Annotated in this window: 51 protein-coding genes and 2 pseudogenes (1 of these 53 running past the window's edge); 27 read left to right on the forward strand and 26 right to left on the reverse strand. The window is 60.0% G+C overall.

All coding sequences use genetic code 11. From position 1 onward, the window contains the following. The 10 genes from urtB to ureC form a co-directional block, all read left to right on the forward strand. Positions 1–722, forward strand: partial view of an urea ABC transporter permease subunit UrtB gene (gene urtB, locus AACY45_RS17450; RefSeq protein WP_339546608.1) — the end only. 778 nt of this gene lie to the left of the window's left edge; only the last 722 of its 1500 coding nucleotides appear in the window; its start codon lies off the left edge, out of view; the stop codon is at positions 720–722. Continuing rightward, positions 722–1801 carry an urea ABC transporter permease subunit UrtC gene (urtC, locus tag AACY45_RS17455; protein WP_339546609.1) on the forward strand — a complete coding sequence of 360 codons (1080 nt, stop codon included), beginning with the start codon at positions 722–724 and terminating at the stop codon, positions 1799–1801. Before urtB ends, urtC begins: the two co-directional genes overlap by 1 nt. After that, positions 1798–2658 carry an urea ABC transporter ATP-binding protein UrtD gene (gene urtD / locus AACY45_RS17460; RefSeq protein ID WP_339546610.1) on the forward strand — a complete coding sequence of 287 codons (861 nt, stop codon included), beginning with the start codon at positions 1798–1800 and terminating at the stop codon, positions 2656–2658. The genes urtC and urtD overlap by 4 nt, the downstream gene beginning before the upstream one ends. A 38-nt stretch (positions 2659–2696) precedes the next feature. Next, entirely contained in the window at positions 2697–3395 is a 699-nt protein-coding gene (gene urtE / locus AACY45_RS17465; RefSeq protein WP_339546611.1) for an urea ABC transporter ATP-binding subunit UrtE, read from the forward strand. Between the two features lie 30 nt (positions 3396–3425). Next, positions 3426–4265: an urease accessory protein UreD gene (locus AACY45_RS17470; RefSeq protein ID WP_339546612.1), complete on the forward strand. Its 840-nt coding sequence runs from the start codon at positions 3426–3428 to the stop codon at positions 4263–4265. A gap of 66 nt (positions 4266–4331) precedes the next feature. Next, positions 4332–4634, forward strand: coding sequence for an urease subunit gamma (gene ureA, locus AACY45_RS17475; protein WP_166589882.1), 303 nt, complete (start codon positions 4332–4334; stop codon positions 4632–4634). Positions 4635–4643: 9 nt separating this feature from the next. Beyond that, positions 4644–5177 carry a GNAT family N-acetyltransferase gene (locus AACY45_RS17480; RefSeq protein ID WP_339546613.1) on the forward strand — a complete coding sequence of 178 codons (534 nt, stop codon included), beginning with the start codon at positions 4644–4646 and terminating at the stop codon, positions 5175–5177. Between the two features lie 6 nt (positions 5178–5183). Continuing rightward, complete coding sequence (locus tag AACY45_RS17485) at positions 5184–5717, forward strand: GNAT family N-acetyltransferase (RefSeq protein ID WP_339546614.1); 534 nt, start codon at positions 5184–5186, stop codon at positions 5715–5717. Beyond that, positions 5714–6022 (forward strand): urease subunit beta, encoded by a 309-nt coding sequence (locus AACY45_RS17490; RefSeq protein ID WP_339546615.1) that lies wholly within the window; start codon positions 5714–5716, stop codon positions 6020–6022. The genes AACY45_RS17485 and AACY45_RS17490 overlap by 4 nt, the downstream gene beginning before the upstream one ends. A 170-nt stretch (positions 6023–6192) precedes the next feature. Next, positions 6193–7893 (forward strand): urease subunit alpha, encoded by a 1701-nt coding sequence (gene ureC / locus AACY45_RS17495; RefSeq protein ID WP_339546616.1) that lies wholly within the window; start codon positions 6193–6195, stop codon positions 7891–7893. A gap of 75 nt (positions 7894–7968) precedes the next feature. Here ureC and AACY45_RS17500 read toward each other — a convergent pair whose 3' ends face one another. Both AACY45_RS17500 and AACY45_RS17505 read right to left on the reverse strand, forming a co-directional pair. After that, complete coding sequence (locus AACY45_RS17500) at positions 7969–8274, reverse strand: chaperone modulator CbpM (RefSeq protein ID WP_339546617.1); 306 nt, start codon at positions 8272–8274, stop codon at positions 7969–7971. Positions 8275–8313: 39 nt separating this feature from the next. Then, positions 8314–9255 (reverse strand): DnaJ C-terminal domain-containing protein, encoded by a 942-nt coding sequence (locus AACY45_RS17505; protein WP_185817826.1) that lies wholly within the window; start codon positions 9253–9255, stop codon positions 8314–8316. 293 nt (positions 9256–9548) lie between these two features. Here AACY45_RS17505 and AACY45_RS17510 point away from each other — a divergent pair, with 293 nt between their 5' ends. After that, entirely contained in the window at positions 9549–10823 is a 1275-nt protein-coding gene (locus tag AACY45_RS17510; protein ID WP_339546618.1) for an Hsp70 family protein, read from the forward strand. 39 nt (positions 10824–10862) lie between these two features. Here AACY45_RS17510 and AACY45_RS17515 read toward each other — a convergent pair whose 3' ends face one another. The 4 genes from AACY45_RS17515 to AACY45_RS17530 all read right to left on the reverse strand — a co-directional run bounded on the left by AACY45_RS17515 (position 10863) and on the right by AACY45_RS17530 (position 17704). Continuing rightward, positions 10863–11876, reverse strand: coding sequence for an AI-2E family transporter (locus AACY45_RS17515; protein ID WP_339546619.1), 1014 nt, complete (start codon positions 11874–11876; stop codon positions 10863–10865). A 118-nt stretch (positions 11877–11994) separates the two neighbouring features. Beyond that, positions 11995–12303, reverse strand: a complete 309-nt coding sequence (locus AACY45_RS17520) for a PsiF family protein (protein ID WP_339546621.1) — start codon at positions 12301–12303, stop codon at positions 11995–11997. An 88-nt stretch (positions 12304–12391) separates the two neighbouring features. Then, positions 12392–16810: a dermonecrotic toxin domain-containing protein gene (locus AACY45_RS17525; RefSeq protein WP_339546622.1), complete on the reverse strand. Its 4419-nt coding sequence runs from the start codon at positions 16808–16810 to the stop codon at positions 12392–12394. A 111-nt stretch (positions 16811–16921) separates the two neighbouring features. Then, complete coding sequence (locus tag AACY45_RS17530) at positions 16922–17704, reverse strand: AraC family transcriptional regulator (RefSeq protein WP_339546623.1); 783 nt, start codon at positions 17702–17704, stop codon at positions 16922–16924. Between the two features lie 96 nt (positions 17705–17800). Here AACY45_RS17530 and AACY45_RS17535 point away from each other — a divergent pair, with 96 nt between their 5' ends. Beyond that, entirely contained in the window at positions 17801–18676 is an 876-nt protein-coding gene (locus tag AACY45_RS17535; RefSeq protein ID WP_339546624.1) for a DMT family transporter, read from the forward strand. A gap of 10 nt (positions 18677–18686) precedes the next feature. Here the strand turns inward: AACY45_RS17535 and AACY45_RS17540 are convergent, their stop codons facing one another. Continuing rightward, the gene (locus tag AACY45_RS17540) at positions 18687–19577 is read right to left on the reverse strand and encodes an esterase/lipase family protein (RefSeq protein ID WP_339546625.1); all 891 of its coding nucleotides are present in this window, start codon (positions 19575–19577) and stop codon (positions 18687–18689) included. 167 nt (positions 19578–19744) lie between these two features. Further along, on the reverse strand, positions 19745–20383 hold the full coding sequence (locus AACY45_RS17545) for an FMN-dependent NADH-azoreductase (protein WP_339546626.1): 639 nt from the start codon (positions 20381–20383) through the stop codon (positions 19745–19747). 121 nt (positions 20384–20504) lie between these two features. On the opposite strand from AACY45_RS17545, the gene AACY45_RS17550 reads away from it, so the two are divergent. From AACY45_RS17550 to AACY45_RS17565, 4 genes are all read left to right on the forward strand, one after another. After that, positions 20505–21410 (forward strand): LysR substrate-binding domain-containing protein, encoded by a 906-nt coding sequence (locus AACY45_RS17550; RefSeq protein WP_339546627.1) that lies wholly within the window; start codon positions 20505–20507, stop codon positions 21408–21410. Between the two features lie 107 nt (positions 21411–21517). Next, positions 21518–22048, forward strand: coding sequence for a ferritin-like domain-containing protein (locus AACY45_RS17555; protein ID WP_339546628.1), 531 nt, complete (start codon positions 21518–21520; stop codon positions 22046–22048). 169 nt (positions 22049–22217) lie between these two features. Continuing rightward, the gene (locus AACY45_RS17560) at positions 22218–23000 is read left to right on the forward strand and encodes a hypothetical protein (RefSeq protein ID WP_339546629.1); all 783 of its coding nucleotides are present in this window, start codon (positions 22218–22220) and stop codon (positions 22998–23000) included. 84 nt (positions 23001–23084) lie between these two features. Then, positions 23085–23813, forward strand: coding sequence for a hypothetical protein (locus tag AACY45_RS17565; RefSeq protein WP_339546630.1), 729 nt, complete (start codon positions 23085–23087; stop codon positions 23811–23813). A gap of 60 nt (positions 23814–23873) precedes the next feature. Here AACY45_RS17565 and AACY45_RS17570 read toward each other — a convergent pair whose 3' ends face one another. Continuing rightward, entirely contained in the window at positions 23874–25943 is a 2070-nt protein-coding gene (locus tag AACY45_RS17570) for an AsmA family protein (RefSeq protein WP_339546631.1), read from the reverse strand. Positions 25944–26332: 389 nt separating this feature from the next. On the opposite strand from AACY45_RS17570, the gene AACY45_RS17575 reads away from it, so the two are divergent. The 7 genes from AACY45_RS17575 to AACY45_RS17605 all read left to right on the forward strand — a co-directional run bounded on the left by AACY45_RS17575 (position 26333) and on the right by AACY45_RS17605 (position 31373). Continuing rightward, positions 26333–26674 carry a hypothetical protein gene (locus AACY45_RS17575; RefSeq protein ID WP_339546632.1) on the forward strand — a complete coding sequence of 114 codons (342 nt, stop codon included), beginning with the start codon at positions 26333–26335 and terminating at the stop codon, positions 26672–26674. A gap of 170 nt (positions 26675–26844) precedes the next feature. Further along, positions 26845–27477, forward strand: coding sequence for a TetR family transcriptional regulator (locus AACY45_RS17580; protein WP_339546633.1), 633 nt, complete (start codon positions 26845–26847; stop codon positions 27475–27477). Between the two features lie 193 nt (positions 27478–27670). Beyond that, entirely contained in the window at positions 27671–28171 is a 501-nt protein-coding gene (ureE, locus tag AACY45_RS17585; protein ID WP_339546634.1) for an urease accessory protein UreE, read from the forward strand. Next, positions 28168–28842 carry an urease accessory protein UreF gene (locus AACY45_RS17590; protein ID WP_339546635.1) on the forward strand — a complete coding sequence of 225 codons (675 nt, stop codon included), beginning with the start codon at positions 28168–28170 and terminating at the stop codon, positions 28840–28842. Before ureE ends, AACY45_RS17590 begins: the two co-directional genes overlap by 4 nt. Before the next feature lie 23 nt (positions 28843–28865). Continuing rightward, complete coding sequence (gene ureG, locus AACY45_RS17595) at positions 28866–29480, forward strand: urease accessory protein UreG (RefSeq protein WP_095169540.1); 615 nt, start codon at positions 28866–28868, stop codon at positions 29478–29480. Between the two features lie 37 nt (positions 29481–29517). Further along, the gene (locus tag AACY45_RS17600; protein WP_339546636.1) at positions 29518–30090 is read left to right on the forward strand and encodes a HupE/UreJ family protein; all 573 of its coding nucleotides are present in this window, start codon (positions 29518–29520) and stop codon (positions 30088–30090) included. A 149-nt stretch (positions 30091–30239) separates the two neighbouring features. Further along, a complete protein-coding gene (locus AACY45_RS17605; RefSeq protein WP_339546637.1) occupies positions 30240–31373 on the forward strand; it encodes an AGE family epimerase/isomerase in 1134 nt (377 codons plus the stop codon). Positions 31374–31453: 80 nt separating this feature from the next. On the opposite strand, the gene AACY45_RS17610 is transcribed toward AACY45_RS17605, so the two are convergent. The 9 genes from AACY45_RS17610 to amaB all read right to left on the reverse strand — a co-directional run bounded on the left by AACY45_RS17610 (position 31454) and on the right by amaB (position 42366). Beyond that, positions 31454–32362, reverse strand: a complete 909-nt coding sequence (locus tag AACY45_RS17610) for a cation diffusion facilitator family transporter (protein ID WP_339546638.1) — start codon at positions 32360–32362, stop codon at positions 31454–31456. Positions 32363–32460: 98 nt separating this feature from the next. Continuing rightward, entirely contained in the window at positions 32461–33228 is a 768-nt protein-coding gene (locus AACY45_RS17615) for an SDR family oxidoreductase (protein WP_339546639.1), read from the reverse strand. A gap of 751 nt (positions 33229–33979) precedes the next feature. Further along, positions 33980–34696, reverse strand: a complete 717-nt coding sequence (locus AACY45_RS17620; RefSeq protein ID WP_166589857.1) for an ABC transporter ATP-binding protein — start codon at positions 34694–34696, stop codon at positions 33980–33982. Beyond that, the gene (locus AACY45_RS17625; RefSeq protein ID WP_339546640.1) at positions 34693–35565 is read right to left on the reverse strand and encodes an ABC transporter ATP-binding protein; all 873 of its coding nucleotides are present in this window, start codon (positions 35563–35565) and stop codon (positions 34693–34695) included. Before AACY45_RS17625 ends, AACY45_RS17620 begins: the two co-directional genes overlap by 4 nt. Further along, positions 35562–36845, reverse strand: a complete 1284-nt coding sequence (livM, locus tag AACY45_RS17630) for a high-affinity branched-chain amino acid ABC transporter permease LivM (protein ID WP_339546641.1) — start codon at positions 36843–36845, stop codon at positions 35562–35564. The genes AACY45_RS17625 and livM overlap by 4 nt, the downstream gene beginning before the upstream one ends. A 3-nt stretch (positions 36846–36848) precedes the next feature. Then, positions 36849–37763, reverse strand: a complete 915-nt coding sequence (locus AACY45_RS17635; protein ID WP_339546642.1) for an ABC transporter permease subunit — start codon at positions 37761–37763, stop codon at positions 36849–36851. A gap of 241 nt (positions 37764–38004) precedes the next feature. Continuing rightward, positions 38005–39138: an ABC transporter substrate-binding protein gene (locus AACY45_RS17640; protein ID WP_339546643.1), complete on the reverse strand. Its 1134-nt coding sequence runs from the start codon at positions 39136–39138 to the stop codon at positions 38005–38007. A gap of 362 nt (positions 39139–39500) precedes the next feature. Next, entirely contained in the window at positions 39501–40784 is a 1284-nt protein-coding gene (gene amaA, locus AACY45_RS17645; protein ID WP_339546644.1) for an L-pipecolate oxidase, read from the reverse strand. A gap of 91 nt (positions 40785–40875) precedes the next feature. Next, a complete protein-coding gene (amaB, locus tag AACY45_RS17650) occupies positions 40876–42366 on the reverse strand; it encodes an L-piperidine-6-carboxylate dehydrogenase (protein WP_339546645.1) in 1491 nt (496 codons plus the stop codon). 164 nt (positions 42367–42530) lie between these two features. On the opposite strand from amaB, the gene AACY45_RS17655 reads away from it, so the two are divergent. The 3 genes and pseudogenes from AACY45_RS17655 to nadE form a co-directional block, all read left to right on the forward strand. Beyond that, entirely contained in the window at positions 42531–43436 is a 906-nt protein-coding gene (locus AACY45_RS17655) for a LysR family transcriptional regulator (RefSeq protein WP_339546646.1), read from the forward strand. Between the two features lie 106 nt (positions 43437–43542). After that, positions 43543–44769, forward strand: coding sequence for a nicotinate phosphoribosyltransferase (pncB, locus tag AACY45_RS17660; protein ID WP_339546647.1), 1227 nt, complete (start codon positions 43543–43545; stop codon positions 44767–44769). A gap of 4 nt (positions 44770–44773) precedes the next feature. Further along, a pseudogene (gene nadE, locus AACY45_RS17665) lies at positions 44774–45298 on the forward strand (NAD(+) synthase); the annotation flags it as partial. A gap of 174 nt (positions 45299–45472) precedes the next feature. Here nadE and AACY45_RS17670 read toward each other — a convergent pair. The 8 genes and pseudogenes from AACY45_RS17670 to AACY45_RS17705 form a co-directional block, all read right to left on the reverse strand. After that, complete coding sequence (locus tag AACY45_RS17670) at positions 45473–46651, reverse strand: hypothetical protein (RefSeq protein ID WP_339546648.1); 1179 nt, start codon at positions 46649–46651, stop codon at positions 45473–45475. Between the two features lie 418 nt (positions 46652–47069). Continuing rightward, complete coding sequence (locus AACY45_RS17675) at positions 47070–47567, reverse strand: GIY-YIG nuclease family protein (RefSeq protein ID WP_150763598.1); 498 nt, start codon at positions 47565–47567, stop codon at positions 47070–47072. A gap of 69 nt (positions 47568–47636) precedes the next feature. Continuing rightward, positions 47637–48446, reverse strand: coding sequence for a TIGR02391 family protein (locus tag AACY45_RS17680; RefSeq protein ID WP_339546649.1), 810 nt, complete (start codon positions 48444–48446; stop codon positions 47637–47639). A 134-nt stretch (positions 48447–48580) separates the two neighbouring features. Continuing rightward, positions 48581–49366 carry an aldo/keto reductase gene (locus AACY45_RS17685; RefSeq protein WP_339546650.1) on the reverse strand — a complete coding sequence of 262 codons (786 nt, stop codon included), beginning with the start codon at positions 49364–49366 and terminating at the stop codon, positions 48581–48583. Next, positions 49363–49944 (reverse strand): AAA family ATPase, encoded by a 582-nt coding sequence (locus AACY45_RS17690; protein ID WP_339546651.1) that lies wholly within the window; start codon positions 49942–49944, stop codon positions 49363–49365. Before AACY45_RS17690 ends, AACY45_RS17685 begins: the two co-directional genes overlap by 4 nt. After that, entirely contained in the window at positions 49941–50555 is a 615-nt protein-coding gene (locus AACY45_RS17695) for a 3'-5' exonuclease (RefSeq protein ID WP_339546652.1), read from the reverse strand. Before AACY45_RS17695 ends, AACY45_RS17690 begins: the two co-directional genes overlap by 4 nt. Then, on the reverse strand, positions 50555–51691 hold the full coding sequence (locus AACY45_RS17700) for a radical SAM protein (RefSeq protein ID WP_339546653.1): 1137 nt from the start codon (positions 51689–51691) through the stop codon (positions 50555–50557). The genes AACY45_RS17695 and AACY45_RS17700 overlap by 1 nt, the downstream gene beginning before the upstream one ends. A 264-nt stretch (positions 51692–51955) precedes the next feature. After that, positions 51956–52091: pseudogene (locus AACY45_RS17705) on the reverse strand (OprD family outer membrane porin); the annotation flags it as partial. A 51-nt stretch (positions 52092–52142) separates the two neighbouring features. Here AACY45_RS17705 and AACY45_RS17710 point away from each other — a divergent pair. Next, on the forward strand, positions 52143–52460 hold the full coding sequence (locus tag AACY45_RS17710; RefSeq protein WP_339546654.1) for a DUF7693 family protein: 318 nt from the start codon (positions 52143–52145) through the stop codon (positions 52458–52460). Positions 52461–52684: the final 224 nt, after the last annotated feature.

Consider the following 52684-nt stretch of genomic DNA (forward strand, 5'->3'; position numbering starts at 1 on the left):
CCCCCAACGCCATCGAGTTCTACCCGTTAGTGGCCTTGCCGGTGGCGTTTTTCGTCACCGCCGGTATCGGCATGGCACTCGAACGCTCGGTGATCCGCCACCTCTACGGCCGGCCGCTGGAAACCCTGCTCGCCACCTGGGGCATCAGCCTGATGCTGATCCAACTGGTGCGCCTGCTGTTCGGCGCGCAAAACGTCGAGGTCGCCAACCCGGCCTGGCTCTCGGGCGGGATCCAGGTGCTGCCCAACCTGGTGCTGCCGTACAACCGTATCGTGATCATCGCCTTTGCCCTGTTTGTGGTGGTGCTCACCTGGCTGCTGCTGAACAAGACCCGCCTGGGGTTGAACGTGCGCGCCGTCACCCAGAACCGCAACATGGCCGCCTGCTGTGGCGTGCCCACCGGGCGGGTGGACATGCTCGCCTTCGGCCTCGGCTCGGGGATCGCCGGGCTCGGCGGCGTGGCGCTGAGCCAGATCGGCAACGTCGGTCCGGATCTGGGCCAGAGCTACATCATCGACTCCTTCCTGGTGGTGGTGCTGGGCGGCGTCGGCCAACTGGCCGGGAGCGTCTTCGCCGCCTTTGGCCTGGGGATCGCCAACAAGATCCTGGAGCCGCAGATCGGTGCAGTGCTGGGCAAAATCCTGATCCTGGCGCTGATCATCCTGTTCATCCAGAAACGCCCGCAAGGCCTCTTCGCACTCAAAGGACGGGTAATTGACTGATGAACCAGCCCCTGCTCATTACCGCCACCCGCAAGGCCGGACCCAAGGCGACGATTGCCGTCGGCACCCTGATGGTGGTGTTGCTGCTGGCGCTGCCGTTGCTGTCGCTGCTGCCTGCCGACAACGCCCTGCACGTCTCGGCCTACACCCTGACCCTGGTCGGCAAGATCCTCTGCTACGCCATTGTCGCCCTCGCCCTGGACCTGGTCTGGGGGTATGCCGGCCTGCTGTCCCTGGGCCACGGCCTGTTCTTCGCCCTCGGTGGCTACGCCATGGGCATGTACCTGATGCGCCAGGCCTCGGGGGACGGCTTGCCGGCGTTCATGACCTTCCTTTCCTGGACTGAACTGCCGTGGTTCTGGACCGGCACCAGCAGCTTCCTCTGGACCCTGTGCCTGGTGGTGTTGGCCCCGGGCCTGCTGGCGCTGGTGTTCGGTTTCTTCGCCTTCCGCTCGCGGATCAAGGGCGTGTATTTCTCGATCATGACCCAGGCCCTGACCTTCGCCGGCATGCTCCTGTTCTTCCGCAACGAGACCGGGTTTGGCGGCAACAACGGTTTCACCAACTTTCGCACCATCCTCGGCTTCGGCATCACCGAACCCAGTACCCGCGCGGTGCTGTTCAGTGCCACCGTGCTGTTGCTGGTGGCCAGCCTGTTCATCGGCTGGCGCCTGGCGCAAAGCAAGTTCGGCCGGGTGCTGACCGCCCTGCGCGACGCGGAAAACCGCCTGATGTTCTGCGGCTACGACCCGCGCGGGTTCAAGCTGTTTGTCTGGGTCTTGAGCGCCGTACTGTGCGGCCTGGCCGGTGCGCTCTACGTGCCCCAGGTGGGCATCATCAACCCCAGCGAAATGTCGCCGACCAACTCCATCGAAGCCGCCGTCTGGGTGGCCCTGGGCGGACGCGGCACGCTGATCGGGCCACTGTTGGGTGCCGGCGTGGTCAACGGCATGAAGAGCTGGTTCACCGTGGCCTTCCCCGAATACTGGCTGTTCTTCCTCGGTGCGCTGTTCATCATTGTCACCCTGTACCTGCCCAAAGGCGTGATCGGCCTGCTGAGAAAAAGAGGTGAACAATGAGAGTCACTGCGACCGCCGAATTCATGCTCGAACCGATCCTGGAACCGAACAAGGATGCCGGCAGCAGCCGCGATGCCATCGGCCTTGGACAGCGCGCCGAAAAAGGCCTGAACACCCGCCACGGCACCCTCCTCACGCTGGAGGACATCAGCGTCAGCTTCGATGGCTTCAAGGCACTGAACAGTCTCAACCTGTACATCGGTGTCGGTGAACTGCGCTGCATCATCGGCCCTAACGGGGCCGGCAAGACCACCCTGATGGATGTGATCACCGGCAAGACCCGGCCCAGCCACGGCAAGGCCTGGTTCGGCGAGACCCTGGACCTGACCCGCATGAGCGAAGTGCAGATTGCCCAGGCCGGGATCGGTCGCAAGTTCCAGAAACCCACGGTGTTCGAAGCCCTGAGCGTGTTCGAGAACCTGGAGCTGGCGCAGAAGACCGACAAGTCGGTATGGGCCAGCTTGCGCGCCCGGCTCAACGGCGAGCAACGCGACCGCATCAGCGAGGTGCTGGACACCATTCGCCTGACCGCCTCGGTCAATCGCCCCGCCGGCCTGTTGTCCCACGGGCAAAAACAATTCCTGGAAATCGGCATGCTGCTGATGCAGGACCCGCAATTGCTGTTGCTCGATGAACCGGTGGCGGGCATGACCGATGCCGAGACCGAGTTCACCGCCGAGCTGTTCAAGCGCCTGGCCGGCAAACATTCATTGATGGTGGTGGAACACGACATGGGGTTCGTCGGTTCGATCGCCGACCACGTCACCGTGCTGCACCAGGGCAGCGTGCTGGCCGAGGGGTCGCTGGCGCAGGTGCAGGACAACGAGCGGGTGATCGAGGTTTATCTCGGGCGCTGAACGCAGGTGCGGATTGCACCCTGTAGGAGAAGTTGAACATGCTGCAAGTCGACAAGCTGCACCAGTACTACGGCGGTAGCCACATCCTGCGCGGCCTGAGCTTTGAGGTGAAGGTCGGCGAAGTCACCTGCTTGCTCGGACGCAACGGCGTGGGCAAGACCACCCTGCTCAAATGCCTGATGGGCCTGTTGCCAGCCAAGGAGGGGGCGGTGAACTGGGAGGGCAAGGCCATCAGTGGGCTCAAGCCCCACCAGCGGGTTCACGCCGGCATCGCCTATGTCCCCCAGGGTCGGGAAATCTTCCCCCGGCTGAGCGTCGAAGAAAACCTGCTGATGGGGCTGTCCCGTTTCCCTGGCGCCGAAGCCCGGGAAGTACCAGCCTTCATCTACGAGCTGTTCCCGGTGCTGCTGCAAATGAAGCAACGCCGCGGCGGTGATCTCTCCGGCGGCCAGCAGCAACAATTGGCCATCGGCCGTGCGCTGGCCAGCCGGCCACGCCTGCTGATCCTCGATGAACCTACCGAAGGCATCCAGCCCTCGGTGATCAAGGAGATCGGCGCGGTGATCAAGCAGCTTGCGGCACGGGGTGACATGGCGATCCTGCTGGTGGAGCAGTTCTACGACTTCGCCGCCGAGCTGGCCGATCAGTACCTGGTGATGTCCCGGGGCGAGATCGTCCAGCAAGGTCGCGGCGAAAACATGGAAGCCGAGGGTGTGCGCGGCCTGGTAACGATCTAGTCTCTAGCGTCCTGACGATAATCAGAAAATATGACTGCCCCTGCCCAACACATCGTGTTCACACCCAGCTGGCATGCCGAGCTGGAACTCGGCTACGCCCGTTTCGGTGACAGCACGCGGCCGACCCTGCGCCGCCACCTGGGTCCGCTACGGGTGCAAAAACACCTGTACGCCGAAGGCCCCGAAGTGTGCCAGCACATCATCGTCCACCCACCCGGTGGGATTGCCGGTGGCGACCGACTGGAGGTCCGCGCGAGCGTCGGGGCCAACGCCTGGGCGCAGTTGACCAGCCCCGGCGCCGCCAAGTGGTATCGCGCCGCCAGCCCCGCCTATCAGCAGCTCGACTTGCAGGTCGCCCCTGGGGCCACACTGGAATGGCTGCCCCAGGAGACCATCGTCTTCAGCGCCGCCCAGGCCGAGCTCAAGACCTCGATCGATCTGCAGGGCGATGCACGGTTGTTTTATTGGGACGTGGTGGCACTGGGTCGCCCGGCCAGCGGCGAACGCTTCGAGCACGGGCACTTTCAAGCGCAACTGGACATCCGCCGCGACGGCCAGTTGCTCTGGCACGAACGCCAGCGCATTGTCGGCGCTGACGGTTTGCTCGACTCGCCGATTGGCCTGGACGGCCAGCCGGTGTTTGCCACCTTGCTGGTGACCGGCGAGATCGACAGCGAACTGCTGCAGGCCTGCCGCGCGCTGTCCCACCCGGTACGCGGGGATTTGACCCAGCTTCCCGGGCTGCTGGTTGCCCGTTGCCTGGCCAGTGAAAGCTTGCTGGCGCGAGGTTGGCTGATTGATCTATGGAAGCTGCTGCGCCCCGCCCTGCTCGGCCGTGAGGCGCTGGTACCGCGAATATGGAATACCTGAACACCTGTAACGGGTTCGGCTCGACCTGACGAATGCTCTTTTTTTCTGCCCAGATGGATTTCCACGATGGACCTGACCCCACGCGAAAAAGACAAGCTGTTGATCTTCACTGCCGGCCTGGTGGCTGAGCGGCGGTTGGCCCGCGGCGTCAAACTCAATTACCCGGAGGCCATGGCGTACATCAGCGCAGCGCTGCTCGAAGGCGCCCGGGACGGCCAGAGCGTGGCCGAGCTGATGCATTTAGGCACCACCCTGCTGCAGCGCGAACAGGTGATGCCTGGCATCCCGGAGATGATTCCGGAGATCCAGGTCGAAGCCACCTTTCCCGACGGCACCAAACTGGTCACCGTCCATCAACCCATCGCCTGAGGCCGCGCCATGCCGTATCACATCCGCGATGCCGTGCCCGCCGACCTGCCGGCGATTTGCGACATTTACAACGATGCCGTGCTCAACACCACCGCGATCTGGAACGAACAGGCGGTCGACCTGGCCAATCGTCAAGCCTGGTTCAGCGCCCGCCATGCCCAGGGCTACCCGATCCTGGTGATCAGCGCTGGCGACGAGCAGGTGCTTGGTTACGCCTCCTTCGGCGACTGGCGGCCCTTCGATGGGTTTCGCCACACCGTGGAACACTCGGTGTACGTGCGCAACGACCAACGGGGCAACGGCCTCGGTCCGCGCCTGATGGAAGCGCTGGTGGTGCGCGCCAGGGACGGTGGCAAACACGTGATGGTGGCCGCCATCGAGAGCGGCAACACCGCGTCAATCCGCCTGCATGAGCGGGCCGGCTTCATCACCACCGGACAGATGCCGCAAGTGGGCACCAAGTTCGGTCGCTGGCTCGACCTGACCTTCATGCAATTAACCCTCAACCCAGGCTCGCCGCCGCCCCTGGCCAACAAGGAGTAAGCCACGATGAACGCCGCCCAACTGCGCCGGGTCAACCCGGAAAGCTTTGCCCACTATCGCCAGGGCTTGATCGACTTGCTGTTCGACGCCGTGCAGCACGGCGCCTCGATCGGCTTTCTGGCCGATATCGATGACGCTCAGGCTCGCGCCTACCTCAACACTGTCCAGGCTGACCTGGAGAGCGGCAGCCTGCTGCTGTGGGTGGTGGTCCAGGAAGAAAAGGTCCTGGCCAGTGTGCAATTGGGCTTGTGCCAGAAAGCCAACGGACGCAATCGCGCCGAAGTGCAAAAACTCCAGGTCCTGCACCAGGCCCGCCGGCGCGGGCTAGGCCAGCAGTTGATGAATGCCCTGGAGCTTGCGGCGCGCCAGCACCAGCGCGGCCTGCTGTACCTGGATACCGAAGCCGGCTCGGCCGCGGAAACCTTCTACCAGTCACTGGGCTATAGCCGCGTCGGCGAGTTGCCCAACTACTGCCAAAGCCCGGACGGCCACTACGCGCCGACTGCCATTTACTTCAAGACCCTGGGACAACCCGCATGATTCCTGGCGAATACCGGATTCAGCCCGGCGAGATCGAACTCAACGTCGGCCGGCGCACCCTGAGCCTGACCGTGGCCAACAGTGGCGACCGGCCGATCCAGGTCGGTTCGCACTATCACTTTTTCGAAACCAATGACGCCCTGACTTTCGATCGCGCCGCCACCCGCGGCATGCGCTTGAACATCCCGGCCGGTACCGCCGTGCGCTTCGAACCGGGGCAGAGCCGCGACGTCGAACTGGTGGACCTGGCCGGGCATCGGCGGGTGTTCGGGTTTGCCGGGAGGGTCATGGGTGAACTCGACTGACCATTGCGCTGCTCCCAAACAATCGCCGCCTCGTTTCACTCGACAGCTCCTACAGGGACCGCGTGCAGTGAAACCTATGTGAACACCTGTAGGAGCTGTCGAGCGCAGCGAGGCGGCGATAGCGAGCAACGCGAGCGCTCCAAAATCCAATTGAATCCCAAGGCCACCCCATGAAAATCTCCCGCCAAGCCTACGCCGACATGTTCGGCCCCACCGTCGGTGACAAGGTTCGCCTGGCCGACACCGAGTTGTGGATCGAGGTCGAGAAGGACTTCACCACCTACGGCGAAGAAGTGAAGTTCGGTGGCGGCAAGGTGATCCGCGACGGCCAGGGCCAGAGCCAGTTGCTGGCGGCCGACGTCGTCGACACGGTGATCACCAACGCGCTGATCCTCGACCACTGGGGCATCGTCAAGGCCGATGTCGGCCTCAAGGATGGGCGCATCGCCGCCATCGGCAAGGCCGGCAACCCGGACATCCAACCCGACGTGAGCATGGCCATCGGCGCCAGCACGGAAGTGATTGCCGGCGAAGGCATGATCCTCACCGCCGGCGGTATCGACACCCATATCCACTTCATTTGCCCGCAGCAGATCGAAGAAGCCTTGATGAGCGGCGTCACCACCATGATCGGTGGCGGCACTGGCCCTGCCACCGGCACTAACGCCACCACCTGCACCTCCGGCCCCTGGCATCTGGCGCGCATGCTCCAGGCCGCAGACGCCTTCGCGATGAACATCGGCCTCACCGGCAAGGGCAACGCCAGCCTGCCGGAACCGCTGATCGAGCAGGTCAAGGCTGGCGCCATTGGCCTCAAGCTGCACGAAGACTGGGGCACTACCCCGGCCAGCATCGACAACTGCCTGACGGTGGCCGACCAGTACGATGTGCAGGTGGCGATCCACACCGACACCCTCAATGAATCGGGTTTCGTCGAAACCACCCTCGCCGCCTTCAAGGGGCGCACTATCCACACCTACCACACCGAAGGTGCCGGTGGCGGTCACGCTCCGGACATCATCAAGGCCTGCGGCTTTGCCAACGTGCTGCCGAGCTCGACCAACCCGACCCGGCCGTTCACCCGCAACACCATCGACGAACACCTGGACATGCTGATGGTCTGCCACCACCTGGACCCGAGCATTGCCGAGGACGTGGCCTTCGCCGAAAGCCGCATCCGCCGCGAAACCATTGCCGCCGAGGACATCCTGCACGACCTCGGGGCGTTCTCGATGATCAGTTCCGACAGCCAGGCCATGGGCCGGGTTGGCGAAGTCATCATCCGCACCTGGCAGACCGCCGACAAGATGAAGCAGCAGCGCGGTCCACTGCCGGGCGATGGCGAGGGTAACGACAACTTCCGCGCCAAGCGCTACCTCGCCAAGTACACCATCAACCCGGCGATCACCCACGGCATCAGCCACGAGGTGGGTTCGATCGAAGTGGGTAAATGGGCCGACCTGGTGCTCTGGCGCCCGGCGTTTTTCGGGGTCAAGCCCAGCCTGATTCTCAAGGGCGGGGCGATTGCCGCCAGCCTCATGGGCGACGCCAACGCCTCGATTCCGACGCCACAACCGGTGCACTACCGCCCGATGTTCGCCAGCTTCGGCGGCTCCGTGCACGCCACCAGCCTGACCTTCATCAGCCAGGCTGCACAGGAAGCCGGACTGGCGCAGGCACTGGGCTTGAAGAAGACCATCGCCGTGGTCAAGGGCTGCCGCAGCGTGCAGAAGACCGACCTGATCCACAACGACTACCTGCCCAGCATCGACGTCGATCCGCAGACCTATCAGGTCAAGGCCGATGGCGAACTGTTGTGGTGTGAACCGGCGGATGTGCTGCCGATGGCGCAGCGGTATTTTCTGTTCTGAAGAGCAAGCGGGGCGATCGTTGTTCGCCGGCAGCTGGCGCCTGCACGTGCGGCGAACAACGATTGCGACGTAGGGCTAGACCACCACCAACCGCGCCAGGCGTTGCCTGAGCATCTGGTTCTCGGCGCGCAGTTGCTGCACTTCTTCGAGCAGGTCGAGCGCCAGGGCGACGCCCTCCCATTCCAGTTCCAGGTCGTGGCGCAACTTGGCGGCGCGCTTGGCGACCGCCAGTTCATAGTCGTTGAAACGCCAGTCCTTGGGCTGTGCGCCCTGAGGTTCGAGGATGCCGTGCTCGACGATTTCGATCACGTAGACGTCCGAGAGATCGGTCGCCTCACAGAATTGCGCCATGTCCAATTGAACGATCAGGGGGCTGCTCATGGTCAGTTACTCCAGGTTCTGGAACTTAAATGTGCTCGATCAGAAGTGCTCACGTGGGTTGAACGCGGCTTTTTTCGCCAGTTCCTGCCACAGCGCCTTGACCTCATCGTCGCAGGTCTTGGGCATCACAGCCTTGAGCTGCACGAACAGGTACCCGCGCTCGCCGGCCTTGTTCAGCAGGCCATGACCCTTGGCGCGCATGCGCTGGCCGTTCTGGCTGCCGGCCGGCACCTTGAGGTTGATCTTGCCGGTCAGGGTCGGCACCGCCACCTCGGCACCCAGGGCCAGTTCCCACGGCGCCAGCGGCAAGGTGATGATCAGGTTCTCGCCTTCGACGTCGAATTTGGGGTGCGGCGCAAAACGAATCGTCAGGTACAGGTCGCCATTGGCACCGCCACCGATCCCCGGTGCGCCCTGGCCTTTGAGGCGGATGCGCTCGCCGTCGGTCACGCCGGCGGGGATCTTCACGTTGAGGCTCTTGGCCGTGTTGCTGACGTGCTGGCCAGCCGCGTTGTACTGCGGCACCTGGAAGCTGATCTTCTTCGACTCGTTCGACAGGGTCTCTTCGAGAAAGACCGCCAGTTCCATTTCCACGTCCTGCCCTCGCCGACCGGCGCTGCGGCCAGACTGTGCACCACCGAAGCCGGGGCCACGGTTACCGAAGATCGAACTGAAGAAGTCCGAGAAGTCGCCACTGTCCTGGGCGCCGCCAAAACCGCCACGGCTCTGCCAGCCTGGTGGCCCCTGGAAGGGCTGGCCATGCTGGCCGTAGCGGCGCAGGTCGTCGTACTCGGCGCGTTTGTCGGCACTTTTCAGCGCCTCATAGGCTTCCGAGGCGTCCTTGAATTTGGCTTCAGCGTCTTTTTCCTTGCTGACGTCAGGGTGATATTTACGCGCCAGCTTGCGATAGGCGGCCTTGATCGTCTTGTCGTCAGCGGTCGGTTCGACACCGAGAATCTTGTAATAGTCTTTGAAGTCCATCGCGGGAATCACCATCCGTTATCGATATCGCGCCGTCTGCCAGTCTGCACCCGCGGGGGCGCAGCGGGCTTGACCGATCTCAAGGTTGTGACCGGACAGCGCAGCAGAAGTTTATCGGCAGCCGGGCGAATCCGTTGATCGCGCAGTGGCTGCCAAGCCATGCCTGTAAGTTTGGGGAGCAAGGATAGTCTTTCAAGGCACTTAAAGCTGAGATTTAGCGGATAGTCGGCCTTCGATTCTGCGCCGCACTGACATACACTGCGCGGCCGTTTTTTAACCGGAACCAGAAAGACATGAAAAACGCATCTCCAGCTCGTGCCTGCGGTATCGACTTTGGCACGTCCAACTCCACTGTCGGCTGGCTGCGCCCTGGCATGGAAACGCTCATCGCGCTGGAGGACGACAAGATCACCCTGCCTTCGGTGGTGTTCTTCAACATCGAGGAACGCCGCCCGGTATACGGCCGCCTGGCGCTGCACGAGTACCTGGAAGGCTACGAAGGGCGCCTGATGCGCTCGCTCAAGAGCCTCTTGGGTTCCAAGCTGATCAAGCACGACACCAGCGTGCTGGGTACGGCGATGCCGTTCAAGGACCTGCTGGGACTGTTCATCGGCCAGTTGAAGCAGCGTGCCGAGACCGCCGCCGGTCGGGAATTCGAAGAAGTGGTGCTGGGCCGGCCGGTGTTCTTCGTCGATGACGACCCGATGGCCGACAAGGAAGCCGAAGACACCCTGGTGGATGTGGCACGGGCCATTGGCTTCAAGGACGTGTCGTTCCAGTACGAACCGATCGCGGCCGCCTTCGACTACGAGTCGACCATCGAGCGTGAAGAACTGGTGCTGATTGTCGACATCGGCGGTGGTACCTCCGACTTCTCCTTGGTGCGCCTGTCACCCGAGCGCCGTGGCCTGGCCGAGCGCCAGGACGACATCCTCGCCACGGGCGGTGTGCACGTCGGCGGGACCGATTTCGACAAGCAACTGAGCCTGCAGGGCGTGATGCCGCTGTTCGGCTACGGCAGCCGGATGAAAAGCGGCGCCTACATGCCCACCAGCCAGCACATGAACCTGGCGACCTGGCACACCATCAACTCGGTGTACTCGCAAAAATCCCAGTTGGCCTTGGGCAGCATGCGCTACGACATCGAGGACACCGGTGGCATCGACCGCCTTTTCAAGCTGATCGAGCAGCGCGCCGGGCACTGGCTGGCGATGGAAGTGGAAGAGACCAAGATCCAGTTGACCCATGCCGACAGCCGCCACGTGCCGCTGGACCGCATCGAGCCGGGGTTGAGCGTGGAGCTTAGCCGGGCACTGTTCGAGTCCGCCATCGACGGCCTGCTGGAGCGCGTGCGCAACAGCGTCAGCCAACTGCTGCGGGACGCCAATGTCGGCGTCGAGCAGGTGGACACGGTGTTCTTCACCGGCGGTTCGAGCGGGATTCCGGCCCTGCGCAACAGCGTCTCGGCCATGCTGCCGAACGCCCGCCATGTCGAAGGCAACATCTTTGGCAGCATCGGCAGCGGCCTGGCGATCGAAGCGGCGAAGCGCTACGGCTCGATGGATTGAGGCGGCAGCCTTCGCTGGCCAACGAAGGCATCCGACGACCTAGACCATCCCCGCCTGCTTCAACTCGCTCTTGAGGTACGCGTAGTAAATCGGCCCTGCCACCACCCCCGGCAGGCCGAACGCGGCTTCGAACACCAGCATCGCCAGGAGCAACTCCCACGACTTGGCACTGATCTGCCCGCCGACGATCCGTGCGTTGAGGAAGTACTCCAGCTTGTGGATGACAATCAGGTAGCCCAGCGCCGCCATAGCCACCCAGATCGACAGCGACAAGCCGACGATGGTGATCAGGGTGTTGGACATCAGGTTGCCAATCACCGGCAACAAGCCCAGCAGGAAGGTCAGCACGATCAGGGTCTTGGTCAGCGGCAGGTGAATGCCGAACATCGGCAGGATCACCGCCAGGAAGATCCCGGTGAAGAAGGTGTTGAGCAGGGAGATCTTGATCTGCGCAAACACGATGTTGCGAAAGGCCTGGACCAGCAGGTGCAGGCGGTCGAACAGCGCGGCGGCCAGGGGTTTGCGTTGGGTCAGGTCCGGCACCCGTTGCAGGGCAATGATTGCCCCCAGCACCATGCCGATCAGCAAGGTGACGAACATGTGCGCCGCATCCTTGCCCACCAGTTGCAGGTCGCTCAGGTGTTTGCTCAGCCATTCGCCGATGGCCACGCGGAACTCGGCGGCACTGGCCGGCAAATAGGCGTCGACGAATGGCGGCAACTGACCGCGCGCCTTATCGACCACGCCCATGAATTTATCCAGCGACGCCCCGGGGTTTTCCGCTTCATGCAACAGGAAGCTGAAGGCGCCGGCAAAGATCAACGCCAGCACACTGACCACCAGGGTGCCCAGCAAGGCCACCGCCAACCAGCGCGCACGTCGCCCTTCGATCAGCCGTTGCAGCTGGGGGGTGAGCATGTTGACCAGTTCGTAGACCAGCAACCCGGCCAGCAGGCTGGGCAACAACCGCAAGGGCAGGACCAGCAGCAAACCACCAAAAATGATCACCCAACTGACCACCAGCAACACGTGACGCTGAGAAAACGTTGGCATACAGCCTCAAAACAAACGGCGTAAAAGGATCGGCAGTCTGCCAGCCTTCGGCCCTTGAAGCGAGCGGGTGGCCGATATCGACCGGCAGCGCTGGCTCCTGTATGGGTTGCCCACAGGGTTACTTTTTCTTCAGGCAATCGCTCATGAACGTCTTGCGCGCCTCGCCGGTCAGCGCCTGGGTGGCTGCGGTGGCGTTGCAGGTTTTCATCTTCTCTTGTTGTGGGGTCATCAGGGCCTTGGCGTCATTGGCTGCGGGCTGCGCCTTGAGGCAATTGCTCATGAAGGCTTTGCGTTCATCGCCCTTGAGGGTTTTTGCCGTCGCCTCGGCGTTGCAGGTGGTCATCTTGTTCTGTTGGTCAGTGGCGGCGAAGCTTTGAGCACAGAGCAGCAGACCAATCATCAACAAAGGGGCACGCATTATCTTCATGGAGTTCTCCTTGTTGCCGCATCGAGAGATGCGGCATTCACCCTGAGTGTAGTCAATCCTTGTTACACGGTCCTCCGACCCAAGGGGATCATTCCACCGGTTTTGTCTGGGTGGACTGTTGCTCCAGCAGGTTCTGGAATGTCTGTTCGTAGTCTCGCCAGGCAGACAGGCGCTTATCGATCACCGATTTGGGCAATCCCTCGAACGACACCCCGACCTCCCCGGGCAGAGTGTATTGGGTTCCCAACGTCTTCACCGACGTGAATTGGGCATAAGCCCCCGACGTGTGCAGTTTGTTTATTTTTATCTGCCTGATGGTGTTGTCCCGGGAAACCTCTGGCAATACCGCCCGCCCCACCGGCGCATCGTTGACAAAGGCAAAGTCCGCACTGGCAGGTCCGGGTTCAAGCGTTTCCAGCGCGGGCAGTTCGAACTCGAAATAGCCGTTGTCCGCCGTATGTGCGGCAGGGAACTCTGGCCACGAATCGGCAACGACCAGTTGCTGGAGATTGCTCAAGTCATCGCCGATCACCACATATTGATGGTCGAAAGCAGTGGCTTTGACGAGGTGAATTCGTGCGGTTCTCGGTTGGCTGGCGAGCAGGGCGAAGGTGACTTTCGAGTTTTCCGAACAGTTTCCCCCCTTGATGTCGATGGATTTGCGCGCATGTTCGGCGATTGTCATCCGTGCAGTGAACTGACCTTCCTGCAGATCCAGCCCTCGCAGCCCCTTGATTTTCGCGATCGCAGAACCACCGTTCTCCCAGATACTCGGCAGCTGGTTGCCCGATAAGGGCAACAGTTCCTTGGCCCGATAGATCGCGCGTTGTGCCTGACGCAGGTTGGCCATGACTTGCGGCGTTACTTCGGTCGTTAGCTCTGGCCCCGATACATCCGATCCAAGCTCACCGGCATACTGGCGCAACCCAACCCATGGCTCACTCGGCGGCGTGGCGTCTTCACCAACAGTCTTTTGCAGCGCCTGATACTCATCGAGACGGCCGGTTTGCTCGAGATCACGTGCGCGGGCGCCCAGGTTGCGTTCGGACTCCGTGAGCGGCACAAAACCGTCCTCGGTGAATACTCGATCAAGCAATGCATCGAACTGCTCAGGCGACATCAGCTTTTTCAGGTCCGGTAATACTTCGATGCTTTTTACTATTCGCTGGTTGGCCTCGAAGCCCTCGACGTTCGCTTTCGCAAGGCCTCCCCAGAGTGCATCCCAGCAATCAAGAGACAAGTTCTCGTACATCAGTTTCAGACCGCGCAGGTAGTTGTACCGCTGAATCGATGGGACGCTCGGATGAAATGCACCGTTGACGAACTCCGGACAGTCTTGCTCGATGATTCGCAGTTGCGCAAGCTCGCCGGTCAAGGTCGGAGCACCTCCGCGCAAGCGCATCACGGCCGGGTCGAATGTGGTTTTTTTGAGCACTGGCAAATCGGCGAGAACGCTTAGCAACCGGTAGGGTTTCAGGGCATGGTCGCGTAATGCCGCTTTCAGGACCGGGCCTTGGCCGATTTGAATCTGCAACGCAGTTCGCTCGGCATCGGGCAATGCCTGCAAGATCGAGGTAAAAAAATCACTGGCTGAATGCAGGGTTTCTCCATGCTCGTCATGGGCCTGGACATCTCCGTTGTCGCTCAGAACAAGCGTACGTCGAATCGCGGCATCATTGCGGCCGATGCTGTCTAGCATTTGGCCGTCGACGCTGTACTGCCGCAGTTCGATCCTGACATCGACGTTCCAGCCAGGCAGGTTTTCCAGCGAATGCAGGGCCAAGGCATCGAAGTCCGGATTGTCGACCGATTCCAGATAGAAGCTCTCGTAGGCCCGGCTGATCCGCACGTCCCTGAGCGCCCACTTCGCCAAGTTCTCCAATCGTTCGGGAAGCCTGCGCAGCTTGAGTGCCTGCAACTCCTCTGGGCGAGCCTGCGCCACCAGTTCTTGCGCAACGACAGCGGGCAATCCTGGCATCTGCTCCTGGATGACCCTGGCCTCGGCGCTGGCGCCTCGCTCGATGCCTCGGTAGCGAGAGTCAAACAGCAGGCTCTTGCGTTGTTCTGCCCGCTGCGCGAGCTGCAACCTCACCCGCTTGGCATTCATGCGGCGGTTGCCGAGCCGCGCATGGGCCTCATCACCCAACAACTGCCGGGTTTCGGCACCATCGAGATACGACAGCAAGGTGTCGATCAGGTCAGTGTTCGCCAGTTGCTCCACCTGGATGGACACTGGCTCCGCACCGGAACCCAGGGCGTACAGCACCTTCCCATCGGTCCCCTTGAGTTCGATCGCCCGCCCGGGCCACATGCCATCGAGCAACTGAAATTGCCACAGCCCATCGGCTTGCAGGTAATCCTGCACCCGGGAACTGCCCATTTGATGGATGAACGCATGGATATCCCGCTCGATCCGGAACCGGGTCACCGTATCACTGAGCAAAGGGAGCGCCCGCTCGTTTTCGGCGTACATGCGTACAAGCGCTCCGAGATCGGTGCGGCTGACGGTGCGGATGTCGGCGGACCTGTCCGAAAGCCCCTCCACCGAAGGGCCAAGTCGCTTGAACAGCGCGTCGGCATCCCAGGTGTGAGGACGCTCACCCTCGATCACAAAAGCGCCGGAACCGTTACTCTGCACCAACGGTTGATAAGCCTCAGGGCGGTTTGGATGCTGAAGGCGGTACTGACCGGACTGGGCGCCCTTGAGTTCAAAATGGGCATCGCCCAAAGGCAAAATCTGTTTGCCCTGATGTTGATGCAAGCCGTAAACGTCGGGTTGGGAGTCCGCCGCCAGGCGCAGGTTCTGTTGCATATAGGGCTGTAGATTTTGCCCCCATAGCCGCTGCTCACCGTTCTTAAGCGTGATTTGATGCGTGCCTTCAAGGAATGACGATAGCGCGGGTTTTACTAATTCAGTGGCGATAGCCCCGCCAACCCCAAAGGCGCCGAACTGAATCAGGTTCTCAGCAACACCAACCAAGTGTTCCGCAGCTTCAAGGTACTGGCCTTCAGCAAGCTCAACCACGCCTTCAACCACCCCATCAACCAGTTGATAGACCATATACCCCAGCATGGCTTCCCCCAGCACCGGTACGAACGGAGTCGCGATGAGCAAGGCAACTTGCATGATGTCGCTGAGCATTTTTTCCAGATTCTCGACCCAGGCCCAGCGTGCGGTGCTGTCCGCATCGGCAGTGCTGATCGCCAGCGCGCGCCCGTCAGCCAGGATTTTGTTCAACTGCTGCTCATATAGGTAAATCCAGAGATCACCGTGATAGCGACCGGCGATATCGCTTTCGAACGACACAGACTCGAACCGCAGATTAGGGTTCTCGACCGGGGTCTCGCGCCAGGCGGGTAAATTGGAACCCGATTGAGTGCCGTGATAGGTGATTTCCACCAACTTGGCGTTAAGCGAGGCGAAAAAGTGTCCACGTTGCCCATGCTCGACAAATCGACTGAAAAACGCCTGGTAGCTGATCCGGGAGGCAGTCGTGGGCTGCCCGCGGTCCCGTAGCTGGCGGGTCAGTTCACGCGCAAACTCGTCTGTCGAGGCATACTCTTTCAGTGGATGCTCAGGATCGTGCGGTACATAAGCGATGACACGGCGGACATTCGCACCGGGCGTATCGAGATCAGCGGCGATCAGCACAATGCCGGTGAAGCGGGTGTCGAGCATGCTCAAGTGATAGTAGCGCAGGGGACCGCCATCGAACGTCAGGCGCTTTTTGCCCAGTACCATGTTCAACACCGTCAGGTACGCCTCAGGCCCGATGTCTTTCTTCATCAGCGCCAGGTGCGCTGCCGCTTTCAGGGCGCTTTTCTGACTATCGACGATACGCTGCCGTACCCGCGCGCGGGCCATTGGGTCTTCAGGAAGCAGAAAACTTCCCAGATGTTTTTCATATTGAGCGCCGATATCCAGCGTTCGGCACAGCGCCTTGAACTGCTCGACCGTTATACCCAACTCTTTAACTTCATACCGACCATAGTGATCAGGTCTACTTATAAACCCAGAGTCAGCCTCGAAGGTTTCACTGCTGGCAAAGTTGTGCAGTGAAGCGTTAAGTAAAGAAACCGTTCGACTGTGAACACCGCCCGTCACATTCATGACCCAAGGCGAGGTTGTTGCCGTGGAATACAAGTGTAGAAAAGTTTCACGAACATCGACCACTACACCGTATTGATCAAGCAGGGCCTGAGTCAGCAGTGGCTGGGCAAAAGATTCAACGTCCTGCAGACTCGCGAACATCCGATCGACTTTACTCTGGTCCTGCCAGCTTGCTTGCGTGGCACCTTTCGCGGCGACGTGTTCAGTATGGGATGCCGCTTTGTGCCATTCGAAAATGACTTTGGGGGCGTTGCCTAAATCAGCCATCCGCTGAAGAGTGGAGTTGGCAATCCAGTCGGGAACCGCGTTTTTTATAAAGTCGAAGTGAATACTGTCTTCGCCCTCGACATCAGAAGTACCCGGAACACTTTGATCCTTCAAAGATAAACGCTTCACAATTACCACCCACAAACTTAATTAATGAGGCTTCGAAGCCTACAACGCCACAGCCCCGTCCCCATGAAGTTTGTTTCTGATAACGTCGCGTGAAATATCTTAATCAAGCCGTTAAAACATTTTATTACGCCGATAGTAATCAGGCGAACAACCCGCTTGTCGCTGGAACATTGCAATAAAGGCCGATGCAGTGCTGTAACCCATGTCGAAGGCCACTTCCTGAATACTGCGATGACTGTCCAGGGCTTCAATCGCGGCAAGAAATCGCAGACGTTGGCGCCACTCGCCAAAACTTATGCCTAACTCGCGGACAAACTGCCGAGCCAAGGTCCGCTCGCTGACGTGAACCTGCGCCGCCCAATGCGCCAAGGGCCGATTGTCATCAGGCGCGGCTTGCAAGGCCTCGCAGATGCCCAGCAGCCCCGGCGTGCTGGCATAGGGCAGATAGCACTCATGCACCGGTGCTTGTTGCAACTGATCCACCAGGACCTGGGCCAGGCGTTGATCCGCGGCCTGATCGGGAATCTTTACGTCACGGACGGCGAAGTCCTTGAGAATCGCCTTGAGGATGTCACTGATGGCGAGCGTACAAGCCTGTTGTGGCAGGTCCTCACAGACCTCCGGCGCCAGGCAGACGGCACGGTAATTGATCGGTTGATGGCTGTAGAAACTGTGCTCGGTCTGAGGTGGCACCCAGATCGCATACTGGGGCGGTGACATGAAACGGCTGCCGCCAACTTCCATGTGCAGCACACCATGGGCCGAATACTCCAGCGTGCCCCACGGGTGGCGGTGAGCCGCGGCATACCGGTGCGCGTCGAAGTCGGCATAACGGAAGTACACCGGGGCCGGCAGTTCGCTGAAATCCAGCAGATCGATGTGTTTACGGCTCATGCTGTCCGGATTCAAGGGCAGGTTGTCTGAATACAAGTATAGGCCTTGATCCAGACAGGCGGATAATCAACCCTCATTAACGTTCTGGTTGTTCCCATGCAATACGCGTATCCCCTGCTGGCCATTTTCATCTGGGCCGGCAACACCGTCATCACCAAAATGTCGGCCGGAGCAATCTTCCCCGCCGAGATCGGCTTTTATCGCTGGCTGCTCGCCGGCCTGCTGTTCACCCCGTTCATGCTCAAGCAAGTGGTGCAGCATTGGCCGCTCATCCGCCCGAACCTGGGCAAGATTTTTGTCCTCGGCGTGCTCGGCATGGCGGTGTATCAAAGCCTGGCGTACTTCGCCGCCAGCCTGACCTCGGCCACCAACATGGGCATCATCCTGTCGCTGATGCCCCTGATGTCACTGGCCATGGCGATCATCAGCCTCGGTCAGCGCCTGACCGCCGGGGCGCTGGCCGGCGCACTGCTGTCGTTCGCCGGGGTGCTGGTGGTGGTGTCGTCCGGCAGCCTGGCGACGCTGCTGGAACATGGGGTCAACCTGGGTGACGGGATGATGCTGGTCGCCACCCTCGCCTATGCGATCTACAGCACCCTGTTGAAAAAGTGGCAACTGCGCCTGCCGCCCTTGGTGCTGCTGTACCTGCAGGTGCTGGTGGCGGTGGTGGTGCTGTTTCCGTTGTTCGTCGTCTCGCCCAAGACCGGCCTGAACCTGCACAACGTGCCCCTGGTGCTGTACGCCTGCCTGCTGGCTTCGATGGTTGCGCCACTGGCCTGGATGCAGGCCGTGGTGCGCCTGGGGCCGAGCCGCACCACGCAGTTTTTCAACCTGCTGCCGCTGATCACCGCACTGATTGCCGCCGCGGTGCTGCACGAACAACTGGCGCTGTATCACTTGGTGGGTGGGGCATTGACCCTCGGCGGGGTGATTCTGTGCGAACGCTGGACCCGGGTGCTGGGCCGTCGATGATCGGCTGTGGCTAGACGCCCGCCGCTTTCAACCGCCGGGCATGTTCGACAAACAGGCGCACCGGGTCCGCGCCCTTGCCCACCAAGCCGAGGGACTGGTTGACGATGTCGAAGTGGTCCAACGGGAAATCATCACCGATGACCGTGCCCAGGTGGGAGCTGTAGCGCCCGACCATGCCGTCGCAGTGCCCGGCCTCGCGAACGAAGGTGCGGGCAAACAGACGGCAACTGCGGTTGGTGCCGTCGATCAGGTTGCCGCCGCGGTCAGTGATCCCCGGCTGCAGGGTGCCGGACCAGGAGTAGTAACGCACACCATTGACCTGCTCCGGTCCGTGGCCGCCCCACGTCTGGGGCAGGCCCTGTGGATAACACTGGTTGAACAGTGCCACCCCGGCGCTGGTCAGCGAGTTGTGGGAGGCGTGCACGTCCACCGGCCACTTGCGCACGTGGTGGCCAGTCTCCAGCAACCCCATCAGCCACGCGACGCCCTGCAACAAGGCACTCAGCATCCGCCCCTTGGTGCTCTCGGGCGGATAGTGCTGGTGCAGGTAGTCCGCCAGCTCCGAGCCGTGGTTGGGGCCGGCCACCGAGGTCACCGACGCCACCAGGTCGGGCCGTTTGGCGGCGGCGTAGCGAGCGGTCAGCGAGCCCTGGCTATGGCCGATCAGGTTGACCTTGCTCGCTCCGGTTTCGCGCAGGATCGCCTCGATCTGCAGCAACAGTTCATCGCCGCGCACCTCGTTGGAGTTGACCGGCGACACCTGCACCGCGATCACCTTGGCCCCGCCCCGGCGCAGTGCCGGCACGATCCCGTACCAGTACGGATACAGCACCAGGCGAACAAACCCGAGCATGCCCGGGACCAGCACCAAGGGGTAGCGTGTGGCAGTGTCCTGCGACATGGGCAAACATCCTTGTGATCGATAAGAAGGCCCGGGAGGGGATGCAAGACGTCGGCCATCAGCTTCCTCGGCCAGGATGACGCCTTCACGACCACTCTATGACAGTCCCCCGCGCCCGCTTCAACCCCGCCCCGATCAATCCCACCGAACCGACTGACCAGGCGCCCTCAAAATATCCGGGCCAGCGCCAGCAACTGCTGTTCGGCCTCGGCCGCGGACTGGGCAAAGGTGCGCTCGGCGGATTCCTCGCCTTCGGCCGCGACGACCGTGACGTCATCGATCCCGATAAAACCGAGCACGGTTCGCAGTAAGGGGTCGGCGTGGTTCATGGCGACGAGATCGCCACCGGGACCAAAACCGAACCCGCCGCGGCTGGTGACAATCAGCGCTTTTTTACCGGTGACCAGCGGTTGGTACTGGGCGATGCCGTTGTCCAGGGTGTGGTTGAAGGTCAGGCCCAGGCGCACGATCTGATCGATCCAGGCTTTGAGGCCACTGGGCACGCTGAAGTTGTGCATGGGGGTGGAGATCACGAGCAGCTCGTGGTCCAACAACTCAGCAACCAGCTCATCACTGAGCGCCAGGTCCGCTTGCATCGACAAGGACCGAGCCTGGGGCTCGGGGTAAAACGCGGCGGCGATAAAGGCTTCGTTGACCGGGGCGATCAGTGCCCGCCCGACTTCACGGCGAGTCACCTGCGCCTGTGGGTGTTGCGCCTGCCAGGCACTGAGAAAGACTTCAGCCAGGCGCCGGGAATGGGAACGCTCAGCGCGGGGACTGGCGTGGATAGCAAGTATTTTACTCATCTGTATTTCCTCCAGACTAAACTCAATGGGTGTGCGGCCTGCAGCTTGAAGCCGTGCACCGCCCCGCTCAAATGAGTAAAAATCAGTCTGGATGAAATCATTTCATCCATGGAGCCCTGTGATGTTTGCTGCCCTGCCCCTGACAGCCCTGCGTGCGTTCGAGTCGGCTTCGCGCCTGCTGAGTTTCAAGGCCGCCGCCGAAGAGCTGTCGGTCACGCCCACGGCGATTTCCCACCAGATCCGCTCGCTGGAAACCTGGCTTGGCGTGTCGCTGTTCGAGCGCCTGCCCCGCCGCGTGCAACTGACCGACGGCGGCGAACGGCTGTTCCGCAGCCTGCATGGCGCCCTGCTCGAAGTGGCGCAAAGCGTCGACACCCTGCGTCCACAGCGCAACACCAGCACGCTGATGATTTCCACCACCGCCGCCTTCGCCACCCTGTGGCTGGTGCCGCGCCTGGGACGTTTCTACGCCAGCCACCCGAACATCAAGCTGCGCCTGGACACCCATTGCGAAGTGATCGATCTGCATCAGGACGCCAGCGTCGACCTGGTCATTCGCTATAGCCTGGATGACTACCCGAACCTCTACGGCTTATGCCTGTTCGATGAACAGTTCGGTGTCTACGGCTCGCCCGAGCAGGTGAGGCTGGCAGCACACCGTGCACCGACGCTGATCAGCGTCAACTGGCACAACACCAGGCTGTACGCCCACGGCTGGCAAGCCTGGTGCGCCGAAGCCAGGGAATCCTGGCTGAATCACCCAGCACCGTGCCGCGAATACGACGAAGAGCATTACGCCCTGCAGGCTGCCATCGCCGGCCAAGGCCTGGTGCTGGCCAGCAACATCCTGGTCTCGGAGAGCGTCGCCAGTGGCTTGCTGCAGGGGTATCGCCCCGACATCCAGGTCAACGGAGCAGGCTACAGCGCGCTGTGCGTGCCGGGCCGCGAACGTCATCCACCGGTGCGGGCGTTTTTCCAATGGCTACAAGCCGAGGCACGCCTCACAGACCCACTGCAAATGAACTGATCCCGCCGTGCAACATCCGATAAAACTTTCCCCCCGGCTCATCACTCACACCTAAGGAGCACGCCAACAGAGTGTGACGCCTAGTGAATCAGCCCGAGGAGATCGAGATGAGTGAGCACCCGTTATCTGATATCAACACCCTGCGCCAGCGGGCGCGTACCCACGTCGAAAACGGCGCCGTGACCGAAGGCTACAGTGCCAACCGCGAGGAAGTGCTGCGTCTGCTCAATGAATCACTGGCCACCGAGTTGGTGTGTGTGCTGCGCTACAAACGCCACTACTACATGGCCGACGGTTTAAAAGCCGCAGTGGCGGCCCAGGAGTTCCTCGAGCACGCCACCCAGGAAGCCGAGCACGCCGACAAACTTGCCGAGCGCATCGTGCAACTGGGGGGTGAACCGGAATTCAATCCGGACGTGCTATCGAAAAACTCCCACGCGCAATACATCGCCGGCAACACCCTTAAGGAAATGGTCTACGAGGACTTGGTGGCCGAACGTATCGCGATCGATAGTTACCGCGAGATCATTCAGTACATTGGCGAAAATGACCCCACCACCCGCAGGCTCTTCGAAGATATCCTGGCCCAGGAAGAAGAACATGCCGATGACATGGCGGACTTGCTAAAAGATTTGTAGATTCCAGTATCCAGCCTTGTTGTGTTGGCTCACAGCAAGGCTCCAATATTCATCTAGTCACCACAATGTAAACCTCAAGTTACAACCCATACTTAGACTTAAGCCTTCCTTGAACTACTATAAAAATACAACCATAGCGTTGTTAAAACACCACGGAAGGAATACTCACATGTACATGAAACAACGAATAGAATACATCAGGTCTTTACCTGCACTGAGCCCCGAGCTTCTTCGTAAGGTCTCAACTTTCGCGAATGATCCCGAGCCGCCCACCCCGCCAGGTGACATCAACGACCCGGCCGCCAGCATCACTCCCGACAGCATGAATATCTTCATGCCCGGTGTATCAGACAGCATCATCTCCGATGTCAACCTGTGCAAGTTAGTCATGCAAAATGCCGCAGACTGTGAATTCCCCGATGATTCACAAATATTTGAATGGTTCAAATTCTACATCAACGGATTGAGTACCCTTGGCTGGGTAGTGCAAATCAGAGACCTTCAGGAAGTGACCATAAAAGGTGTCAACCTGACCATGGACCAAGTTGCCCTTGATGTCATCAAGGGACTCATTGGCGACAAAGCGACCCTCCTCGCCAACCTTGCAAAACAAGTGGTAAACACGGTCCAAAAGGATGAAAAACTGATCACCCTCTTTGAATCCAACAAAAAGCTTGGAAAGCAATCAAAGTTCAACATTACGCCTGCCTGGGTTGATTCAAGCGGACAAGCAAACATGGTGCTCAACTGTATTTTCCTGGATGTTCAGGAAAGTACAACGGGTGTACTGTTCTGGAAAACCAACAAAAAATCCACTGTTGTCAAATCCGGCGCGATGCACACCTATCTGGACAATTCTCTGTTCAACGACTTGCGTGGCGTTCTGCGTGAAGAATTCCTGGGTGACGCCAAGAGTAAAATCAAAAACCTCCCCCGCCTGAAAAAAAATTAACCACAACAAGGCCTGTGCTGGAACGGCAAACAGCTGCCCGTTTCAGCACGCCTGCGGACTTCAATTCAAAGCTCGAGCAAAATCATGAACACACTCAATGTAGATCTCTACACGGTAAGCGGCTCCGTCACGATTTTTTGTGGTTATCACGATGAGCAATTTATCCATGACGTGCTGCACTCCTGCCTGACTGCCCATTTGGCGGCGGCCGAACTCAGCGACCATCGAGATGACTCATGGTCTCTCTATCAAAAAACCCTTTCCGATCTGACATGGGTCACTGAGGACAGTCAGTCAAAGTGCGTACTTCTGAGCAGCAAGAGTGTGCTTGAGCTCCTGCTGGAAGCGCATGGAGAGCACCTGTCTGAATCTGACCAGCAGGCACTCACCCAAGCCTTCTCAGTCTTGCAAGACCTTCCCAAAGACTCGATTCCTATCCAGGCCATCACCCGTCGGTTTGTCGCTGACAGCGCCCCTGTCATGACAACCCCACCAACCGTGAACGACCCTGAAAGCCCAACCCGTTGTGCCGCCCAGCTAACACTCATACGCGACAACAGATCCATCGTGACCTTACGCGTCACTTTCGAAACACGACACGAGCTGGATACTGAGATTCTCAATCAACCTCTACTGCGCACTGCCGATGAAAACGCCATCAACGCCTGGTCGCTGTCCAGCACGATGGATTCCGGTATCTACGCAGAACTTAGCAGCGACATCGATAGCTACCTCGGCGACCATGCGCTCAGTGAGATCATTCATATTCACCTGCCAGCCCCCCTCATAGACGTCGCCCCTCCCAGCACATGAAACGGCCAATACCGCACTTAAAAACTCGCGCCTATTAAGTGCGGTAGCGCTGCAGGCCGTTCAGCCCTTCACCGTCTTCGGCGCCTTGCCCGACTTCATTTGCTCCAACAACGGAGCACACTGATTCGGCTCGCCCCCACTGGGCGCCACCAGCGCCAGCAAACCGGCCGCCGGGCCTGCAATGACCCCCAGCGCCACCATCCCCGCGCCGCGCAGCATCAAGGGCACGCCCTTGACCCCGGCGTCCGGCTTGATGAACTTGCCGCGCACGTACAGGGGCGAACGCAGGGAGATCAACCGCCAGCCCTTGGATTCAGGGGTGATGGTCAAGTCCAGCTGTTCGTTGGCCATGTTCGCCGTGCCGTCGATGTAGATGATCGCGTTCTCGGTGTCGAACACAAACAGGCGCGTGGTCGCCAGGCCGCTCTTGATGCCGAAGTCGGCTGCCGCGCAGTTGATCTTCACTTCCTTGTCACCAAAGATCTTGCCGACCAGGTAGTTGCCCACGTTCAACCCCGCCAGCTCCATCAGTTCACGGCTGATCGCGCCGTCGTTGATCAGCATTTTCAGATCACCATTGGCGCTGCCCAGCAACGCCGCCACCGAGTTGCCCCGCCCGGCGATGTCGGCATCGCCGTTGAGCTCGCCGAAGCTGGTTTTCATCGGTTCAAAGGTGGGGAACAACTGCTTGAGCTTGAAGCCCCGCGCGCTCAGTTTAGCCCGGCCTTCCAGCGGCGTGGTCTGCCCGTTGAGGCGGATCTGCGCGTCCAGCTTGCCGCCCGCCACGCCAAAGCGCAGCGGCTGCAGGTTGAGCTGGCCGTCATTGAGGATCACGTGGGCATACAGGTCATTGAACGGCAGCTTCTCGCTGTGGACGATGCGCTTGCCGGTGAATTCGACGTCCGCGTCCATATCGCGCCAGCGTTCAGTGCGGAACTCTTCCACCGGCAGCACCTTGTCTGCCGGCTGCTTGCTGTCGCCACCTCGGGCCTTTTGCTTGGCGTTGGAGTCGGCGCCGATCAGGGGCGCGAGGTCGGCGAACAGCAGTTGATTGGAGACCAGCGCACCGCTGAGTTTGGGCCGTGGCTGGCTGGCCACGTAGGCCAGGTTGCCATGGATGTCGCTGCCACCAATGGTGCCGTTGAAGTCTTCATAGCGGAACGTCGCCCCCTCCGGTGCCCGCAGGTTGGCGATCAGATGACCGTCGGTGGCATAGGGCGAGGAATCCGGCAGGGTGATGCCGGTCAATGGATAGAGGTTGCCCAGGCTGGTGCCCGCCAGCTTCAGGCGCAGGTCCAGCGCGCCGAGGTTCAGTGGATCGGTCAGGGTCCCGGCCAGTTCGACCCGGGTATCGGCAATCCGCACCTGGGCCTGGAGTGGAAAGGGTTTGCTGGCGTCCTGCAAGGCCAGCAGGCCGCCGATCTTGCCCTGGCCCGAAAGTGCCTGGCCGTGGTACTGGCCTTTGACCTGCAGGGCAAACGCATAATCCTGGGGCGCCGCGCCCTTGTCCTGGGCTTTCTTCGCGGTCTTGTCACCGACGATATCGCTGAACGGGATCGGCTTGCCCAATGGGTCGATCAGCAGGTCGAGGCGGGTTTTCAGGCTCTGGTCGTCGAGGGTCACGTGGCCCTTGTCGAAGCCGATCGCGCCGATATCCACCCCCCAATTGGACGGTTCGGCATTCGGATCCTTGGGGTCGAAGGTGAAGGTCCAGTTGGCGCGCCCGTCCGCCAGGCGCTGCAACTGGGCATTGGGCTCGGTCAGGACGATGCGCGGAATCACCACGCGCTGCGCCAGCAGGGCCAGCGGCGAGATCCGCAACTCGACCCGCTTCAGGCTGACCATCTGCGGTTGCTTGGACCAGTCCGGATTGCCCAGGCTCAGGTCCTCGGCCACCACATGGGGCCATGGCACCCAGGCGCGCCAGCCACCCTGGTCGAGCTCGCGCTGCCACACCACCGACAGGTTGCCATTGATTGCAAAGGGGCGATGCAACTCCTCCGAGACCTTGGCATTGAGCGGCGGCTTGATCCGGTTCCAGTCGAAGAACACGATGACCAGCACCAACAGGGCGATCAACAGCACCAGGCTGGCAAAGACCCAGGCGAGAATTTTACGGGTGCGCGTCATTGCACAAAGCTCCTGATGACTGCTCGGCGTCCGGACCGCGACGCTCGATAAAAATCCTAGGCCATAAATCGGCCGGCGATGAACACTACGACTGGCAAATGGCCCGCAGGTTTAACCAAAAAGTCGATTCAGCGGCAAATAGCGGCTTTTTTCCTGACCGATTCGCCAGAATTCTGTTACCTGAATCGCCCTTCGACGGCGCACAAGCGGGTGGAAAATACCCAATCCAGTGCCGAAACGTTCCCCGCCAACCCCCGTTCTAGAGGCGTTCGGCAGAACAATCAATTCCGTTGATTATTACCATTGTCTTTATGAACTTTTATATCGACTTATCGAGAGTAGCATTGCCTCCGTACCCACTTTATCGCCCCCACACGGAGCAACTGACCATGAAACGCCAATTACTGCTGAGCCTGACCCTTTCCCTCCTCGCCGCCAACGCCTTCGCCTTGCCCGCGGCCGAGCAAGCCACACCACAAGCCAAAGCCGAACAGTCGGTGTTGAGCCAGACCGTGGCCGAAGGGGGTTCCGACCGCCTGCTGGATCGCAACAAAATCGCCGCCGATGGCTATGACCGTACCCCACAAGGCCAGACCGTTGCCGAAGGCGGCCGTGATCGCCTGGAAGAGAAAGGCCTGGTTGAAGATGGCTACGACCGCACCCCACAAGGCCAAGTGGTTGCCGAAGGTGGTGGTGACCGTGTCATCGAACGCAACAGCGCAGTGAGCTGAGCCCATGGTGGCCCTGAAAAAAGCCCGACTCCCTGGAGTCGGGCTTTGACTTTGTAGCCCTCGCACCACCCGCGCTTCATACGCGCTACCACCTACTGACTGAAGTTCGACGCCAGCAAAGCCGATTTGCTAGAGTGCGCCGCTGTCCCTGATTAGAAGTCAGCCGCCTGATGCTGCCCCGCGCCGAACAGAAACAACAGACCCGCAACGCCCTGATGGACGCGGCCCGCCACCTGATGGAGTGCGGCCGAGGATTCGGCAGCCTGAGCCTGCGCGAAGTGGCGAAAACCGCCGGCATCGTCCCCACCGGTTTCTATCGGCACTTTGCCGATATGGATCAACTGGGCCTGGTGCTGGTCAGCGAAGTCGGCCAGACCTTCCGCGAGACCATTCGCCTGGTGCGCCATAACGAATTCGTCATGGGTGGGATCATCGATGCCTCGGTGCGAATCTTCCTCGACGTGGTGGCCGCCAACCGCTCGCAGTTCCTGTTCCTGGCCCGTGAGCAGTACGGCGGATCTCTGCCGGTGCGCCAGGCCATCGGCCAGTTGCGCGAGAACATCAGCGCCGACCTCGCAGCGGACCTGGCATTGATGCCCAAACTGCAACACCTGGACCTGGCCGGCCTGTCGGTAATGGCGGACCTGATCGTCAAGAGCGTGTTCGCCACCCTGCCCGACATTATCGATCCGCCCGTGCAAGCGCTGCCCGAGCATCTGACCCCGCAAGCGAAGATCACTCAACAACTGCGCTTCATCTTTATTGGCCTCAAGCATTGGCAAGGGTTGGGCAGTACCGAGTAAGCCCCGTCACCCTGCCGCGCGACAAAAAGGTGCGCTCCCCCGCTGTCGCGCACCAAACCACGCCATAACATTCCCCCTTGCCCTGCACCACTTTCTAGCGTTCGCGGGCTGAAAAGGGGAAATCTCCTACATCCATTGCTGTTGGCAAGCCCCTTGCTCTAGCCCCTGCATCGTTCTTTGCTGGAAGCTTGCCATGCTGGTGATTCATCGCAGAATCGACCCTCAACCCCTCTGGGCCGCCGAGTTGCACCTGAACTTCGAGGCCCGCAGCAAAAGCCGCCTGCGCTGTTTCAGTGCCGCGGGGGAAGACGTCGGCCTGTTTCTGGAGCGCGGCCAGCCACCGCTGTCCGACGGTGAGTGCCTGGAGGCCGAGGACGGCCGCATCGTGCGGGTCTGCGCCCGCCCTGAACAACTGCTGCACGTCACCTGCGCCAACGCCTTCGAATTGACTCGCGCGGCCTATCACCTGGGCAATCGCCACGTTGCCCTGCAAGTGGGTGACGGCTGGCTGCGCCTGCTCGACGACTATGTGCTCAAGGCCATGCTCGAACAGCTGGGTGCCAGGGCCGTCTGTATCGAGGCGCCGTTCCAGCCCGAACACGGTGCCTACGGCGGTGGCCATCACCATTCGCGTCACGGTGACGAAGACTTCAACTACGCCCCCAAACTGCACCAGTTCGGCGTACGCCTGTGAATCCCGCCTGGGCGCTGCTACGCCTGGCCAGTCCACAACTGCCAATTGGCGGCTACAGCTATTCCCAGGGCCTGGAAATGGCCGTGGACAACGGCCGCGTCAGCGACCCGTCGACGGCCAGGCGCTGGATCAGCGACCAACTGCGGCTCAACCTCGCGCGTTTTGAAGCACCCTTGCTGCTCGCCCACTGCAGCGCGGCCGCCAACGAAGACTGGTCACAGTTGTGGCGCCACTGTGAGCAGCACCGGGCCAGCCGGGAAACCCGCGAGCTGCATCAGGAAAGCCGGCAGATGGGCTACTCCCTGCAACAACTGCTCAGCGGCTTGCCAGAGTTGGACGAACCTGCCCGGGGGTTTCTGGAGCGCTGCCACGAACCCCACCTGGCCCTGGGCTGGGCACTGGCCGCCCGTGCCTGGCACATCAGTGCGCAGGACGCCCTGGCCGCCTGGCTGTGGAGCTGGCTGGAAAACCAACTGGCGGTGCTGATGAAAACCCTGCCGCTGGGCCAGCAGGCGGCGCAGCGCCTGACCAGTGAACTGCTGCCGCTGCTGCAACAAGCGCAGCAGGACGCCACCCGAATCCATCCCGAACACCTCGGCAGTGCCGCGTTCGGCCTGTCCCTGGCGTGCATGGCCCATGAGCGCCAGTACAGCCGCCTGTTCCGTTCCTAGGGCCTGTCATCTTGGAGAATCACATGAATACACAACCTCTGCGTGTCGGTATCGGCGGCCCGGTCGGCTCCGGCAAAACCGCCCTGACCCTGGCCCTGTGCCTGGCGCTGCGTGAGCGCTACAACCTGGCGGTGGTCACCAACGACATCTATACCCGCGAAGACGCCGATTTCCTGGTGCGCAACCAAGCGCTGGCACCGGAGCGGATCATCGGCGTGGAAACCGGTGGCTGCCCGCACACGGCAATTCGCGAAGACGCCTCGATCAACCTGGAGGCGGTGGATCAATTGAACCGGCGCTTTCCGGGCCTGGACCTGATCCTGGTGGAGTCCGGCGGCGACAACCTGTCGGCGACTTTCAGCCCCGAACTGTCGGACCTGACCATCTACGTGATCGATGTCTCGGCGGGCGACAAGCTGCCACGCAAGGGCGGGCCGGGGATCTGCAAGTCCGACCTGCTGGTGATCAACAAGATCGACCTGGCCCCGCTGGTGGGCGCCTCACTGAGCCTGATGGACAGCGACACCCAGCGCATGCGCAACGGTAAACCCTTTGTCTTCAGCAACCAGAAAACCGGCCAGGGCCTTGAACAGATCATCGCCTTCATTGAACGCCAGGGCCTGCTGACCGCGGCCTGACAGTTATCCACAAGACATTCGACAAGGAAGCTTATCCATGACACTCAAACGCCTATTGGCCGCCGCGGCCCTGCTGCTCACTCCGGCCCTGGCCTTCGCTCACCCGGGCCATGGCGACAATGGCTGGATGGCCGGCATCAGCCATCCCATCGGCGGCCTCGATCACCTGCTGGCGATGCTCGCCGTCGGTTTGTGGGCCGCACAACAACAAGGGGCCGCCCGCTGGGCACTGCCCTGCACCTTCGTCGGCACCATGCTGCTGGGTGGCGTGCTCGGGTTCGAGGGTTTGAACCTGCCAGCCCTGGAGAGCGGGATCGCCGCCTCGGTGCTGGCACTGGGCCTGGCGGTGGCGCTGGCGGTGCGGCCCGCCCTGAGCCTGGCCGTCGGCGCCACCGCGCTGTTTGCCCTGTTCCACGGCGTGGCCCACGGCCTGGAGCTGCCCGAGATGTCCAGCCCCTGGACCTACGCCGGCGGCTTCGTCGCCGCCACCGCCGCCCTGCATGCTGCCGGGTACGCCCTGGTGCGGGTGTTGCCGCAAGCCGCCGCACCGCTGGTACGCCTGGCCGGTGCAGCATCGGCGGCGACCGGGGTCTGGCTGCTGGCTGGCTGATGAGGTGCAGTTGCCGGCAACAAGCTGCAAGCAAATCGGCTCTGACTTGCCGCTTGAAGCTAGCCGCTTGAAGCTAGCCGCTTGAAGCTTGCCTCCCTCAGGCCTGCTACCATGTCGCGCAAACACTCCTGCCGTGACGACGCCAGCCAATGCCCCATGCTCCCCGCTCTGCCTCCCAGCCTGAACTGACCGCTCTGTTTGCCGCCGTGCAGCAGCATTTTCGCGGCGTGATCGTGCCCCTCTGGCAGGGCCCGGGCTGGAACGCGCAAATGGCATTGCCCTACGAAGCACTGGATGCCCAGCACCAGCCATTGCCGCCCCAGCGCTACCGGGCCATGGCCTGCGCGCGCCAGTTGTACCTGTTCGCCAGCCTGATCGGTGAAGTGCCGGCGGCCGAGGAGCGGGCAGCGGCGCTGTTCCGTTCGCTGCAACAGCACTTTCATGATGGCGAGCATGGCGGCTGGTTCTACAGCATCGACCCCCAGGGCGCGCCGCTGGATCAACGCAAGGACCTCTACACCCACGCGTTCATCCTCTTCGCCTGCGCCCATTACTGGGACAAGGTGCGCGAGCCGCTGGTGGAATCGGTGCTCAATGCCGCCCTGCAAGTGCTTGCCCAGCACTTTGCCAGTGGCAACGGCCTGTACGAAGCGAGCCTGGACCGCGACTGGTCGTCACTCGGCACAGGCCCCCTGCAAAACCCGCTGATGCACCTGGCCGAAGCCTTTCTGGCCACCCTGGCGGTGAGCGAGGACCGGGCAGTCGAGACGGCACTCAAGGCCTTGTGTGCCGCCATGCAGCAGCACTTCATCGACCCGCAGCACGGGGTGATGATGGAGAAGCCGTTGGGGGCTGTGGATAACTGGTTTGAACCGGGGCATCAGTTCGAATGGTTGTTCCTGCTCGACGCTTCGCCGACCCTGCGCGGCTCGGCGCTGCATGCCTCGCTGGACCGCGCCTTCGCCTTCACCGAGCAGCGAGGGGTCGAGCCACAGACCGGTGCCGTCGCCGCCATGCTCGAATTGGCGGAGGGCGAACCGCCGCGCGACGCCACCCAGCGCATCTGGGCCCAGGCCGAGTACCTGCGCGCCCTGACCTTGCGCCCGGCCAGCGAGGCGGCGCTGCTGCGTCAGTTGCAAGCCTTGCAGCAACGATTCCTGCACGCCGGCGGCTGGCACGAATGCCTGGACGCCAGCGGCATGGTCAGCCGCCAGGATATGCCGTCGACCACGCCCTACCACCTGGCGACCTGTTATCGCGGGTTGGCTGAATACTTGGGTTGAGCTGAAGACCGCTGTCGCGAGCAAGCTTTGCGCCTGCAAATCGCCAGCCAGGCTGGCCTGCGCTGAACGCGACGCGGTCTTCAGCCCGCAATCCACTTCGGATCAGCGGTAAAGCTGATGGTCAGCCAACGCGCCGCATCCGGCTTGCCCAACTGTGCCGAAATCTGCTCGCGCAAGGCATCCAGCGTGGCCACGCCCTCCAGTCGGTAATCGGCCGGCAACACCACGTGTATCTCGATAAACCGCGCCCGCCCGTGTTTCTGCACATAGCTGACGTAGTCGGCAAAACCGAGTTCGGCCTTGGCCGCGTCCATCACCTGGCGCACCTTGTCATCCAGTTGATCGGGGGCAATGCCCAGCACATCGCGCAAGGCCGGGCGCAGGATCTTCCAGGCCGATGCCAGCATGCTCAAGGCCAGCAGGATCAGGATCAGCGGGTCGACGTACAGCGCCCACTGGCCATACCCCTGGGTCTTGAGCAGCAGCGCCGTGAGAAAACTCACCAGCAAGCCCACCGACAGCATGGCGTCCACCAGCCAGCTGATGTTGTCGAACTGGATCAACGTGGACTTGAGCGTGCGATTGCGATGGCGGATATAGAAGAAATAGGCGAACTCGACCACGGTAAATACCGCCGCGTAGACGATCACCAGTCCCAACTCGACATCGCGGCCACCGTTGATGATGCCGAACACGCCATTGAGAAAGGCGTAGATCGCAATCAGCAGCAGGAAGCTGCCTTCAATCAGCAGCACCATGGGTTCCAGGTGCCAGAAGCCGAACTGGAAACGCTGATTGCTCTGCTTGGCGATCAGCTTGGCGGTGATCAACATCAGGACCTTGATGAAGGTCGCGATCAACGAAAAAAAGCCATCGAACAGGATGGATTGGGACCCGGAAACAAAACCCGTGACGATCCCGGCGATCGCCACGGCCAACATCAGGATGGTCGATTGCTTGAGCAGTGCCTGCTCACCTCGGTTACTCACAGGGCCTCCTTGTAAACCCGGACATCCGCGACATGCGGTAGGGGTTTCGACAAGGAGTGTACCTTATGCCCTGTTTTGGCCGAATTGGCGCCTTGATCTTAGGCCTTGGCGCTGCGATCGATCGCAAACCCACCCCAGGTCTGGCTCACGGGCATCAGTTCCAGGCGGTTGATGTTGATGTGCGCCGGCGCGTTGAGCACCCAGAAGATGGTGTCGGCAATGTCTTGCGGCTGGATCGGCTCAGCCCCGGCATAGGTCGCGTCGTAGCGTGCCTGGTCGCCGGCAAAGCGCACCAGGGAGAACTCGCTCTCGCACAGGCCCGGTTCGATGTTGCTGACGCGCACGCCAGTGCCCTGCAGGTCGCACCGCAGGTTCAACGAGAACTGTTTGACGAAGGCCTTGCTCGCGCCATACACGTGGCTGCCCGGGTACGGGTAGTTGCCGGCGATGGAGCCCAGGTTGATGATCCCGGCGCCGCGCCCGTGGGCGATCAGGCGGGGCAACAACAGGCGAGTGCTGTACATCAGGCCCTTGATGTTGGTGTCGACCATGGTGTCCCAATCGTCGAGGTCGCACTTGGGTGCCGGGTCCACGCCCAGGGCCAGGCCGGCGTTGTTGATCAGCCCGCGCAGCGTGGCAAAGGAGGGTGGCAGGTTGGCAATGGCCGCTTCCATCGCCTGGCGATCACGCACATCGAGCACCAGGCCATGGACCTCGGTCTGCTTCGACAATTCGGCACACAGGGCATTCAGACGCTCTTCCCGACGCCCCGTCAGCACCAGTTTCCAGCCAGCCTCGGCAAAACGACGGGCGCAGGCTTCACCAAAACCGGATGTGGCGCCGGTAATAAACAGGGTGTTGGACATCGTGCTCTCCTGGATTGGGCTGATCCACAGCCTCGAAATGGATAAACAAAAGGCAGCATGCCCGGCCACGTTCTTAGGGGCAACCTCGGGTTTTCTGGACAAAAAACAACCAACCGCTTCCAGCCCTTGTGAACCGTGGCCCGCAGCCAACTGCACGCACCTTATCCACAGCCCCGTCCACAATCTTTGGGGGCAAGTGCAAACGTCTGGGCACCGCTGTCCACAAGGCTTTGCGGGCAGATTGAAAAGTTTTTTGCTTGACCGAGGCCGCCCCACGTGTCGCCCTCCCAGGTTAAACGCGACCGGCCGGTCAAATCGGCGATGGCTCCAAGCCAGTAAATTCGGCGCTTTGCCAAGTCTTTCCAGAGTTTAACCACAGACTTATCCACAGGCTGCCAGGGCGATTTCCCCTTCCACTCGGCGACCAATAAAAAGGTTGACAATCCAGGCTCAGGGTCGTGAAAAAGTCGCTGTACAAAAAACAACCACAAGCTTGTAGGGCACGCCAACCAAGGCTTACAGCGAGTTGCACCCACGTTACCCACAGCCAGTTCCACAGCAAACGGGGACAAGTCAAACCTGTGGAAAAACAGCTATTTGCAGCGTCTTTATGTCGCGCTTTAACAGCTGCTGAATATTGTTGTCCACATTTTCCCATTCACTGCGCAAATGCAGGATCAGGCCCGCGTCACAGCCAAAAAAAACGCCCTGGGGCCGGGGCCGTCAGGGCGTTGGTTTGCCGCGTTCCGGACTAGTGACCGCCCAGGTAAGCGTTGCGCACCTCCTCGTTCACCAGCAACTCCTTGCCGGTACCGGTCAGGCGTATCTGTCCGTTGACCATCACGTAGGCCCGATCCGACAGGCGCAGTGCATGGTTGGCGTTCTGCTCGACCAGGAAGATGGTCATGCCGGTGCTTGCCAGTTCCCGCAGGGTGGCGAAAATCTGCTTCACCACGATCGGCGCCAGCCCCAGGCTCGGCTCATCGAGCAACAGCAGCTTGGGCCGGCTCATCAAGGCACGCGCGATGGCGAGCATCTGCTGCTCGCCGCCGGACATGGTCATGGCCCGCTGGGTCCGACGCTCCTTGAGCCGCGGGAACAGCTCGAACATCCGCTGCATGTCTTCGCTGGCGTACTTGTCGCCGATGGGGATGGTGCCCATCAACAGGTTTTCCTCGACGGTCATGTCGGGGAATACCCGCCGCCCTTCCGGCGACTGGGCAATGCCGTTGGAGGCGATGTAGTGGGACGACTTGTGGGTAATATCCACGCCCTGGTAGATGATCTGCCCGTCAGCCGCCCGGGGCTGGCCAAAGATCGACATCAGCAGGGTCGATTTACCAGCACCATTGGAGCCGATCAGGCTGACGGTTTCGCCTTCGTTGATGTGCAGCGAGACTTTTTTCAGGGCCTGGATCGGCCCGTAGAACACGTCCAGCTCCTTGAGTTCGAGAATCGGTTGGCTCATACCAGCTCCTCTTCATCGGCACCCAGGTAGGCGGCGATCACTTTCGGGTCGTTGCGAATGGCCTCGGGTCCGCCCTCGGCGATCACGTTGCCGTGGTCCAGCACCACGATGTGGTCGGAAATGCTCATTACCATGCCCATGTCGTGCTCAATCAGTACCACGGTCAGATCGTGCTCGTCGCGCAGCTGCCGGATCATCGCGCTCAGCGCTTCGGTCTCCTGGGGGTTGAGGCCGGCCGCCGGTTCGTCGAGGCAGATGATCTGCGGCCGCGTGCACATGGCCCGGGCGATCTCCAGGCGGCGCTGCTGGCCATAGGACAGTTCACCGGCCAGGCGGTTGGCGCAGTCCACCAGGTCGACCACTTCCAGCCAGTAGAACGCGCAGTCCAGCGCATCGCTTTCGGCCTTGCGGTAGCCCTTGGTGTTGAGGATGCCGGCCAGCAGGCTGCGGTTGACCCACATGTGCTGGGCCACCAGCAGGTTCTCCAGCACCGACATTTCCTTGAACAGGCGAATGTTCTGGAACGTGCGCGCCAGGCCGGCGCGGTTCACCAGGTGAGTGCCACCGAACATCTTGTAGTACAGCCGGCTGACGAAGTTTTTCGGCGAGACGAAGTCGCTGGCTTTGAAGGACTCGCCCAGCAACTGAATGACGTTGGTGTGCTCGCCACGGGTGTTGAGTTCTATCTTGCCGCCGGAGGCCTTGTAGAAGCCGGTCAGGCAGTTGAACACGGTGGTCTTGCCGGCCCCGTTGGGGCCGATCAGGGCGAAGATCGAGTTGCGATGGACCTTGAGGCTGACGTCACTAAGCGCCTTGATGCCACCGAAGTGCATCATCAGCTTCTCGACCGAGAGTACGACTTCGCTCATGGCGCTACTCCTCTACGCGGGGTCACACCGGTACGGCTGATCCGAATCAGGCCGCGCGGTCGCCAAATCATCATCAACACCATCAGGATGCCAAACAGCAGCACCCGGTACTCGGCGAAGCCGCGCAGCAGCTCCGGGGCCACGGTCAGGACGAAGGCGGCAATTACCACACCGATGGTCGAACCCATGCCGCCGAGCACCACGATCGCCAGGATCAGGGCCGACTCGAAGAAGGTGAACGAGGTCGGGTTGACGAAGCCCTGGTAGGTGGCAAAGAACACCCCGGCCAGGCCCGCAGTCGATGCGCCAATGGTGAACGCCGAGAGCTTGACCAGTACGTGGTTCAGGCCCATGGAGCGGCAGGCGATTTCGTCTTCACGCAGGGCTTCCCAGGCGCGGCCGACCGGCATCTTGACCAGGCGATGCTTGATGTACAGCACCGCCAGCACCACCAGGAACAGCACGGCATAGATGAAGTAGTACTTCACGTCCGGGTTGTAGGCGATCCCGAAGAACTCATGGAACGGTACCCCGCCCTCTTTGGCGCGCTTGCCGAACTCCAGGCCGAAGAAGGTCGGCAGCGGAGCCGCCATGCCATTCGGGCCACCGGTCAGGGACAGCCAGTTGTTGAGGACCAAACGAATGATTTCACCGAAACCCAACGTCACGATCGCCAGGTAGTCACCGTGAAGCCGCAACACCGGGAACCCGAGGATGCAACCGGCAAGGCCTGCAGCGATTGCCGCCAACGGCAGCACCGTCCAGAAACCCAGCCCCAGGTATTGATAACCCAGTGCCAGACCGTAGGCACCGATGGCGTAGAACGCCACGTAACCCAGGTCGAGCAGACCGGCCAGGCCGACCACGATATTCAGGCCCAGACCCAGCAGTACGTAGATCAGCCCGAGGATCACCACGCCCAGCAGGTAGGAGTTGGAGAAAAACGGGAAGACTACCGCGATGACGATCAACAGCGGGATGATCCAGCGCAACCGGGATTTGTAATCAGGCGCCAGCACATGAACCCCGGAGCCGGTGCTTTCAAAGCCTTCAAGAATCTTCAGGCCCCTGGGCGTTTGCAGGAACAGGCTCAGGGCAAACCGGCCGGCCATGACGATGGCAACAATCCAAGCCACCCGGGTCGTTTCCAGATTGAAGCCGTAGCCGTCGAGGACCACGCCGACAATCGGGCCGAACACAATCAGGGCAACAAGTCCGGCAAGAATCGCGTCAACCAGGCTTCTTTTGAGATCAATGGTTTTTTTAGTGGTTGAAGACATCGCTTACACCTTCGACACAAGAGGACGGCCGAGCAGGCCTTGAGGCCGAAAGACCAGAACGAGAACCAGCAGCGAGAAGCTGAAAACGTCTTTGTAGTCCGAGTTGACCAAACCTGAGAACAGCGACTCGGAGATCCCGAGGATGATCCCGCCGAGCATCGCGCCAGGCAGTGAGCCGATGCCACCGAGTACCGCAGCGGTGAACGCCTTGATACCGATGATGAAGCCGGCATAGAAGTCGAAGGTGCCGTAGTTCATGGTGATCAGCACACCGGCCAGGGCCGCCATCGCTGCACCGATGATAAACACGTAGGAAATCACCCGGTCAGTGTTGATCCCCAGGATCGAGGCCATCTTGCGGTCTTGCTGGGTGGCACGGCACATGCGGCCGAGCTTGGTGTACTTGATGACGTAGGTCAGCACCGCCATGCCGGCGAATGCGGCAATCAGAATAAACACCTTGGTGTAGGTCAGTTGCACGAAACCGCTGCCGATTTCGACGCGCCAGGCTCCCGTCAGCAAGGTCGGAACACCTTGTTGCTTGGCGCCCTGGGCGATCTGGGCATAGTTCTGCAAGATCAGCGAAATCCCGATGGCGCTGATCAGCGGTGCCAGACGGGTGGAGTTGCGCAGGGGCTTGTAGGCGACGCGCTCGATGACCCAGCCATACACCGCCGTGACCACAATGGTGAAGATCAAGGTGCCGAGCATCAGTAGCGGGAAGGATTCAATACCGAAGTATGCCAGCAGTGCCAGACTGATCGCCGCGAGGTAAGCGGAAATCATGTAAACCTCGCCGTGGGCGAAGTTGATCATGCCAATGATGCCATAGACCATTGTGTAGCCGATGGCGATCAGGCCATAGACCGACCCAAGGGTCAGGCCGTTGACCAGTTGCTGCAGGAAAATACCATCCATAACGCAATCTCACGCAGTGAGAACCTGCCCCCCTGTGGGGGTGCGGTTCTTCTAAGGAAAATACAGATTTACGTCGGAGCAATGTCAGCCACGATCAGACTGATTGACACCGTCCTCTGTGGGAGCTGGCTTGCCAGCGATAGCGGTAGCGCATTCAACGAAGATGTTGACTGTCCGTCCGCCATCGCGGGCAAGCCCGCTCCCACAGGGATTTATGGCGCTCTGCCGATCGCGTCAGCCCTTACTTCTGTTTTTCCAGCTGGTGGTATTTACCGTCCTTGTCCCACTGGTAGACCACGTAGTCGGAGACTTTCAGGTCGCCCTTGGCGTCCCAGGTCTTCTCGCCCATCACGGTCTTGACCGGGTTGGCCTTGAGCCATTTGGCCGCGTCTTCGCCCTTGTTCGACTTGGCGCCGTTGAAGCCTGCCGCCAGGGCCTGGACCGAAGCGTAGGCGTAGAGGGTGTAGCCTTCAGGCTCGGTGCCGGCCTTGCGGAAGGCATCTACCACGGCCTTGCTCTCTGGCAGCATGCGTGGGTCGGCGCCGAAGGTCATCAGCACGCCATCGACGAATTGCGGGCCGCCAGCGGTGGTTACCAGTTCGTCGGTGACGATGCCGTCATCGGACATGAACTTGACGTCTTTGAGACCTTGCTCACGCAGTTGACGGACCAGAGGGCCGGCTTCCGGGTGCAGACCACCGAAGTAGACAACGTCGGCACCGGCGCCACGGATTTTGGTGACGATGGTGCTGAAGTCTTTTTCGCCACGGGTCAGGCCTTCATACAGCACCGGCGTTACGCCGCGCTTGACCAGTTGGGCCTTGGTGGCATCCGCCAGGCCCTGGCCGTAGGTGTCCTTGTCGTGCAGCACCACGACTTTTTTGCCCTTGATCACATCGACGATGTAGTCGCCGGCCACGATGCCCTGCTGGTCATCACGCCCGCACATACGGAACATGGCGCTCAGGCCGCGTTCGGTGACCTGTGGGTTGGTGGAGCCCGGGGTGATTGCGATGATCCCGGCTTCGTCGTAGATCTCCGAGGCTGGAATGGTCGAGGAGGAGCAGAAGTGACCGACTACGCCGGCGACTTTCTGGTTGGTGAGGTCCTTGGCGACCGTCACTGCCTGTTTCGGCTCGCAGGCGTCGTCGCCCTTGACCAGCACGATCTTCTCGCCATTCACGCCGCCTGCAGCGTTCACCGCATCGGCCGCGGCCTGTGCACCCTTCATGTACTGCTCGCCAAATGCCGCGTTGGCGCCCGTCATTGGACCCGCTACGCCGATCTTGATGTCAGCCTGAGCAAACGCAGAAACACCCAACGCAGCAGCCACTGCGAGGGCCAGAAAGCCTTTCTTGTAAAACGTCTGGGACATGAGGTGGTGCTCCAAGGTTTTTTTAGTTGGCACTGCGACTTCACTGAATGCTCAGAGCAAGGGCCGTGCCATCGGTTTTTTATTCTTGAGCGAGTCGTTGCCTTATTGTTTTTTAAACAGTTTTGGGCCCATTTTCATTGGGCGTGCAACCGTCTAAACCGCAGAAGGTGAAACCATTATTTTTTAAGGGTAAAACCTCCGCGCGCCACCATTGCAACCGTCAGCAGAAACGACGTGCAACCAGCCTGTAACAGCCCGCGTCACCGAACTGCACACTGCTGGTGCAGGACTGCTACAACCCGCACCATTACAGGCTAGTCGTTACCGCCGAAAGTGCCGCGTCGAACGGCAAATTCCCTTGCTTAAATGACAATCCGCAGGCACTGGCCCGCGTGATAGAGGGAGAAACCGGTTTCGTACAGGCAACTGCGCAACCCCGCCCCCAGCAGAGGCTGCATGGGGGCGAAAGGAATCGGCAAGGCGCGCGGGTCGCCGTGGCACAGGTAGTCGGCGAAGGCTTTGCCGACCACGGTGCCGGTGGTCACCCCCCGTCCGTTGTAACCGGTGACAGCAACCAGGCCCGGCGCCGGCTCGAACAGGCGCATCAAATGGTCGGGGGTAAAGGCGATGCAGCCGGTCCAGGTGCATTCCCAGTCCACCGGTTTGAGGTAGGGGAAATAGTGTTGCTGCACCCGGTCCGCCCAGGCCTTGAGGAACCAGGAGGGTTTGCGATTGCCATTGCCCAGGCTGCCAAGCAACAGGCGACCGTCCTGGTCACGGCGAATACTGCTGAGGACCTGGCGGGTATCCCAGGAACCCTGGCCACCTGGCAGGATCTGCTGCGCGGCCTCTTCGGTCAGGGGCGCCGAAGCGACCTGGTAGTAGTAACCCGGGAAAAAGTTACGTCGCAGTTCGGTCCAGTCGCCCTCGGTGTAAGCGTTGGAGGCGATCACCACCTGTTCGGCGAGAACCGCCCCCTCGGCGGTATGCACGGCCCAGAGCTGGCCCTGGCGCTCCAGCCGGGTCACCGCTGAGTGGTCGAACAACTGGCCCCCCAGGTCGGCGGCGGCCTTGGCCAGGCCACTGGTGTAGGCCATGGGATTGAGTGTGCCGGCGCGGCGATCGAGCAACGCGGCGGCAATTTTCTTGGTCCCGGTGGCTTGTTCGCAGGCCGCTCCGGTCAACAACTCGACCGGGGCGCCGCGGCGTTTCCATTGTGCTTCGCGGCTGCGCAGATCGGTCTCGCCCGTGCGGTTGTGGGCCATGTGCAGCGTGCCCTCGCGGCGCAACTGGCAGTCGATGCGGTACTTGTCGATCAGGCTGAACACCAGCGCGGGAGCCGCGCCGAGCATGCGATTGAGCTGGCTGCCGACGACTTCGCCAAAGCCCTCTTCAATCTCGTCGGGGGGAATCCACAGGCCGGCGTTCACCAGCCCGACGTTGCGCCCCGAACCGCCCTGGCCACAGCGTTGAGCCTCAAGCACACAGACGGTCTTGCCCTGTTCCAGCAAATGCACGGCCGCCGACAAGCCGGTGAAGCCGGCGCCGATCACGCAGACATCGGCCCTCACCTCGCCCTTGAGCGCCGCCCGGTCAGGCCGTTGTGGCGTCAGTTTTTCCCATAAGCATTCTTCGCGTAACGGCATTGCAAGACCCCGATCAAAAACCGAACCCACACAATTCAATGTGGGAGCGAGCAGGCTCGCTCCCACTGGGGACTACCGCTGGACTGAAGCTTCAATCAAACGTGATGCCCTGGGCCAACGGCAGTTCCAGCGAATAGTTGACGGTGTTGGTCTGGCGCCGCATGTAACCGCGCCAGGCATCGGAGCCCGACTCGCGACCACCGCCGGTTTCTTTCTCACCGCCAAACGCACCGCCGATTTCCGCACCGCTCGGGCCGATGTTGACGTTGGCGATCCCGCAGTCGCTGCCCACTGCCGACATGAACTGCTCGGCTTCACGCACGTCCGTGGTGAAGATGCACGACGACAGGCCTTGGGGTACAGCGTTGTTCAGGCGCAGCGCTTCGGCGAAGTCGTTATAGCCCACCACGTACAGGATCGGTGCGAAGGTTTCGCTGCACACCACGTCGCTTTGCTCGGGCATTTCGACGATGGCTGGCGACACGTAGTAGGCATTCGGGAACTGCGCCTCGAGCTGGCGTTTACCGCCGAACACCCGGCCGCCTTCACTCAAGGCCTGCTCCAGGGCGTCCTGCATGTTGTCGAAACTGTGCTTGTCGATCAGCGGACCGACCAGATTGCCTTCCAGCGGATGGCCAATGCGCACCTTGGAATAGGCGGCCTTGAGACGGGTGACGATCTCTTCCTTGACCGATTCGTGGGCAATCAGCCGGCGCAAGGTGGTGCAGCGCTGGCCGGCAGTGCCGACGGCACTGAACAGGATGGCCCGGACCGCCATGTCCAGGTCGGCGCTTGGGCCGAGGATCATCGCGTTGTTGCCACCGAGTTCGAGAATGCTGCGGGCGAAACGGGCGGCGATCTTCGGCGCCACTTCGCGGCCCATGCGGGTACTGCCGGTGGCGCTGATCAAGGCCACGCGCGGGTCGTCCACCAGTGCTTCACCGGCATCACGGCCACCGATGATCACTTGACTCAGGTAGGGCGGTGCATCGTTGAAGTGCTTTAGGACCCGCTCGAACAGCGCCTGGCAGGCCAGTGCGGTGAGCGGAGTTTTCTCCGACGGTTTCCAGATCACCGGGTTGCCACACACCAGCGCCAGCGTGGTGTTCCAGGCCCAGACCGCGACCGGGAAGTTGAACGCACTGATCACCCCGACCACACCCAGCGGATGCCAGGTTTCACGCATGTGGTGGCCCGGGCGCTCGGAGGCGATGGTCAAGCCGTAGAGCTGGCGGGACAAACCGACGGCGAAGTCGCAGATGTCGATCATTTCCTGCACTTCACCCAGGCCTTCCTGAGTGATCTTGCCGGCTTCCCAGGACACCAGCTCGCCCAGGTCAGCCTTGTATTCGCGCAGCACTTCACCGAACTGGCGCACCAGCTCACCACGGCGCGGTGCGGGCACCTTGCGCCACAACTCGAACGCATGCTCGGCACGACTGACCTGCTGCTCGACTTCGGCGGCACCTTCCCAGTTCACCGAGGCAATCTGGCTGCCGTCGACAGGTGAATGCACAGGCTGTTTGCCGTTCTGGTACAGGGCCGGGTTTACCCCCAAACGATCAAGCAATGCGGCAACCATGGGTCACTCCTCAAGCAAAAAACGGAAAGTTCGCAGCCGCGACAAGACGACTGATCAGGCCTGTAGTTGTAGCGCTACGCAGACGAGCCAACAAACGACGATTAGGCGAGATATCATTCCGTTTATTCATGCAAAGCGTTGCAACAAGAATCAAGGGACTACCCATGCTGAATAAACGCTACTTGCCATCGATCACTGCCCTGCAGTGCTTTGAGGCGGTCACCCGGCACCTGAGCTTCACCCGCGCGGCTGAAGAGTTGAACCTGACTCAAAGCGCTGTGAGCAAACAGGTGGCGCAACTGGAAGAGCTGCTGCAGCACTTGCTGTTTCGCCGGGTCCGGCGGCGCCTGCAAATGACCCCCGCCGGGGATCTGTACCTGGTTGAAGTGCGAAAAATCCTCACCCAAGTCGAGATGTCGACCCATTACCTGCGCTCCTACGGTGGCGAGACGGAAGTCTTGCGGGTGTCCACCCCGCCCACTTTTGGTGCCCGCTGGCTGGTGCCACGCCTCAAGGGGTGGCGCCTGCGCCATCCACAGATTCACCTGGACCTGTGCAGCGAACAGGACGCCGACGACCTGCTGCAGGGCCGCGCCGACCTGGCGTTCTACTTCGGCCAGGGCTCCCGGCCGGGTACCGAGTGCCTGAAACTGTTCGGCGAAGAGCTGGTCCCCGTGTGTGCGCCCGGCAGCCTGCCGCTCCCCCCCTTCACGGACCCGACCCAACTCACCGACCTGGTGCTGCTGCAAAATGCCTCACGCCCCCAGGCCTGGCACGACTGGTTCGACAGCCAGGGTTACCAGACCGAACACAGTTACCACGGGCCGCGCTTCGAGACGTTTTACATGTGCATCCGCGCCGCGCAAGTCGGCTGTGGCGTGGCCCTGTTGCCGCGCTTCCTCGTGGAAGAAGAACTGGCCGACGGCAAGCTGGTCATTCCCTGGCAGCATGCAATGCCCAGCAGTGATGCCTATTACCTGGCCTACCCCGAGCACTCGGCGGAAGTGCCCAAGGTTCGGGATTTTGTGAAGTGGATGCTGGAGCAGATTGATACGCCGGCCGCCAGCTGAGTGGGTCATCCAAAAAATCACTGGCAATCACCACTGCCGATATGCGCCACTACGCCCATTCCATGAAACTGCGTTAATGGCTGCGGCCAGCCTGGAGATCCCCGTTATGAGCGAGAGTGTGTTTGCCGATCGCATCGTGCAGAACCTGCTCGACACCGACTTCTACAAGCTGACCATGATGCAGGCGGTGCTGCACAACTACCCCAACGTGGAAGTCGAATGGGAGTTTCGCTGCCGCAACAGCGAGGACCTGCGTCCTTATTTGGCGGAAATCCGCTTTCAGATCGAGCGCCTGGCCGAGTTGAGCCTGAGTGCCGACCAGTTGGGTTTCCTGGAGCGCATCAGTTTCATGAAGCCGGACTTCCTGCGGTTTCTCGGGCTGTTCCGCTTCAATTTGCGCTACATCCACACCGGCATCGAACAGGGCGAGTTGTTCATCCGCCTGCGCGGGCCATGGCTGCATGTGATTCTGTTCGAGGTGCCGTTGCTGGCGATTGTCAGCGAAGTGCGCAATCGCTATCGCTACCGCGAAGTGGTGCTCGAGCAAGCCCGCGAGCAGTTGTATCGCAAGTTCGACTGGCTGAGTGCCAACGCCAGCAGCGAGGAATTGTCCGAGTTGCAGGTCGCGGATTTCGGCACCCGTCGCCGGTTCTCCTACCGCGTCCAGGAAGAAGTGGTCAACGTGCTCAAGCACGACTTTCCGGGACGTTTCGTCGGCACCAGCAACGTGCACCTGTCCCGGGAAATCGACATGAAACCGCTGGGCACCATGGCCCACGAGTGGATCATGGCCCACCAGCAACTCGGCCCAAGGTTGATCGACAGCCAGATCGCCGCCCTCGATTGCTGGGTCCGTGAGTACCGAGGCCTGCTCGGCATTGCCCTGACCGACTGCATCACCACCGATGCCTTCCTCAACGATTTCGACCTGTACTTCGCCAAGCTGTTCGACGGCCTGCGCCACGACTCCGGGGACCCGATCCTCTGGGCGGAAAAAGCCATCGCCCATTATCACAAGCTCGGCATCGAGCCGATGAGCAAGACCCTGGTGTTCTCTGACAGCCTGACCCTGCCCCGGTCGCTGGAGATCTTCCGGGCGTTGCGCGGACGGATCAATGTCAGCTTTGGTATCGGCACCAACCTGACCTGTGACATTCCCGGTGTCGAACCCATGAGCATCGTGCTTAAAATGGCCGCCTGCAACGGCCAGCCCGTCGCCAAGATTTCCGACGAGCCTGGCAAGACCCACTGCAAAGACCCGAATTTCGTCGCTTATTTGCGACATGTGTTTCAAGTACCTGCCGCCCTATCTGGCAATTCAAGCAAGGAGTGAATTCATGCAAGCCGTACAGCGTGAGATTGCTGAACAGCTCAAGGTCCAACCGCCCTTCGCCGACCAGGCTGCCCTGGAAGCGGAAATCGCGCGACGGATCGGCTTCATCCAGGACCGCCTGGTCAATTCCGGGCTCAAGAGCCTGGTGCTGGGCATCAGTGGCGGTGTCGACTCGCTGACCGCAGGCCTGCTGGCCCAGCGCGCCATGCGTGAACTGCGCGAGCGCAGCGGTGATATGGGCTACACATTCATCGCCGTGCGCCTGCCGTACGAAACCCAGTTCGATGAACACGAAGCCCAGGCGTCGGTGGACTTCATCGCGCCGGATGAGCGCCACACGGTCAATATCGGCCCGGCAGTCAAGGCGCTGGCCGCAGAGGTCGCGGCCTTTGAAGGCAAACACCCGGTGTCGGTGGATTTCGTGCTGGGCAATACCAAGGCGCGCATGCGCATGGTTGCCCAGTACACCATCGCCGGTGCCGCCCACGGCCTGGTGATTGGCACTGACCACGCCGCCGAAGCGGTGATTTCTACCCCCCTGCATTAAACTGCACAACCCCCTCTGTACCCCACGCCCCACCCACTTCCCCTTACCTTAACTCCCCATCCATAATGCACATCGCTGGTTCCTCAACTGATTGAATTGGAAACCGAAGGTGGTGCGCTGATGAAGATGGTTGCAGTCAAGGGAGAGCTCCTAGACCTAAGAAATTCTGTCCTGGCCCAAGGCGAGTACCGAGAGCAGTTCCTGTCCCAACCTGAAGCTCAACAACTCGAAGTGAAGGTCACCGGGTGTGTGTTGATAGGGAGTGGAGAGCAACTCCAACCCCTGACCTCGGATTATCTCTGCCGCAACTACAGGAACAACTTGCTGGCTGACGCCACCACCAAGTCCTACGCGTACCGCATCGGTTACCTTCTGGATAAGCCGACCGTCCAGATGACGATCCTGATGGTTTTTTTGATAGCGTTTGATATCAAATTCCGAGGCTAGATTGTCTCGATACAGCTCATCAATAACCTCGCCTGCAATTAGAAGCTGCAGGGCCGCTTGCCTGACGCGTGACTCGCCATCGATCTCGCGGATCTTCTGCACGAAAGCCCGGTCGGCAATCTCATCAAGGACAATCGTCTGCTTCAGCGCCTCAGCATCCACCTCAGGGAAGACGCTCGAATGCCTCATGTAGCGCTTGGTCAGCTCAACAGTCTTGGCGGTGAACTCCTCACAGGTGATTTCCCAGCCAGTATCAAGGTAACGGGTGCTGCCAATGAAGCCCAGGATGTCATCGATGTAGGACTGACGCTTCGACTCTCGTATTGCCCTCAGCTGATCAACCTCGTAGGCATCGAGCCTCTCTTTGAGCGAAGGCGAGCCGGTGATGAACACAGCCCTCCCCAACACCTCCAGCAAATCAGCCCTCAGCTCTGGATCCATCACGGATCGCAAGAGCTCCAAGGTCTCAGAAGGCTCTTTTGCCTTGGAAGCGGCAAACCGCTGCTCGGCACCGTCGTAGATCGCAGTGAGCAAGGCGAGCTTCACGGCAGCGTCACAGCTGTTCCAGCCAGTAATCGTCGACTTTGGCGAGTACTCCTGATTCGTCACCAATATCAGGCTTTCGTACGCCGTATGGTCAAACGCTTTGTTGAGCCAGTTATTTAGGGTGTTCCAGATGTTCTGGTGTCCGTCCCTCAACGTATCGGCGTAGAGCTTGACCTCCACCTGAGCCACGTCTTCCAGGGTCACATCACCGAAAACCTCGACCCACAAGCGCTTCCCCTTCTTCAGCTTGTGGCAGTACTCAAGTGCAACCACAAGTTGATACGTCAGTGCTTCGAAAAGCTTCGTAGCATCAAACGGTAATTTATCTGGCAATTTATCCATAAAAATTCCCCGACCGCCTTCAAAAGGAGCACGAGTAGATCCGTTGGCTGTAATGATGGCAGGATGACCAGCGTTTCTCACTGCACCAAGCGGTGAACAACGACTGTACAAATAAACAGTTAAGAACTACATTCACCTGACATCAACTGTATATAGATACAGTTATGTTTATTGAATCCGCTCGATAGTAGCATTTCAAACTCAATGATCGCAAAGGGCTATCAAGCGGTTGAGTTTGGCCATTTCCTTTGATCTATCAGTGGGCTATCCATGGGATAGCGGAAGAGTATTCAGGAAGTATTTTTAGAGTCTCTCGTGTATTCCTATGGGCTAGATAAGAGCACAAGCTCAAATGCGTAGCGCTGGCCGATGCGTGCGGCTAGAAGAGCAGCCGGCGTTCATCAGGCTTACTATGGGATTACTCACAATCAACCCGAGAGATATCCGAAAAATCTGTAAGCACATCACAATTGATGCAGTGGTACATGCAGGAGGCATCTTGGTAATGCATACCGCAAAAGCATCCACAAAACGGGCAGCACTCTTGTATCTCTAAATCACCCCAAGCCCAGACGCCCATGTATTCCGGCAAAGCGTCTCGCCCGTATCCCATGATTTCGAATGCATCAGCATTCTTCGCAATAAAACCATCTTCGCCTTCGTCCATCAGGATGGGCAAGACGTCAGCAGGTTCGATCTGGAACCATTCTCCCATCTGCCGCTGTCGCGCGAAATGGATGTGGAGTTTCCGTTCAAGAGCTGCATCATTCTCTGAGTGAATCCAACCCATGACCTCCAAGGGAAAGGGGCTGCCGGTCTGCAGTTGACCCCGCCGGCGCGTGATATCGCTAGCGCGCCCAATCTTGATGTGGATGCAATTGTTGGCCTGCACCTGACCAATGAAATAGACCGACATGACGCTTTTCTCTATTGAGGTGAGTCGGGGCAAAGGGTGTCAGGAAACCGTTGGCCCGTTCTAGTGAATCTAAGGGTTTATCTTGTGGGTGGCATCAAGCTTACGGTGCATCAGCGATACCATCGTGAGGATGTCCAGAGCGTCTTGCTCGGACATAGGCCAATCTATCTTTGTCGCATGCGCCAAAGGATTGCGTACGGCGCCGAACAGTCCGATTAGAAGATTTGCAAATCCCTTCTGCTCACTTTTCTCAGACTCGGTGGTCAGGAGCCCCAAGGCAAGTATTGGGTTTTGTCCGAGGAAAGCCTTGGTCACCAGATCGGCACCATCACCATTCAAGCCCGACAAGTTTCGGATTCGTGCCGCAATCCCCTTTGTAGCCTCAAATACAGCGTGGAAGTAATTTTCGCTCAACAGTTCTGCGCGACAATATTTCAAAACCTCCTCATGTACAGCTCGGATTTCTAGCGCTGCTTTGAGCCGGCCAACACGGGCGCGAGCCACATCCAAGGTGGTTGCCTTGTCCGCACGCCCGACCTTTCCATCTTCGCGCACGTAGAAGCCCGAGAAGGCCAGGACAACGTTGAGCTCATCCCTCCGCCAAGCGAAGGCCTCACGATCTCGGGCGTAACTCACAGGATTCATTGCACTGTTGATGAAAAGGATGAGATGGTTCCCAACCTGATGCTGGTTCTGCATTTGTGCCAACGCGTTGAATAGGCGTTTCCATTTGGTGTTGTTGGGGTCGGCGTCTGGAACGCGAATGTCTTGGAGAAGATGCCCAATTTGAGTGCCGCTCAAGCCACGCTCAGTATCTGCAAGAACACGGCATGCTGCTTCTAGATGCTGCGAACTAAAGGGTGTGATGCGGGTACTCAAAGCCAATCTCCACTGGTAAACACTAGAGTGCCGCATGAGCAGCTAGGAAAAAGAACCCTTGAACAACGTGCCGACCGAGATGGCGCACGGCCCGTACACAACAGGGCGTCAGGAAAAGCCGATGCGCTGTAGTACTAGCACACATTATCGGATCTGAGGTTCTCCTCCAGATGCTCAAATCTAGACGTGCCCGGAATTGGGAACATGATCGGCGAGTAGTCCAGAAGCCATTTCAAAGCGTCGTTTGCCGATGCAGGTGCTTGTTGTACCTGACTGGTTGCAAAATACTTTCCGGCACTCAACGGCGTGTAGGGAACGAACGCTATCTTATTGTGCTCACACCAGCGGATCACATCTTCGGATTGGTGATCCAGGATGCTAAATTGATTCTGAACAGCGGCGATTGGGGTGATCGCCATTGCCTGCGCGAGCTGAGGAATGTCGACTTTCGACAAGCCCAGAGATTTGATCTTCCCTTCTTGACGCATCCTTTCAAGCTCTCCGACCTGGTCAGCAAGAGGGATATTCGGATCGACCCGGTGCAGGTAGTACAGGTCTATCGCTTCAACGTTGAGGTGCCTGAGGCTCATCTCAACGCACTGGCGCAAATACGCCGGAAAACCGCATGGCGCCCACTTGCCTGGGCCTTGGCGGGTAAAGCCACCTTTGGTCGCAATGATCAGTTCGTCGGCATAGGGGTACAACGCTTTTCGAATTATCCCTTCGGCTACATTAGGCCCATAAGCGTCGGCGGTGTCGATGTGTTGAACCCCCAACTCCACAGCCTTTCTCAGAAGATGAACGGCTTCAGCTTCTGAAGCCGGAGGGCCCCAAATGCCAGGCCCCGTGAGCCTCATTGTCCCAAATCCGAGGCGCCTCACCTGCTTTCCTGCCAAAAGTCCTGTTCGGGGCTTGGTCATAAGCGCTCCAACTTTTGAAGAATTTCGGCGTGTAAGCCATCGAGAAGAGCATCTCGCACGTCAGGAACAAGAACTTGATGCGGGATCGCGAAGTGGTTCAAAAGCTGGTGCAAGTGTATGTCCACGGACTGCCTGAAAACCAAATTGGTATCGCGTCCTGGGCCGAGAGCAATCGAGGTATCAAGTCTGGTCGCAACGATCATCGTGTAGCTAGGAAGCTCACTGGCGATCAGTGCATTGATTGCGTCGACCTCATGCATCGGAGCAGGCGCGCTTCGATACTCGACGGCGGCATTCCAATACGCCACAGCATCCATGATCGGTCGATCAACCAGTATTACATCAGCATTTTCAGCGCCTGCTCTTTGTGCCTCGAGTGTGCGGTCAATAAACCACATCGTGGAGTCATAGGTATGGTGAGTGAGCAGCGGGATACCTTGCTGTACAGCCAGCTTCCCGAAGGAGGGGATGGTCGCAACGCAGATGCCTTTGCACTCAAGTGATACTTTGAGCTCGTCACAGAAGGTGGACTTACCTGTGGAATGGGTTCCGGTGACACCTAACAGTACATGCTTCACCATAAGCTTCCTTGCTCCGGGGGAGGCGTTTGCTCGTCAGGTTGCGTTTTGAGCTGCGCGATTTTGCAGACGTCCTGCCAAGTTGTTGCAGATGATTTTCCGATGAGATGATCAAGCAATAAGGCCGTTGCGTAAGCATCATCAGCGGCACGGTGAAGCTGGTCGGCGGCCTTATCGCGCAGCCCTGTGTCAATGAGCAATGACTCAAGTCGATGGCTCTTGGCATTAGGGTAAACGTGACGAGCGAGTTTCAACGTGTCGATGACACCAACTGGCGACCATTCGGGCAAGTGACGTTTCATCACCCCATAGTCGACCGACGCATTGTGTGCGACGAACCACCTGTTCTGAAGATGCTGTTCGACGTCGTCCATGATCTCAGCCCAGGATGGGCAATTTTCCAGCTCTGCGTTCTTAATGCCATGGATGCGCTGAGCCTGCCAAGTAATCCGGTTAGCAGGCTTGATCAACCAAGACTGGGGCTCGTGGTTTTCCACGGGTGGAAAAGGGGCGATCCCCACTTCGACCAAGTCCGGCGGCGTATGCCCATTGCCTTCAACGTCCACAATGATGATCGGGTCAGATGGCCACGCGAAGTCTGTTTTCAACATCAGAGATTCCTTGTTGCCTCGGCGCGGCCATGGCGCGCGTAGTGATGGGGTTTGTCAGCGTCATGTACCTGATAGCCTAAAGAGTGCTGCAGATAGTAACGACGCTGTTCATCAAGACCGCGAATTATAATTGCACGGTCGTTCACCTGCGGATCTCCCACAGCACCCAGCTCGTGGCACATTCGATTCAGAACCTGTTGATCCGGTTTCTTCCATGCTGCTTTGCAGATGGCGAATTGGGAGGTCGGGCAGGTTTCGCACAGTTCGGTGATACCGAAGTGTCCGTTGTAATCGGGCTGCTGATGCGCAAAGGCGACTCCACAAGAGGTTTTGTGGAAGATCGGTGTCACCTGATTCTGTTCCCCATACAACCTGAGCAGCCTCTGCTCATCCTCCAGCGGCAGGAGCTTTCGCCTAGCCGTCATTTTGTATGGCTCAGGGATTCCTTGGCTCTGATAAAACTCGGCTATCTCCTTGCGATAGAACAGCCCGCTGAATACGGTCGCATGGGCATGATTGGCAAGCGCTGCGGCCCTTGTAATGTGCTCTGGTGAGTCGTTTAGCCCTGGAACGATTGGACGCCAATACAGCACCACTTTGTACTGCCTGGCGTGGCGGAACAACATCTTCAGGCTGTTGGCAGCGATCGAAGACTTGATGGGTTCGATCTTCGGATCATCAATTCCTGAGTAGGTAACCAGCACTGTCAGCTTGAGGTTTCGGAGCGTATTGAAGCGCTCGCAATCGTCCTGCGATACACGCCATCGAGTGATCACTAGCACATTGTTGGTTAGCCCGGCCTCATCGAGCATACGCAAGAGATTGTGTGTATGAGTCTTGACCTCGGGGAGCATCGGGTCGGTGGCCCGGTTGAACAGCTGAATAGGTGTGATGTGAGGCTGGAAATACCGGTGAGTGATAAATCGCTGGAAGGCGTCCTCATCGCTCATCAGTGCCTGCGGCGTGCGCTGATCGAAATTTCCATAGAGGTGACGAACGCAGTAGCTGCAATCGAGTGGACAGCCAACGATGTGATTCAAGCTGAGTCCGCTTTTGCGGTACCCGACAGGATCTACCAGATTCGGGTTGGCGTTTTGTAACTGCGTCGAGTCGATGATTCTGACTTGGGATCTCACTGCGATTCTCCTTGCTTGCCGCCGGATCATCAGATGGAGTGAGCGCCCGTTGAGGGTGCCTACCCGCCCATCCTGGTAGGTAATGGTAATGGTAATGGCCAAATGATAGCTTGATTTCTGGATTAGCTGGTAAATCAGCGCTCTATGGCTGAGCCAATAAGTTTGCTGTCCACATTCCTCATCGCTCCAGGGCCATCAGGACGGATCCCAAAATTATTTCCGCGGCGCACATCCAACGAGGGGCGCCCGAAAAAAGACACCGCTTCAAAACAACGGCAATAAGTAGCTGACAATCAGGCGGTTTTCGTCTTGGTTACGCTGACCTGGAATGCCATTGCGCCACATTGCGTTTTTTCCAAGTGAAACCCAGGTTTTTCAGCGCGCCTTGCTGAATAACGTACTTCATACCGCTGCTTGGCTATGGGCAGTGACGACGCGAGCGCAGAACACTTTGAACACAACCTCCCCTCTCACCGCCCGCGAGGTCTGCCAGGTGCTGACGGACGTGGCGCTCGGCAAACGCATCATGATTCGGAATTCCATCCAGTCATGGAATGAGATCTACCACGGACTCATGCCCGTGGAGATTGATGGCTGGCGACTCACGCTTTTCAATGACTGTGACACCCTGGACTACTGCGAGTACTGCAGGTCGCCTGATGGCCGAGTCGGGACACTCGAACTCTGGCAGCGTGACGGAGCCGATCCTGTCGAACTACTGAGTTCATGGGAGTGTGAACAGTTCGAACGATTGCTCGCTGGACTCTGAGCCTCAATGAAAAAAGGCCAGGTAAGGGTCTGGCCATTTCAGCCATCTCTATAGCTGCTTCCGAGACTGTAGCCATGGCATCATTTTCGTCACAGTCTGAATCGCCCCGGGTTTCGTAGACACCTCCATGCCTTAAAATGAGGCCAATCAGGAGGTGCCATGAGCAACCCGCGTTATCCCGAAGAATTCAAAATCCAAGCAGTCAATCAAGTGACCGAAAAGAA

The organism is Pseudomonas sp. RA_35y_Pfl2_P32 (assembly GCF_963970735.1).
In the GTDB taxonomy this organism is placed as follows: Bacteria; Pseudomonadota; Gammaproteobacteria; order Pseudomonadales; family Pseudomonadaceae; genus Aquipseudomonas.

Bases quoted from the DNA above. Each gene is read 5' to 3' on its own strand.
- urtC (WP_339546609.1), top strand. From the start codon at position 722: ATGAACCAGCCCCTGCTCATTACCGCCACCCGCAAGGCCGGACCCAAG.
- urtD (WP_339546610.1), top strand. From the start codon at position 1,798: ATGAGAGTCACTGCGACCGCCGAATTCATGCTCGAACCGATCCTGGAA.
- urtE (WP_339546611.1), top strand. From the start codon at position 2,697: ATGCTGCAAGTCGACAAGCTGCACCAGTACTACGGCGGTAGCCACATC.
- AACY45_RS17470 (WP_339546612.1), top strand. From the start codon at position 3,426: ATGACTGCCCCTGCCCAACACATCGTGTTCACACCCAGCTGGCATGCC.
- ureA (WP_166589882.1), top strand. From the start codon at position 4,332: ATGGACCTGACCCCACGCGAAAAAGACAAGCTGTTGATCTTCACTGCC.
- AACY45_RS17480 (WP_339546613.1), top strand. From the start codon at position 4,644: ATGCCGTATCACATCCGCGATGCCGTGCCCGCCGACCTGCCGGCGATT.
- AACY45_RS17485 (WP_339546614.1), top strand. From the start codon at position 5,184: ATGAACGCCGCCCAACTGCGCCGGGTCAACCCGGAAAGCTTTGCCCAC.
- AACY45_RS17490 (WP_339546615.1), top strand. From the start codon at position 5,714: ATGATTCCTGGCGAATACCGGATTCAGCCCGGCGAGATCGAACTCAAC.
- ureC (WP_339546616.1), top strand. From the start codon at position 6,193: ATGAAAATCTCCCGCCAAGCCTACGCCGACATGTTCGGCCCCACCGTC.
- AACY45_RS17500 (WP_339546617.1), bottom strand. From the start codon at position 8,274: ATGAGCAGCCCCCTGATCGTTCAATTGGACATGGCGCAATTCTGTGAG.
- AACY45_RS17505 (WP_185817826.1), bottom strand. From the start codon at position 9,255: ATGGACTTCAAAGACTATTACAAGATTCTCGGTGTCGAACCGACCGCT.
- AACY45_RS17510 (WP_339546618.1), top strand. From the start codon at position 9,549: ATGAAAAACGCATCTCCAGCTCGTGCCTGCGGTATCGACTTTGGCACG.
- AACY45_RS17515 (WP_339546619.1), bottom strand. From the start codon at position 11,876: ATGCCAACGTTTTCTCAGCGTCACGTGTTGCTGGTGGTCAGTTGGGTG.
- AACY45_RS17520 (WP_339546621.1), bottom strand. From the start codon at position 12,303: ATGAAGATAATGCGTGCCCCTTTGTTGATGATTGGTCTGCTGCTCTGT.
- AACY45_RS17530 (WP_339546623.1), bottom strand. From the start codon at position 17,704: ATGAGCCGTAAACACATCGATCTGCTGGATTTCAGCGAACTGCCGGCC.
- AACY45_RS17535 (WP_339546624.1), top strand. From the start codon at position 17,801: ATGCAATACGCGTATCCCCTGCTGGCCATTTTCATCTGGGCCGGCAAC.
- AACY45_RS17540 (WP_339546625.1), bottom strand. From the start codon at position 19,577: ATGTCGCAGGACACTGCCACACGCTACCCCTTGGTGCTGGTCCCGGGC.
- AACY45_RS17545 (WP_339546626.1), bottom strand. From the start codon at position 20,383: ATGAGTAAAATACTTGCTATCCACGCCAGTCCCCGCGCTGAGCGTTCC.
- AACY45_RS17550 (WP_339546627.1), top strand. From the start codon at position 20,505: ATGTTTGCTGCCCTGCCCCTGACAGCCCTGCGTGCGTTCGAGTCGGCT.
- AACY45_RS17555 (WP_339546628.1), top strand. From the start codon at position 21,518: ATGAGTGAGCACCCGTTATCTGATATCAACACCCTGCGCCAGCGGGCG.
- AACY45_RS17560 (WP_339546629.1), top strand. From the start codon at position 22,218: ATGTACATGAAACAACGAATAGAATACATCAGGTCTTTACCTGCACTG.
- AACY45_RS17565 (WP_339546630.1), top strand. From the start codon at position 23,085: ATGAACACACTCAATGTAGATCTCTACACGGTAAGCGGCTCCGTCACG.
- AACY45_RS17570 (WP_339546631.1), bottom strand. From the start codon at position 25,943: ATGACGCGCACCCGTAAAATTCTCGCCTGGGTCTTTGCCAGCCTGGTG.
- AACY45_RS17575 (WP_339546632.1), top strand. From the start codon at position 26,333: ATGAAACGCCAATTACTGCTGAGCCTGACCCTTTCCCTCCTCGCCGCC.
- AACY45_RS17580 (WP_339546633.1), top strand. From the start codon at position 26,845: ATGCTGCCCCGCGCCGAACAGAAACAACAGACCCGCAACGCCCTGATG.
- ureE (WP_339546634.1), top strand. From the start codon at position 27,671: ATGCTGGTGATTCATCGCAGAATCGACCCTCAACCCCTCTGGGCCGCC.
- ureG (WP_095169540.1), top strand. From the start codon at position 28,866: ATGAATACACAACCTCTGCGTGTCGGTATCGGCGGCCCGGTCGGCTCC.
- AACY45_RS17600 (WP_339546636.1), top strand. From the start codon at position 29,518: ATGACACTCAAACGCCTATTGGCCGCCGCGGCCCTGCTGCTCACTCCG.
- AACY45_RS17605 (WP_339546637.1), top strand. From the start codon at position 30,240: ATGCCCCATGCTCCCCGCTCTGCCTCCCAGCCTGAACTGACCGCTCTG.
- AACY45_RS17615 (WP_339546639.1), bottom strand. From the start codon at position 33,228: ATGTCCAACACCCTGTTTATTACCGGCGCCACATCCGGTTTTGGTGAA.
- AACY45_RS17620 (WP_166589857.1), bottom strand. From the start codon at position 34,696: ATGAGCCAACCGATTCTCGAACTCAAGGAGCTGGACGTGTTCTACGGG.
- AACY45_RS17625 (WP_339546640.1), bottom strand. From the start codon at position 35,565: ATGAGCGAAGTCGTACTCTCGGTCGAGAAGCTGATGATGCACTTCGGT.
- livM (WP_339546641.1), bottom strand. From the start codon at position 36,845: ATGTCTTCAACCACTAAAAAAACCATTGATCTCAAAAGAAGCCTGGTT.
- AACY45_RS17635 (WP_339546642.1), bottom strand. From the start codon at position 37,763: ATGGATGGTATTTTCCTGCAGCAACTGGTCAACGGCCTGACCCTTGGG.
- AACY45_RS17640 (WP_339546643.1), bottom strand. From the start codon at position 39,138: ATGTCCCAGACGTTTTACAAGAAAGGCTTTCTGGCCCTCGCAGTGGCT.
- amaA (WP_339546644.1), bottom strand. From the start codon at position 40,784: ATGCCGTTACGCGAAGAATGCTTATGGGAAAAACTGACGCCACAACGG.
- amaB (WP_339546645.1), bottom strand. From the start codon at position 42,366: ATGGTTGCCGCATTGCTTGATCGTTTGGGGGTAAACCCGGCCCTGTAC.
- AACY45_RS17655 (WP_339546646.1), top strand. From the start codon at position 42,531: ATGCTGAATAAACGCTACTTGCCATCGATCACTGCCCTGCAGTGCTTT.
- pncB (WP_339546647.1), top strand. From the start codon at position 43,543: ATGAGCGAGAGTGTGTTTGCCGATCGCATCGTGCAGAACCTGCTCGAC.
- AACY45_RS17670 (WP_339546648.1), bottom strand. From the start codon at position 46,651: ATGGATAAATTGCCAGATAAATTACCGTTTGATGCTACGAAGCTTTTC.
- AACY45_RS17675 (WP_150763598.1), bottom strand. From the start codon at position 47,567: ATGTCGGTCTATTTCATTGGTCAGGTGCAGGCCAACAATTGCATCCAC.
- AACY45_RS17685 (WP_339546650.1), bottom strand. From the start codon at position 49,366: ATGACCAAGCCCCGAACAGGACTTTTGGCAGGAAAGCAGGTGAGGCGC.
- AACY45_RS17695 (WP_339546652.1), bottom strand. From the start codon at position 50,555: ATGTTGAAAACAGACTTCGCGTGGCCATCTGACCCGATCATCATTGTG.